Origin of the sequence: Acidovorax sp. JG5 (assembly GCF_017939685.1) — a bacterium.
GTDB lineage: Bacteria > Pseudomonadota > Gammaproteobacteria > Burkholderiales > Burkholderiaceae_C > Acidovorax.
On record NZ_JAGKSE010000015.1, the window covers coordinates 1 to 56,527 of the forward strand.

Consider the following 56,527-nt stretch of genomic DNA (forward strand, 5'->3'; position numbering starts at 1 on the left):
GTCGGCCTGCTGCTGCGCGGCACCAAGCGCGAAGACGTGGAACGCGGCCAAGTGCTGTGCAAGCCCGGCTCGATCAAGCCCCACACCCACTTCACCGCTGAAGTGTATGTGCTGAGCAAGGACGAAGGCGGCCGCCACACGCCCTTCTTCAACAACTACCGTCCTCAGTTCTACTTCCGCACGACCGACGTGACCGGCGCCATCGAGCTGCCAGCCGACAAGGAAATGGTCATGCCTGGCGACAACGTGTCGATCACTGTGAAGCTGATCAACCCCATCGCCATGGAAGAAGGTCTGCGCTTCGCTATCCGCGAAGGCGGCCGTACCNAGCGTGTTCATAGGGGTATAGCTCAATTGGCAGAGCGTCGGTCTCCAAAACCGAAGGTTGTAGGTTCGATTCCTACTGCCCCTGCCACTTGAATGTGGTCTAAACAAGCCCGCCAAGCATTGGCGGGCTTCGGTGTCTTGGGAGATGCCGGAAATTGAAGTAGGAAATTTAGACATGGCCACTACACAAGTTGAAACCGTCAATACGGGGGCGGACAAGGCCAAGCTCGCCGCAGCGGTGGCATTGGTGATAGCTTCTGTTGCGGGTTTTTATTTGCTGGGCAAGCAGGGGGTCGTTGTTCAATGGGCGGCATTGCTGGTGGGTCTCGTCGCTGCGGCGGCTGTCTTTCTGGCTTCCGAATCTGGACGTCAGTTGGTTGCCTTTGCGCATGATGCCTGGCGTGAGGTCAAAAAGGTGGTATGGCCTACGCGCAAGGAAACATTGCAGATGACTGCCTATGTGTTTGCATTTGTCGTGATCATGGCGTTGTTTTTGTGGTTTACCGACAAGACTCTTGAGTGGGTTTTGTATGACTTGATTCTGGGTTGGAGAAAATCATGACAAGCGTTGTGGATTTGACTGGGGTGGATGCCTCTGGTGGCTCTGCATCTTCCAATCCTGATCTGCGCTGGTATATCGTCCATGCATATTCGGGCATGGAAAAAGCGGTGGAGCGCAACATCCTTGAGCGCATTGCCCGCTCCGGCATGCAGGATAAATTCGGCCGTATTCTGGTGCCGACCGAAGAAGTGGTCGAGATGAAGAACGGCCAGCGTAAAACAACGGAGCGCCGTTTGTTTCCTGGCTATGTGTTCGTCGAGATGGTCATGGATGACGATACGTGGCATCTGGTCAAGCACACCAACAAAGTCACGGGATTTGTGGGTGGTGCGAAGAACCGCCCGGCGCCCATTTCTGAAGAAGAAGTGCAGAAGATCGTCAGTCAGATGCAGGAAGGCACTGACAAGCCCCGGCACAAGGTTGAATTCATGGTCGGCGAGTTGGTGCGGGTTAAGGAAGGCCCTTTCACGGATTTCAATGGATCGGTGGAAGAGGTGAATTACGAAAAGAGCCGCGTGCGTGTTTCCGTGATGATTTTTGGTCGCTCCACGCCGGTGGAGCTGGAGTTTGGTCAAGTCGAAAAGACCTAAGTCTTTCGATAAAAAGCCCTGATCCGAAGAATTTTGGGCATCGCACTTTTCGACTCGGTGCGAATGCAGTGAGTGAGTCGTTAACCCCGGGGAGCCGTTGCTTGCATTAGCAAGTCTGGCGTTATCACCCGCAAGGAGTAAAGCATGGCGAAAAAAATCGTCGGTTTTATCAAGCTGCAAGTGCCAGCTGGTAAGGCTAACCCATCCCCACCGATCGGCCCTGCGCTCGGTCAGCGTGGCCTTAACATTATGGAGTTCTGCAAGGCATTCAATGCGCAGACCCAAGGTGTTGAGCCCGGTCTGCCACTGCCTGTGGTAATCACGGCGTTTGCAGACAAGAGCTTTACCTTCATCATCAAGACGCCGCCTGCGACGGTTTTGATCAAGAAGGCGATCAAGCTGGAAAAAGGCTCGCCCAATGCACTGAGCACCAAGGTTGGCAAGATTACTCGTGCTCAGCTCGAGGAAATCGCCAAGACCAAGTTCAAGGACATGAATGCCGCCAATGTGGACGCTGCTGTCCGCACGCTGGCTGGCTCTGCGCGCTCCATGGGCGTGACGGTGGAGGGGTTGTAAATGGCCAAGCTGACAAAGAAACAAAAGGCGCTGCAGGGCAAAGTGGACAGCACCAAGCTGTACGCATTCGCTGAAGCCATTGCAATCGTCAAGGATGCGGCAACGGCCAAGTTTGACGAATCCATTGACGTGGCTGTGCAGCTGGGCATCGATGCCAAGAAGTCCGACCAGGTTGTGCGCGGCGCCGTGGTGCTGCCCAACGGGACCGGCAAGACCACCCGCGTAGCAGTGTTTGCACAAGGTGCCAAAGCGGAAGAAGCCAAGGCTGCTGGTGCTGACATTGTGGGCATGGACGACCTCGCCGCTATGGTGAAGGCTGGTGACATGCCTTTCGATGTGGTGATCGCCGCTCCTGACGCCATGCGCGTGGTCGGTACCCTGGGGCAGATTCTGGGTCCGCGTGGCCTGATGCCTAACCCTAAGGTGGGTACCGTGACGCCTGATGTCGCAACCGCAGTCAAGAATGCCAAGGCGGGCCAGGTGCAATTCCGTGTCGACAAGGCCGGCATCGTGCATGGCACGATTGGTCGCCGTTCGTTCGACAACGACAAGCTGCAGGGCAACCTGACTGCATTGATCGATGCGCTGAACAAGGCCAAGCCTGCCTCGAGCAAGGGTTTGTACCTGCGCAAGGTCGCTGTTTCGTCGACGATGGGCCTGGGTGTCCGCGTGGATACACAGTCCATCGCAGCGTAATTGCAAGAAATCTTCAGGCCCGTCAAAAGGCTTGATGTGGTGGGCTGAAAGCGCTCTGGCGTTTTCGGGCCATCCAAGACCGTTGGTGTGCAGGATGTTCGCACTTAAACCCTTTGGGGCCAACGCAGATGGCGATCCCGCTGCAGATGGAATATTTTCCTGAACAGTTGGTCGCTGCAACAAGAGCGCGTGCAAGGCACCTGCCGAGTGCGCATTTTAAGGAGTAGACCTTGAGTCTTAATCGCAGTGAGAAAGAAGCGGTCATCAGTGAAGTGACCAGCCTCGCCGCTAAAGCTCAAACGCTTGTGATCGCGGAATACCGTGGCATCACGGTCGCCGACATGACCAAACTGCGTGTTGATGCTCGCAGCAAGGGCGTGACCCTGAGTGTTCTGAAGAACACCCTGGCTCGCCGTGCTGTGGCTGGCAGCGCATTTGACGTGGTGGCAGACCAGATGACCGGTCCGCTGATCTACGGTTTCTCCGAAGACGCTGTGGCCGCCGCCAAGGTGGTGGCCGATTTCGCGAAAACCAACGACAAGTTGGTGATTCGCGGTGGCGCTTTCGGTGGCAAAGCCCTGGATGTCAACGGCGTTAAGCAACTGGCCAACATTCCTTCCAAGGAAGTGCTGTTGGCTCAGATTTGTGGCTTGCTTATGTCCCCCATGTCGCGTACGGCCGTTGTGCTGGGCGCACTGGCGGCGAAAAAAGGCGAAGGCGCTGCCGAAACGGCCGCCGAACCTGTCGCGGCTTGATTGCCCGATAGATAACCAACAAAATTGTTAGGAAATAAAAATGGCATTCGATAAAGACGCATTTTTGACCGCGCTGGACAGCATGACGGTTCTGGAACTCAATGACCTGGTGAAGGCCATTGAAGAGAAGTTTGGCGTGAGCGCTGCTGCTATGGCTGCTCCTGCTGCTGCTGGCGGCGGTGCCGCAGCTGCTGCTGAAGAAAAGACGGAGTTCAACGTGGTGCTGCTCGAGGCTGGCGCCAACAAGGTGTCCGTCATCAAGGCAGTGCGCGAAATCACCGGCCTGGGCCTCAAGGAAGCCAAGGACCTGGTGGATGGCGCTCCGAAGAACGTCAAGGAAGCTATTGCCAAGGCCGACGCCGAAGCAGCTGTCAAGAAGCTGGTGGAAGCCGGCGCCAAGGCCGAACTCAAGTAATTCGGTCTTGCTCAAGGGCTGGAGTGTTCCTCAAAGGGCCTCCAGCCTTTGGTGCTTTCAGAGTGCACCCGAAAGGCCCCTTATCAATGGGGCTTTCGAGTGTCTTCTGACAACCCCGACAGCAGAAGGCGCCTTGGTTCGGGTGATGTGCAACGCATCACCGTCCGCCATGGTTGGTAGTGGCCAACCGCCAAGCCCGTAAGGACACATTTCCTTGCGGGTCAGTCGTCGAAGACCCAGGACTCATGTCTTTGCCCGGAGATCTCATGGCCTATTCCTATACCGAACGCAAGCGAATTCGCAAAAGTTTCGGCACCCGCGATAGCGTGCTCGAAGTTCCTTATCTGCTGCAGATGCAGAAGGACGCATACACTGCTTTCCTGCAGGCTGATAAAGCACCTCAGAAAAGAACCATCGAAGGCCTTCAGGCTGCATTCGACGCCGCCTTTCCTATCGTCTCCCACAACGGTTTTGTGGAGATGAAGTTCATCGAATACAACCTGGCCAAGCCCGCATTTGACGTGCGCGAATGCCAGACGCGTGGTCTGACCTTTGCGTCGGCCGTGCGGGCCAGGGTGCAATTGATCATTTATGACCGCGAGTCTTCGACCTCGCAGTCCAAGGTGGTCAAGGAAGTGAAGGAGCAAGAGGTCTACATGGGCGAAGTGCCGCTCATGACCGACAAGGGCTCGTTCATCATCAACGGCACCGAGCGTGTGATCGTCTCGCAGCTGCACCGTTCGCCTGGCGTGTTTTTCGAGCATGACAAGGGCAAGACCCACAGCTCGGGCAAGTTGCTCTTCTCCGCTCGCATCATTCCTTACCGTGGCTCCTGGCTCGACTTCGAATTCGATCCCAAGGACATCCTGTACTTCCGCGTGGACCGTCGCCGCAAGATGCCGGTCACGATCCTGCTCAAGGCCATCGGTCTGAATCCCGAGTCGATCCTGGCGAACTTCTTCGTCAACGACAATTTCCGCCTGATGGACAGCGGCGCACAGATGGAGTTTGTGCCTGAGCGTCTGCGTGGCGAAGTCGCGCGTTTTGATATCACCGACAAGTCCGGCAAGGTCGTTGTGGCCAAGGACAAGCGTGTGACGGCACGCCACACTCGCGAACTGGAGCAATCCGGCACCACGCACATCAGCGTGCCCGAAGATTTCCTGATTGGTCGCGTTGTAGCCCGCAATATTGTGGACGCCGACACCGGTGAAATCATCGCCAAGGCCAACGAAGAACTGACCGAAGCGCTGCTCAAGAAGATGCGTTCCGCAGGGGTGCAAGACCTGCAGGTCATCTATACGAACGAACTGGACCAAGGCGCCTACATCTCGCAGACCCTGCGCATCGATGAAACCGTGGATGAGTTTGCCGCCCGCGTGGCCATCTACCGCATGATGCGCCCTGGCGAGCCACCGACCGAAGACGCTGTGCAGGCCCTGTTCCAGCGCCTGTTCTACAACCCCGACACGTACGACCTGTCGCGTGTTGGGCGTATGAAGTTCAACGCCAAGATCGGTCGTGACGAATCCACCGGTCCCATGGTGCTGTCCAACGAAGACATCCTGGCCGTGGTCAAGATCCTGGTGGACCTGCGCAATGGCCGCGGCGAAGTTGACGACATCGACCACCTGGGCAACCGCCGCGTGCGTTGCGTGGGCGAACTGGCTGAAAACCAGTACCGCACCGGCCTGGCACGTATCGAAAAGGCCGTGAAGGAACGTCTGGGCCAGGCTGAGCAAGAACCGCTCATGCCCCACGACCTGATCAACAGCAAGCCGATCTCGGCTGCGTTGAAGGAGTTCTTCGGTGCGTCGCAGCTGTCGCAGTTCATGGACCAGACCAACCCGCTGGCCGAAATCACGCACAAGCGCCGCGTCTCCGCACTGGGCCCGGGCGGTCTGACCCGCGAGCGCGCTGGCTTCGAAGTGCGTGACGTGCACGTGACCCATTACGGCCGCGTCTGCCCTATCGAAACGCCTGAAGGCCCGAACATCGGCCTGATCAACTCGCTGGCTCTGTATGCCCGTCTGAACGAGTACGGTTTCATCGAGACCCCGTACCGCCGCGTGGTCGATGGCAAGGTCACCAACGACATCGACTACCTCTCGGCCATCGAAGAAGGCAAGTACGTGATCGCGCAGGCCAACGCCGTGCTCGACAAGGACGGCCGCCTGTCGGGTGACCTGGTGTCTGCCCGTGAAAAGGGTGAATCCATCCTGTGCGGCGCGGACCGCGTGCAATACATGGATGTGTCGCCTGCACAGATCGTGTCGGTGGCTGCCTCGCTGGTTCCGTTCCTGGAGCACGACGACGCGAACCGCGCACTGATGGGCGCCAACATGTCGCGCCAGGCCGTGCCCGTGCTGCGTCCCGAGAAGCCTCTGGTGGGCACGGGCATCGAGCGTGTGGCCGCCGTTGACTCCGGCACCGTGGTCACGGCCAACCGTGGCGGCGTGGTGGACTACGTGGACGCGACCCGCATCGTGGTGCGCGTGAACGACGCTGAAGCCCTTGCTGGCGAAGTGGGTGTGGACATCTACAACCTCATCAAGTACCAGCGTTCCAACCAGAACACCAACATCCACCAGCGCCCCATCGTCAAGAAGGGCGACATGCTGGTCAAGGGTGACGTGATCGCCGACGGCGCATCGACGGACTTCGGCGAAATCGCCATCGGCCAGAACATGCTGATCGCGTTCATGCCCTGGAACGGCTACAACTTCGAAGACTCGATCTTGATCTCTGAGCGCGTGGTGGCCGAAGACCGCTACACCTCGATCCATATCGAAGAACTCGTGGTCATGGCCCGCGACACCAAGCTGGGTGCCGAAGAAATCACGCGCGATATTCCGAACCTGTCGGAACAGCAACTGAACCGCCTGGACGAGTCCGGCATCATTTACGTGGGTGCCGAAGTGCAGCCTGGCGACACGCTGGTCGGCAAGGTCACGCCCAAGGGCGAGACCACGCTGACCCCCGAAGAAAAGCTGCTGCGTGCCATCTTCGGCGAGAAGGCGTCCGACGTGAAGGACACCTCGCTGCGCGTGGACCAGGGCTCGCAGGGCGTGGTGATCGACGTGCAGGTGTTCACCCGCGAAGGCATCCAGCGCGACAAGCGCGCCCAGCAGATCATCGACGATGAACTCAAGCGCTTCCGCCTGGACCTGAACGACCAGCTGCGCATCGTCGAGGCCGACGCCTTCGATCGTATCGAGAAGCTGCTGACCGGCCGCGTCGCCAATGGCGGCCCGCAGAAGCTGGCCAAGGGCACGAAGATCGACAAGGCCTACCTGGCCTCGGTCGAGAAGTTCCACTGGTTCGACATCCGTCCTGCAGAAGACGAAGTCGCCACGCAGCTCGAATCCATCAAGAATTCGCTGGAGCAGACACGCCACAGCTTCGACCTGGCTTTCGAAGAAAAGCGCAAGAAGCTCACGCAGGGCGACGAGCTGCCCGCGGGCGTGCTCAAGATGGTCAAGGTGTACCTGGCTGTCAAGCGCCGCCTGCAGCCGGGTGACAAGATGGCCGGCCGCCACGGTAACAAGGGTGTGGTGTCGAAGATCGTTCCGGTCGAAGACATGCCTTACATGGCCGACGGCACCCCTGCCGACATCGTGCTGAACCCGCTGGGCGTGCCTTCGCGGATGAACATCGGTCAGGTTCTTGAGGTTCACCTGGGCTGGGCCGGCAAGGGCATTGGCCAGCGCATTGGCGACATGCTGCAGCAGGAAGCCAAGGCGTCTGAACTGCGCAAGTTCCTCGAAGAGGTCTACAACTCGCGTGGTCGTACCGAAGACTTGTCGCAACTGAGCGACGATGAGCTGGTCGCCATGGCAGAGAACCTGACCAATGGCGTGCCCTATGCCACGCCGGTGTTCGACGGTGCGTCGGAAGACGAAATCAAGGCCATGCTGAAGCTGGCCTATCCTGACGATCTGGCCGAGCGCAAGGGGTTGACCCCCGAGCGCACCCAGGCCTATCTGTTTGACGGCCGCACGGGTGATCGCTTCGAGCGTCCCACCACCATCGGCTACATGCACTACCTGAAGCTGCACCACCTGGTGGACGACAAGATGCACGCCCGCTCGACCGGTCCGTACTCGCTCGTCACGCAACAGCCGCTGGGCGGCAAGGCCCAGTTTGGTGGCCAGCGCTTCGGGGAAATGGAAGTGTGGGCGCTGGAAGCTTATGGCGCCGCCTACGTGCTGCAGGAAATGCTGACCGTGAAGTCCGACGACGTGGTGGGCCGTACCAAGGTGTACGAATCCATCGTCAAGGGCGAACACGCCATCGAAGCCGGCATGCCGGAATCGTTCAATGTGCTGGTCAAGGAAATTCGTTCCCTGGGCCTGGACATCGAACTCGAACGCTCCTGAACAGGATCGGAATTATTAAAAAAGTGAGCTGCTAGCGCTGATTGGTAAAGGCTTTGCGTGTGTTTTGAAGCGCAAAGCCCTGTGTATCAAGCGCTGGTAGCTATGATTTTTGACGAAAAGGAAAGAGTCACATGAAATCGCTACTCGACCTGTTCAAGCAATTCACGCCGGATGAGCACTTCGATGCCATCCGTATCGGCATGGCTTCGCCCGAAAAGATCCGTTCGTGGTCGTTCGGTGAAGTGAAGAAGCCTGAAACCATCAACTACCGCACGTTCAAGCCCGAGCGCGACGGCCTGTTCTGCGCCAAGATTTTTGGTCCCATCAAGGACTACGAATGCCTGTGCGGCAAGTACAAGCGCCTCAAGCACCGCGGTGTGATCTGCGAAAAGTGCGGCGTGGAAGTCACCCAGACCAAGGTGCGCCGCGAGCGCATGGGCCACATCGACCTGGCCGCACCTTGCGCGCACATCTGGTTCCTGAAGTCGCTGCCTTCGCGCCTGGGCCTGGTGCTCGACATGACGCTGCGCGACATCGAACGCGTGCTGTACTTTGAAGCCTACGTGGTGACCGACCCCGGCATGACCCCGCTGAAGAAGTTCAGCATCATGTCGGAGGACGACTACGACGCCAAGCGCAAGGAATACGGCGATGAATTCATCGCCAAGATGGGCGCGGAAGGCATCAAGGACCTGCTCGAATCCATCGACATCGACCTGTCGATCGAACGCCTGCGCGGCGACCTGACCGGCTCCGAAGTCAAGGTCAAGAAGAACGCCAAGCGCCTGAAGGTGCTCGAAGCCTTCAAGAAGTCGGGCATCAAGCCCGAGTGGATGGTGCTGGAAGTGCTCCCCGTGTTGCCACCGGACCTGCGTCCGCTGGTGCCGCTGGACGGCGGCCGCTTCGCCACGTCGGACCTGAACGACTTGTACCGCCGCGTCATCAACCGCAACTCGCGTCTGCGCCGTTTGCTGGAGCTGAAGGCCCCTGAAATTATCGCCCGCAACGAAAAGCGGATGCTGCAGGAAGCCGTCGATTCATTGCTGGACAACGGCCGCCGTGGCAAGGCCATGACGGGCGCCAACAAGCGTGCCCTGAAGTCGCTGGCCGACATGATCAAGGGCAAGTCGGGTCGTTTCCGCCAGAACTTGCTGGGTAAGCGCGTGGACTACTCCGGTCGTTCCGTGATTACCGTGGGCCCAACGCTCAAGCTGCACCAGTGCGGCCTGCCCAAGCTGATGGCTCTGGAGCTGTTCAAGCCTTTCATCTTCTCGCGCCTGGAAGCCATGGGCATCGCGACGACGATCAAGGCCGCCAAGAAGGAAGTCGAATCCGGCACGCCGGTGGTGTGGGACATTTTGGAAGAGGTCATCAAGGAACACCCCGTGATGCTCAACCGTGCGCCTACGCTGCACCGCCTGGGCATCCAGGCCTTTGAGCCCATCCTGATCGAAGGCAAGGCCATCCAGCTGCACCCCCTCGTCTGCGCGGCCTTCAACGCCGACTTCGACGGTGACCAGATGGCTGTGCACGTGCCGCTGTCGGTGGAAGCGCAGATGGAAGCCCGCACGCTGATGCTGGCCTCCAACAACGTGCTGTTCCCCGCTTCGGGCGAACCCTCCATCGTGCCTTCGCAGGACGTGGTGCTGGGCCTGTACTACGCCACCCGTGACCGCATCAACGGCAAGGGCGAAGGCCTGGTGTTTGCCGACACCGGTGAAGTGCAGCGTGCGCTCGACGCTGGCGAAGTGGAGCTGGCAGCCAAGATCACGGTGCGCATGACCGAGTGGACGAAGACCAAGGAAACCGGCGAATTCGTGCCGTCGACCTCGTTGGTGGAAACCACCGCGGGCCGCGCACTGTTGTCTGAAATCCTTCCCAAGGGCCTGCCGTTCTCCAACATGAACAAGGCGCTCAAGAAGAAGGAAATCTCCAAGCTCATCAACGTGAGCTTCCGCAAGTGCGGCCTGAAGGAAACCGTGGTGTTTGCCGACAAGCTGCTGCAAAACGGGTTCCGCCTGGCTACGCGCGCCGGTATCTCCATTGCCATCGACGACATGCTGGTGCCTCCGCAAAAGGCCGGCATCATTGAGCGCTCCGAGAAGGAAGTCAAAGAGATCGAGCAGCAATACGTGTCCGGTCTGGTCACCGCTGGCGAGCGCTACAACAAGGTGGTGGATATCTGGGGCAAGGCCGGCGACGAAGTGTCCAAGGTGATGATGGCCCAGCTGTCCAAGCAGAAGGTCATGGACCGCCACGGCAACGAAGTGGACCAGGAGTCGTTCAACTCCATCTACATGATGGCCGACTCCGGTGCCCGCGGTTCTGCTGCCCAGATCCGCCAGGTGGCTGGTATGCGGGGTCTGATGGCCAAGCCGGACGGCTCGATCATCGAGACGCCCATTACCGCGAACTTCCGCGAAGGTCTGAACGTGCTGGAGTACTTCATCTCCACCCACGGTGCCCGTAAGGGTCTGGCCGACACGGCGCTGAAGACCGCCAACTCGGGTTATCTGACCCGCCGTCTGGTGGACGTGACGCAGGATCTGGTGGTGACCGAAGAAGATTGCGGCACTTCCAATGGTTCGCTGATGCGCGCCATCGTCGAAGGCGGTGAAGTGATCGAATCGCTGCGCGACCGTATCCTGGGCCGCACGGCGGCTGAAGACGTGCTGCACCCCGAGAACCGCTCGGTGCTGGTCTCAGCGGGTGTCATGCTCGACGAAGACCTCATCGAAGAACTCGAAGCGGCTGGCGTGGACGAAGTGAAGGTTCGCACGGCACTGACCTGCGAAACCCGCTACGGCCTGTGCGCCAAGTGCTACGGCCGCGACTTGGGCCGTGGCGGCCTGATCAACCTCGGCGAAGCCGTGGGTGTGATTGCTGCCCAGTCCATCGGTGAACCCGGCACGCAGCTGACCATGCGCACGTTCCACATCGGTGGTGCCGCATCGCGCGCTGCCATCGCATCGAGCGTGGAAGCCAAGTCCAACGGCGTGATCGGCTTCAACGCCACGATGCGCTACGTGAGCAACACCAAGGGTGAGCTGGTGGTGATTGCGCGTTCGGGTGAAATCATCATCCACGACGAGCATGGCCGCGAGCGCGAACGCCACAAGGTGCCTTACGGTGCAACGCTGACGGTCAAGGCCGACCAGACCATCAAGGCTGGCACCATCCTCGCCAACTGGGATCCGCTGACGCGCCCCATCATCACCGAGTTCGCCGGTCAGACCAAGTTCGAGAACGTCGAAGAAGGCCTCACCGTCGCCAAGCAGGTCGATGACGTGACGGGCCTGTCCACGCTGGTGGTGATCGATCCGAAGCGCCGCGGCGCTGCCAAGGTCGTGCGCCCTCAGGTGAAGCTGATCGACGCGCAAGGCAACGAAGTGAAGATCCCTGGCACCGACCACTCGGTGACCATCGGCTTCCAGGTCGGCGCGCTGATCCAGGTGCGCGACGGCCAGGACGTGGGCCCCGGAGAAGTGCTGGCGCGTATTCCGGTCGAAGGCCAGAAGACCCGCGACATTACCGGCGGTCTGCCCCGCGTGGCCGAGCTGTTTGAAGCCCGCACGCCCAAGGACAAGGGCACGCTGGCCGAGATGACCGGCACCGTGTCGTTCGGCAAGGAAACCAAGGGCAAGGTCCGCCTGCAGATCACCGATCCCGAAGGCCATGTGTTCGAAGAACTCGTGCCCAAGGAAAAGAACATCCTGGTGCACGAAGGCCAGGTGGTGAACAAGGGCGAATCGATTGTGGACGGCCCGGCCGACCCGCAAGATATCCTGCGTCTGCTGGGCATCGAAGAACTGTCGCGCTACATCGTCGATGAGGTGCAGGACGTGTACCGCTTGCAGGGTGTGAAGATCAACGACAAGCACATCGAGGTGATCGTTCGTCAGATGCTGCGCCGCGTGGTGGTCGAGAACATCGGCGAGTCCAGCTACATTGGTGGCGAGCAGGTCGAGCGCTCCGAGATCCTCAACACCAACGATGCACTGCAGGCCGCGGGCAAGATCCCTGCGACCTACAGCAATCTGCTCTTGGGTATTACGAAGGCATCGCTGTCGACCGACTCGTTCATCTCGGCGGCGTCCTTCCAGGAAACGACCCGCGTGCTCACCGAGGCGGCCATCATGGGCAAGCGCGACGAGTTGCGTGGTCTGAAGGAAAACGTGATCGTGGGGCGTCTGATTCCTGCCGGCACCGGCATGGCGTACCACCAGGCGCGCAAGGCCAAGGACGCCATGGACGACGCCGAGCGCCGCGCCATTGCCGAAGCGGAAGCCGCTGAAATGGAAGCCTCCGCAGAAGCTCCCGTGACGGAAGGCGCTGCACCCGACGCAGCTGCCGATTAAGCCCTCGGGCCGTCACTGATGCGCTCCCGCCCTGTCTCCCGACAGGCCGGGAGCGTTTTTTCTGGAATTCTCACGGACCGGGCCGCATGCATCATGCGGCATCGGTATTTGCCCATGTGGTCATCGCCGCTCATCTGGATAGCCATTGCGATCGCTCTCTTTTGGGCCGTCGGTGCCTACAACCGCCTGGTGCGGCTGCGCTCGGCCGTGGTTCAGGCATTTGGCAGTCTGGACGCCCATCTGATCCGATGGCTTGCCATGCTGGGCGAATTTGACGCTGCGCAGGTTACCGCTGGCGCACTGGACCGCGACGCGCGCAGCACCCTGCACGGGTCCACCACGCAATTGACGGCGTCGCTGGCAGTGGCGCGGGCCCGCCCGCTGCAGGGTGACGCCGTGGCAGCACTGTCCGCTGCGTGCGCGGTTCTGGATGCCGTGTGGCTGAACCTTCAACCGGGTGGCGACACCGATGACGCCATTCGCAAGATGGCGCCCTGGCGCGCGCGCTGGGACGACTTGCACAAACACAATGAACAGGCTGCCCAGCTCTTCAATGAAGCGGTTCTCCAATACAACGCCGCGATCAGGCAGTTTCCGGCAGCAGCGGTGGCCTGGGTCTTCGGTTTCACACCAGCGCGTGCGCTGTCCATCGCGCGAGAAGGCAATTCATGACACGAGCCGGTTCACCCCAACCACCATCCCGCACGCCGTCCCCTGCGGCCGCAGCAGGCAGCCGCGCTTCCATGCCCACAGAGCGCAGCGCGGATTCGCACAAGACAGCCGGGATTGCGCTGTGGCAGCAGCTCACAGGCGTTGCTGCGGCGTTGCAGGCCATTCGCGCCGGGCAGTCGGGCACGGCGGCGCTGGCCGCCGTCGATGCCGGCTTGCGGCCGGGGGTGCAGGCGCTGCTGTTTCAGGTGTTGCGCTCGCTGGGCCGCGCCGAGGCGCTGCGGCGCAAGCTGGTGTCGCGCACGCCGCCGCCCGCTGCGGATGCGCTGTTGTGCACGGCACTGGCGCTGGCGTGGCAGCCACAAACGGCGCCTTACGAGCCATTTACCCTGGTCAACCAAGCGGTCGAGGCGGCCAAGCGCAGCGCTGCCATGCGTGCGCAGGCGTCGTTCATCAATGCCTGCCTGCGCCGTTTTCTGCGAGAGCGCGATGCCCTGGTTGCGGCGACGGATGCCGACCCCGTGGCGCGCTGGAACCACCCGCTGTGGTGGGTGAAAAAGCTGCAAAAAGACCACCCTGCGCACTGGGAGCAGATCCTGCAGGCCAACAGTGCCCATGCGCCCATGGTTTTGCGGGTTAACGCATTAAAAGGCACGCTAGCCCAATATCAGCAAGGGCTAGCTGCTATTAATATTGATTCGACAGTGGTGGGTGAAAGCGGCTTGATGTTGCAGCAACCCGTGCCGGTCACGGAGTTACCGGGATTTGCCCAGGGAATGGTTTCGGTGCAGGACGCGGCTGCGCAACAGGCCGCACCGCTGTTGCTGCAGGGGCTCGACCTCACGCAGCCGCTGCGGGTGCTGGATGCCTGCGCGGCGCCGGGCGGCAAGACCGTCCATCTGCTGGAATACGCGGGCACCTCCAGCGCCATACAGGTGACTGCCCTGGAGGTCGACCCGGTGCGCAGCGCGCGCATCCACGAAACCCTGGAGCGCCTCGGTTTGCACGCCCAGGTGCTGGTGGCCGACGCAGGCCGGCCGCAGGACTGGTGGCAGCAGGCCTGCGCCGGCGACCTGTTCGATGCGATCTTGCTCGATGCCCCGTGCACCGCGTCCGGCATCGTTCGCCGCCATCCGGATGTACGCTGGTTGCGCCGCGAAACCGATATTGCCCAGCTGGCTGCCCAGCAGGCGCGCCTGCTGGCAGCCCTGTGGCCGCTGGTGCGGCCCGGGGGGCGGCTGCTGTATTGCACCTGCTCGGTGTTTCGTGCCGAGGGTGATGCGCAGATTCAAACGTTTCTTGCAAACAACACCGATGCCCGGTTGCTGCCATCGCCAGGGCATTTAATTCCGGGCGATGTGAACAATGGCGACGCCGTCCGGGACAATGCACCGGGTGAGCATGACGGATTTTTTTACGCACTGTTGCATAAAGCACCCGGGTGAGCGCCGCATGGTTCGCTCCGTTTTCGTGTGGGTGATTGCATGGCTGCTGGTGCTGGCCTGGCCGGTGTCGGTGTGTGCACAGGCACAACCGCTTGCCAGCGACGTGGCGGATCTGCGCCTGGAGCGCGCCGACGACGGCCTGTATCTGAGCGCCACCTTGCAATTTGCACTGCCCGAACTGGCCGAAGACGCTCTCTACAAGGGCATTCCCATGTTTTTTGTGGCCGAAGCCCAAGTGCTGCGGGAGCGCTGGTACTGGTCAGACCGCCAGGTGGCCACTGCCACCCGCCATTTACGCCTGAGTTATCAGCCGCTGACGCGCCGCTGGCGCCTGAGCACGTCGACCTCACCCATCTCCAACACCGGCCTGGGGGTGGTGCTGGGGCAGAACTTTGACGACCTGCGCGATGCGGTGTCTGCCATGCAACGAATTTCGCGCTGGAAGATCGCGAATGCCGATGAAATCGATGCAGATGCGGTGCACAAGGTGAACTTTCGGTTCCGGCTGGACATGTCGCAGCTACCCCGCCCGCTGCAGATTGGTGCCGTCGGCAGCGCGGGCTGGAGCCTCGCGGTCACGCGCAACCAGTGGCTGATGCCGGAGGCTGCGCGGTGAGCAAGCGTCAACCCACCGGCGAACCAGCAACGGCCCAGACACTGGCGCGGCAATCGCGCGCCGTGCGCTGGACCGTCGGTGTCGGGGCCGCCATCATGTCGGCCATCGGCATGGTGCTGCTCTTCATGCTGACGCTGGCCACCAACAACCGGGCGCTTTACGAGCGCAACTACGCGTGGCTGTTCGGGGTCAACGTGCTGGTGGCGGTGTTGCTGTTGGCCGTGCTGGCGTGGGTGGGCGTGCGACTGGTTGTGCGCCTGCGGCGTGGGCGCTTTGGCAGCCGCCTGCTGGTCAAGCTGGCCGCCATCTTTGCGCTGGTCGGCCTGCTGCCCGGTTTGCTGATTTATGTGGTGTCCTACCAATTTGTTACGCGCTCCATAGAAAGCTGGTTTGACGTCAAGGTGGAGGGCGCGCTGGTGGCGGGGGTGAACCTGGCGCGCGTGTCCCTTGATTCCATGGCCGAAGACATGGCCAACAAGGCGCGGGCTGCCAGTGTGCAGCTGGCCCAGGTTCCCGATGCCGCAGCCGGGCTGGTGCTCGAGCGCATCCGTGACCAGCTTTCGGCCACCGATGTGGTCCTGTGGAACGCCGCAGGCCATGCCGTGGCCAGCGCCGGCCAGTCGCGTTTCAGCCTGAGTCCGGAGCGCCCCGGCACAGCCCAGCTGCGCATGGTGCGCCAGCAGCGCACCCTGGCCCAGATCGAGGGGCTGGACGACCTCGCCGACCCTGCCGTCACGCAAAACGCCAGGGTGAAGGTGTTTGCCCTGGTTGCCAGCCCCAGCGTGGGGCTGCTGCTGGAGCCGCGGTTTTTGCAGGTCACGATGCCATTGCCCCCGGCGCTGGTGGCCAATGCCCTGGCGGTGCAGGAGGCCAATCGGGAATACCAGGAGCGTGCACTGGCCCGCGAGGGCCTGCGCCGCATGTATGTGGGCACATTGACGCTGGGCTTGTTTTTGGCCGTGTTTGGCGCAGTTTTGCTGGCAGTGTTGCTGGGCAACCAGCTGGTGCGGCCGCTGCTGGTGCTGGCCGAAGGGGTGCGGGAGGTGGCGGCCGGCAATCTCCGTCCCAAGGCCGCCTTGCAAGGCAAGGATGAACTCGACGGCCTCACCCGTTCCTTTGCCACCATGACCCAGCAGATTGCCGACGCGCAGGGCGCGGTGGAGCAGAGCATGGGCGAGGTGGATGCTGCGCGGGCCAAGCTGCAGACTATTTTGGACAACCTCACGGCAGGCGTGATGGTGCTGGATCAGCAGGGCCTCATCCTGTCCTTCAACCCTGGTGCCACGCGCATCCTGCGCGCTCCCATGGCGGCCTACGCGGGCAAGCCACTCACAGCGGTCCCGGGCATGGCCGCTTTTGCCGCCGCAGTGCAAAAGCAGTTCGACGAATTCCTGGGCGATCAGCACCACCACGGTCTGGACCATTGGCAGCAGCCCTTTGAGCTGCATGGCTCCCCCAGTGGAGCGGCGCACCATGCAACCAGCCTGGTCATACGGGGGGCCGAGCTTCCGGATGCATCGCGGTTGTTGGTCTTTGACGACATTTCAGAAATTGTTTCGGCCCAGCGGGCGCAGGCCTGGGGCGAGGTGGCGCGGCGCCTGGCCCATGAAATCAAGAACCCCCTCACGCCCGTCCAGTTGTCTGCCGAGCGCCTTGAAATGAAGCTCACCGGCAAGTTGCCGGCGCCGGAGCAGGCCATTCTGACCAAGTCGGTCAGAACAATCGTCGAACAGGTCGATGCGATGAAGCGGCTCGTCAACGAGTTCCGCGACTATGCACGCCTGCCCGCCGCTGAATTGCAGGCGCTGGACCTCAACGCGCTGGTGACTGATGTGCTCTATCTGTATGGGGCAGAAAACGCCACCGTGCCCGTGGAATCCGAGCTGGACGCGCGTTGCCTGCCGATTGCCGGCGACGCCCAGCAACTGCGCCAAGTGGTGCACAACCTGCTGCAAAACGCCCAGGACGCCACAGAGCAGGCCCGTGCGGACGGTAGCGCATTGCCGCCCGTGCGCATCAGCACGCGCTGGAGCGAGTCATCGCGCCGCGTACGCCTGACCGTGGCCGACAGTGGCCCGGGCTTCCCCGCGCACATCCTTCAGCGCGCGTTTGAGCCCTATGTGACCACCAAGCCCCGGGGCACGGGATTGGGGTTGGCCGTGGTGAAAAAGATCGCCGATGAGCACGGCGCGCGCATTGAGCTGTCAAACCGGGTTGACGACGGCGTAGTGCAGGGGGCGCAAGTGTCGTTATCATTCGCCACATACCCATCGGTGGCGTCATAACAACACCCACTGCAGCATCCAAGGCGCTTCATACACATGGCAAACATTCTGGTGGTTGATGACGAACTCGGCATTCGTGACCTCTTGTCGGAAATTCTGAATGACGAGGGGCACAGCGTAGACCTTGCCGAGAACGCGACACAGGCGCGCGCGGCGCGTGCCACGGGTGTGTACGACCTGGTGCTGTTGGACATCTGGATGCCGGACACCGATGGCGTATCGCTCTTGAAAGAATGGGCCACGGCCGGCATGCTCACCATGCCCGTCATCATGATGAGCGGACACGCCACCATCGACACCGCTGTGGAGGCCACCCGGATCGGCGCCTTCTCGTTTCTGGAAAAACCCATCACCCTGCAAAAACTGCTCAAGGCGGTGGAGCAGGGGTTGGCGCGCAAAGCCGCCCAACAGACGGCCCCCGTGGCCACCCATCAGCCCGCAGCGATGCCCGCCGATGGTGGTTTTATGCCCGCGCCGATCATTGCCGCCGCGATGGATGGAGAGGTCGAGCCCCATTCCCACCAGGGGTTCGATCTGGATCGCCCCTTGCGCGAAGCCCGGGATGGCTTTGAAAAAGCCTACTTTGAATTCCATCTGGCCCGTGAAGGTGGTTCGATGACCCGCGTCGCAGAAAAAACCGGGCTGGAGCGCACGCATCTCTACCGCAAGCTGCGGCAACTGGGCGTAGATCTCGGTCGAGGAAAACGCGGTTAATCTGGTGCTGTTGGTTTCTTTGTGCAAAATTCTGGTTATAATTCGAGGCTCAGGCCCGGTAGCTCAGTCGGTAGAGCAGAGGATTGAAAATCCTTGTGTCGGCGGTTCGATTCCGTCCCAGGCCACCATCTTTCTTTCTCAGTAGATCCAAAGTCAGCTCAGAAGTCCTTGTGGATCAAGTGCTTAGCATCAAAAAGGCGGCTCAAGCGGTATCGCTGAATCCCATAAAGTCCTGTTCTTGCGTGTACCCAACGGTGTACCCCAGACTGCTTTTCAATCGCAGTCGATTTTGGGTGCACCATGGGGCAACTCAACGAGCTTCAGATCAAGGCGGCAGCGCCGCGTCCTCGTCAGGAGAGGTTGGCCGCCTCTGAGAGGAACTTCTCCGCCTGGCTCCGCATGCCTTTCGAGATCGGCTCCCAGATGCGTTCAGGAAACCCCTGGGGCAACTGCGCCTCGACGGCGTCGAGGGCCTGCGCGGCACCATCGGCCAGGCCCAGCATCGCTTCCCAGACCAGGGGGCCGCCGTTCTTCATGGCCAGGTCGTGCCAGTGGCGGGCACGGATGGTGTGGATCTCGTAGTGCGTGTTCTTCGAACGCAGTGCCATCGCCAAGCGCACGTCTCGCATGTGCAGTTGTCCCCGGCTCCTGCCCATGTAGGGCCATACGGACAGGACGTCGTACAAAGGCGTCATTTCATAGACATTGCCTTGGCGCAGAAAGATCGAGAAGTTCTTGGCGTGGCCATCGGGTGCCGCCATGAGCCAGAAGGCCAACTGGACGAGTTGGAAGGCCATCCGGTCCGTCTCTGCATCCGCGCTCCCGGCCAGCAGCGTGAGCCCTGCGGCGGTGGATGGTCCGCCATCGCCTTCGTATTTCAGGCGCGGAGGCAGGCCCAGCGCCTGGCAGAAGTCTTCCTGAGGAAGTCGGGCGATCCACTTTCCATCGTCCATCCATTCGCGGTCGAAGCGCTCCACGATCAGGGCGCGCTGGTCGCCGAACGTGGCCATCTCGGTGTGTGCCATGGGCAGGCCGAGCGCCTGGATGATCTGCGCGCAAAGCCATTCGTTCTCGACGGAGTCGAACATGTTCACTCGGGTCGTGTTGGCGATCACGCCGAGCGGAAGCTTGAAGATGTGGGTGCTCGGAGTGGCTCCGACGGGGCTGCACCACTGCCCGTTGACCCGCACGAAGGCGGTCTTTTCCTGGGCTCCCGCCAGGGAAATTCGGAACGGCGGAGCCTCGTCGATGTGGTGCGCGACCGGGTCGTCGGGCACGGCGCGAAGTGCGGCCGCGACCTGCTCATCAGTGAGGGGCTCGCATGCCACGCGGTTCCATCCGTCAGGCGTCGTTCCTTCCGGAAGCAACTGCACTGCGCCGACGCAGTCACGGCCAATGGCCTCCAGCAAGGCGAAGGCATCGAGTGTCCTGGTCTTGAATCGCCGGCCGATGCGCTCGCGGATTCGCTCGTTGTCGGGCAGCAGATTGTCGAAGTAGTTCGCAACGACCTCCCCCTTGACCTCCAGGGTACGGGTGAGCGGTAGCGACAGGGACAGCGGTCGGGACTTCTCGGACTCCAGCCATGACGGGGCGTACGAAAAGCTGTGAGCTCCGCGGTTGACCTGCCAGGCTCCGACGAATTCGCCATTCATCCACGCGTTGAGCGCCACCATTACCAAGAGCCTTTCTTGGGCCGGATGACGAAGTTGCGCCTGGATGTCGGTGTGACATCCGAGTTCGGGTTCGCGTCCCGCAGCGCTTGCGCGTCCGATGGGGTCTTCGCATCACTGCGGCTTGCGAGAACCGATGCCGCCTGGTGCCGGCCGCTGCCAGTCAAGGGCTGCATGCGCCACTGACCCGTCGGTGGGATGTTGACCGACGGTTGCTTGGCCGGCTTGCGGGGGTTGCTCGCAGGAGGGGAGGGGGGCGAGGCGGTCGCATCCGGTTGATTCGCGGTCACGTCGATCACGTCATCCCTCAACAACAGGGACGCGCGCAGCGCCGAGAGCACCTTCATTAACTGGTCGACGCTCACGGCGCCAGGGTTGCTTTCGATCTCGGCGATGCGGGCCTGTCCCACGCCGAGCAGCCGCCCGAGCGCGGCCTGGGTCAGGCCGCGCGCTTTCCTGAGCGCGCGCAGGTGCTCGCGAAGCTGGCTGGTCAGGTGGATCGGGAAGTCCATGCGATGTTCTCTATCGGGAAATGCCAATATATATTCTAAATCCAGTTTCTGCAAGATACTTGCTTTGGTGTATGAATGTCGTATATCGGGGATTGCCAATGTTTGTGCGCGACACGTCAGCAGTGCAACGGCCCTGAGGGAGTGCCTTCAATCCTGTGAAGTGGGATAATTCGAAACAGCGATCAGGTTCCAAATCGGAATCGAAGCGCTGCTACTGGTCTGGTGTACCCAGAGGTGTACCCAGGAACTAGGACAGTCAGGGAAAAGCTAGTGCTGGCGCGGGTTGCGAAGGATCTTTCGATCCAGTCCCAGGCCACCAAACAAAAGCCCTTGATTTGAAAGAATCAAGGGCTTTTCCTATTGGCGTGCCCTGTCTGCACAGGCGTGGATGCGCTCCCGTGCCGCGGCGATGCTTGATGGTTTCGTCGAGCCGTATATTTCGGTGTGGCATGTCGTCCCGGTCTTATTCCTGGTCTTATCCCCGGTCTTATCTCCCCTATTTTTCACGATGGCATTTCTGACGGACACCACCCTGGGCATTGACTTTGGCACCTCCAACTCGGCGATGGCCGTGCGTCAGGGGGATTCGCCTGCACGCATGCTGCGCCTGGAGGGCGAGAACAACACCTTGCCGACGGCGCTGTTTTTCAATGCCGAAGACCATTGCACCCACTATGGGCGCGACGCGGTAGCGCAGTATCTGGCCGGCACCGAGGGGCGGCTCATGCGCTCGCTCAAAAGCCTGCTGGGCAGTTCGCTGCTGCAGGACAAGACGGCCGTGCACAACGCGTTGGTGAGCTACCAGGACATCATCAGCCTGTTCCTGCGCCTGCTGGCCCAGCAGGCGCATGACACGCTGGGCGGCATGCCGGGGCGGGTGTTGCTGGGGCGCCCCGTGCATTTTGTGGATGGTGATGCCGCGCGCGACCAGCAGGCCGAGGACGCCTTGCGCCAGGCGGCGCAGGACGCGGGGTTTGTGAACATCGCATTCCAGCTTGAGCCCATTGCCGCCGCGCTGGACTATGAGCAGCGCATCGAGCGCGAATCGCTGGTGCTGGTGGTGGACATTGGCGGCGGCACCTCTGATTTCACCGTGGTGCGCCTGGGGCCGGAGCGCAGGGCCCGCCCTGATCGCGCCAGCGACATTCTGGCCACCACAGGCGTGCATGTCGGAGGCACCGACTTTGATCGGCGCCTCAGCCTGGCGCTGCTGATGCCGCTGCTGGGCCTGGGCCACACCGGGCCTTCGGGGCGCGAGGTGCCCAGCCGCGTGTTCTTTGATCTGGCGACATGGCACCTGATCCAGTGGCTGTATGCGCCACGGGCGCTGCGCGACGCACAGGCCCTGCGACCCGACTACGCGCAGCCGGTGCTGCACGATCGGCTGATGGCGGTGCTGCACCAGCGCCTGGGGCATCGCCTGGCCAACACGGTGGAGCAGGCCAAGATCGCAGCGTCGGTGGGGGGCGTGGATGCACCGATGGCGCTGGACTGGATCGAGCCGGGGCTGGGGGCGCTGGTTACCTCCGAAGGCCTGGCCCGCCACCTTGCCGGGCCGTTGCACCAAGTGGTGGCCTGCGCCAGCGAGTGCCTGCAGCAGGCCGGGCTGGCGCCTCATGATTTGCAGGCCATCTACCTCACCGGAGGGTCGTCGGCGTTGCGTCCGCTGCGCCAGGCGCTGCGTGCGGCGTTCCCTGACACGCCCCAGGTCGAGGGCGATCTGTTTGGCGGCGTCGCAGCGGGGTTGGCGGTGGCCGCCCCCTGACCATCCCCGTGTGCGCCTATCCCCGTGCGGTGCTCAAGGCCGTTGTGCCGGGGTGTACCAGACGTAGCCGTAGTGCGCCGCAGGGGTGCCCTCGCGCACCATGCGAAAGGGCAGGTCGATAAAGCGCACCGGTTGCGGTGCAACGCGCGAAAGTGCCTGCTCCCACCAGTCGGGAACGATGCGGTCTGCGCGCGAGACCAGCAGCAGCCCCTTGCCGGCCTGCCTGCTGCGTTCGGCATGGTCCGCCACGCATTGCGGGAGGCCGTTCTTGGCGGATATGCAGGTATCCACCAAGGCCTGGGGAAAGCGCACGCGCAGCATGCCCGCCAACATGTGGTCCGACGCCACGATCGTGCCCAGCCCGTCGTAGCCTGCCTTGCGCAGTTCCTGGGCTAACTCGACGGTGGGGTGGTTGAGCTCATCCACTTGGCCGCGTAGCCCGCTGAACCAAGGGCGCACGCCGGCCGCAACGAGGAGGATGACCGCTATGCCGAAGATCGCAACCGAATAGCGTCCACCACGCGGATCTTGCTGCAGCCGGGGCCGCGCTGCAAACGCGGCCAGGGGCGCCACGCACAGCAGCGGCAGTATCCAGCGGCCTTTGAAACTCGTGACACCCGCAAACAGCACCATGCCCGCCAGCGCCAGCATGACCAGCATCAGAAAGCGCAGCAGCATTTGATGGATTGCAGGGGAGGCGGGCGCAACGGGTGTGCGCCACCAGTGCGCCCGAAAGGCCCACAGCGCGATCAATACCCACAGCAGCAGCGAGGCTGCCACACCGTCGATAAGGCTCAAAAAGCCTTGGGCCCGGCCAACTTCCGGCAGGATGTTCATTTTTCCGATGGTTTCGGCGGTGGCCTCATGCAGGTGCGAAAACAGCCAAACCGCATGTGGCAGCACCACCAGCAGCCCGATGAACGGAGCCCACCACCAGCCACGGGACAGCAGGGCGCTGCGTGTCGTGCGAACCGACAGCGCCGCCACCAGCATGGCCACCGCCACCATCGCGAAGCTGTACTTGGCCAGCATGCCCAGCCCGCACACCAGCCCCAGCAGGGCAAAATCCAGTGAGCGCGGCTTGCGCGCAATGCGCAGCAGCAGCCACCAGGCGGCGCAGACCATGGCCGTAACCAACACCGTGTGGGTCTGGTCGCGCACCGAATACCAGCCCAGGGGGGGCATCAGCAGCATGCTGGCGGAGGCCCAGAAGGCGCCGCGCTCATCGAGCACTTCGCGGGCTGCCAGGTACATGAACGCATAGGTCAGCGCCAGCAGCGAATGCTTGAGCACCGCCAGCGACAGCACGCTGGGCCCCAAAACCTGGTTCACCAGCCACTGCAGCCAGGTGTACAGCGGTGGCTGGGAGCCATAGCCCATGGCCAGCTGCTGGGTCCATAGCATCTGCTCGGCCTCGTCCCACTTGAGTGCGGGCGAGGCTGCCACGCGCACCACAATGTGCGCCAACGCAAAAAATGCCAGCCAGAACAGGGGGTGCGCCCATACAGGGGCTGACGAAAACGCGCGGGGCGCAGTGGGGGTGGTCATGAAACGAGTGATAAGGGGGCAGCGGCCGGGGGGACGGTTTCCCCGGTGCATGGGGGCGCTCAAGGCACAATCGTATCCATTATTTCGCTACAGTTTGTTGCTCCCATGACCACCGCCCCCCCTTCCGCGCCCGATGTATCGATCGTCGTGCCCATCTACAACGAGGTCGAGAACCTGCCCGATCTCGTGGAGCGCATCGCCCATGCCATGTCCGCGCAGCCGCTCGGCTTTGAATTGCTGGCGGTGGATGACGGTTCGCGCGATGGCAGCGCGGACAAGCTGCGCGAGCTTGCCGCCACGCGACCGTGGCTGCGCCCGGTGTTCCTGGCGCGCAACTACGGCCAGTCCAGCGCACTGCAGGCGGGCTTTGATCGCGTGCGCGGGCGCTATGTGGTGACGCTGGACGCCGACCTGCAAAACGAGCCGGACGATATTCCGCTGCTGCTGGAGCGTCTGGAAACCGACCCCGGCGTGGACATGGTCAGCGGCTGGCGCAAAGACCGGCAGGATGCCGAGCTGTCGCGCAAGCTGCCCTCGCGCATCGCCAACCGCATCATCTCGCGCACCACCGGCGTGCACCTGCACGACTATGGCTGCGCGCTCAAGGCCTACCGCCGTCCCATCATCGACCGCATACGGCTGTATGGCGAGCTGCACCGCTTCATCCCCTCGCTGGCCAAAGACGTGGGCGCGCGCATCACCGAGGTGCCGGTGCGCCACCATGCCCGCACGCGCGGCGTGTCCAATTACGGCATCGACCGCACCTTCCGCGTCATCCTGGACCTGATCCTCATCGTCTTTTTCATGCGCTACCGCCAGCGGCCATTGCACGCCTTCGGCGGCTTGGGGCTGTGGCTGGCCGCGCCGGGGGGGCTGATCCTGACCTGGCTGCTGGTGCAAAAACTGCTGGGCGAAGACATTGGCGGCCGCCCGCTGCTGCTGGCCGGTGTGATGCTGGTGCTGATGGGCGTGCAAATGATCGCTGCCGGGCTGATCGGCGAGCTGCTGATGCGCGTGTACCACGAAGCCGGGGGCGCGGCGCAGTTCCATGCGCAGGAATATGTGCCAGAAAATAGATCCAATCGGGCTGAAGCCGACGTGTTGACAGCGCAAGATGCTATTAATAAGGTAGCGTGAAGCGCTCCTATAAAGCCCTGCTGCGCGGCCTGCTGGGGCTGCTTTTGCTCGGCCTGATTGTGGCGCTGACCGATCCGGCGCGGGTGCTGGCGCAGCTGCGCCAGGCGCAGCTCGGGTGGCTGCTGGTGGGGCTGCTGGCCGCCATGGCATCCAACATTGTGTCGGCATTGCGCTGGCGCGCGCTCGCGCGCTGGCTGGGGGCCGAGGTGGGCTGGTTGGACGCCTGCCGCTGGTACTTCCAGGCCATGGGGCTCAACGCGCTGCTGCCGGGTGCCGTGGTGGGCGGCGATGTGTACCGTGCCATGGCGCTGCGCCGCGCCGGGCAGGACACGGCGGCGGCCGGCTGGTCGGTCGTGCTCGATCGCGCCAGCGGCCTGTGGATGCTGTGCGCCATCGGCGGCCTGGGCGCGGCCGCCTGTGCCGATGTGCTGGCCCCCTGGCTGCGCCTGCCGCCGGACGTTTTCGCCGGGCTGATGCTGGCGGGCACGCTGCTGTGGCTGGCGCTGCCCTGGGCGCTGCCGGTGCTGCTGCGTTGGGCTCCGCGCCGGTGGCAGGGCGGTTGGCTGGTGCCGCTGCGGTTGGCGGTGGCACGGCCGGACTTTCGCCACCAGTGGGTGGGGCAGGCGCTGGCCTCGGCTGCGGTGCAGGTGCTGTCGGCGGCGGCGCTGGCCGCGGGTGGCATGGCGCTGGGCGTGGTCCTGCCGGCGCCCGTGTGGGCCTGGGCGATGGCCCCCGTGTTTCTGATGGCCGCGCTGCCCCTGAGCGTGGGCGGCTGGGGCACGCGCGAGGCCGCCGCCGTGGCCGCGCTGGCACCCTTTGGCGTGGCAGCGCCGGCCGCCGTGGGCGTGGGGATGGTCTATGGCCTCTATGGACTGGCGCAGGGCGCCTTGGGGGCGCTGGCCCTGGGCTTGCCGCGCGGCGCACCGCGGTGAGGGGGCTGTACGCTTCAGCTGGTTTGGTATCGAAATGATAGCTGCTTGCGCTTGCTGGGTAAGCGCTAGAGGCCTGTTTGGTTCAATATGGTGCCGCCGCAGGCTGTGCCCCGCCGGGCGTCAATCTGCGGGGCCCTCGTCCTGGCGGATTTGCAGTGCCTGCGCATACAGCGCATTGCGCGGCGCGCCCGTGATGTCGGCGGCCAGCTTGACGGCCGTCTTGGTCGGCAACTCGCCCAGCAGCAGGCGCAGCACGCGCTGTGCGTCGGCGCCATCTTCCGGTGGGGCCAGCAGCGGGTGCAGCAGCACGACGAATTCCCCCTTCACCCGCTGCGGGGCGCCCGCCAGCCAGCGCGCCAGATCCTGCGCAGGGTGCGTGGAGATCTCCTCGAACTGCTTGGTGAGCTCGCGCGCCAGCGTCACCGGGCGCTCGCCCAACACGGCCAGGGCGCCGGCCAGGTCCTCGATGCGGTGCGGGGCTTCGAGCAGCACCACGCAGCGGGGCTCGCTGGCGAGCTGCTGCACGGCAGTGGCGCGCTCGGCATTTTTTACCGGCAGAAAACCCGCAAAAAGAAAGCCGCCGCTGTCCGTGCTGTGCGCCACGGCGCCGGCCACGCTCAGGGCCGTGGTGATGCTGCTGGCGCCCGGCAGCGGCAGGGCACGCAGGCCGGCCGCGTGCACGGCGGCTACCAGGCGCGCGCCGGGGTCGCTGACGCCCGGCGTGCCCGCGTCACTGACATAGGCCACGCGCTGGCCTTGCTGCAGCCGCTGCACCACGGCCAGTGCGGCTTCGGCCTCGTTGTGCTGGTGCACGGCCAGCAGTTGCGCGCTGGTCTTGTCGATGCCATAGGCGCGCAGCAGCGCCTGGGTGTGGCGCGTGTCCTCGCAGGCAATGGCGTCGGCCAGCTGCAGCACATGCAGCGCGCGCAGGGTGATGTCGGCCAGGTTGCCAATCGGCGTGGCCACGACATACAGCGTGCCCTGCGGATAATGCTGTGCAGCCGCCGCATCGCGTGCGGCGTTCAAGGCAGATGCGAAAGATGCGCTCAATGAATTTCCTTGGAAAAAAGCCAGCCAGTGCCCGCCCGGCGGGCCCCGATGCCGCCAGCGGCAGCACCACGCGGCAGCGGGGCAATGCGGCCGAAGACCAGGCGCTGGCCCATTTGCAGGCCGCAGGCCTGAAGCTGCTGGTGCGCAATTATCGGACGCCCGGGCGCGGCGGGGGCGAGATCGATCTGGTGATGCGCGACCGGGACGGCACCGTGGTGTTTGTCGAGGTGCGCAGCCGCGCCAGCAATGCCTTTGGTGGGGCCGGTGCCAGCATTGGCGCCGTCAAGCAGCGGCGCATCGTGTTTGCGGCGCGCCATTACCTGCTGCGCATGCCCGCGCCGCCGCCGTGCCGTTTTGACGTGGTGCTGGTGCAGGCTTCGGTGCAGTGGCTCCAGGCCGCTTTCGACGCCCAGTAAGGCGGGGCACAAAAGCCGGGTACGCCAAGCCGGCGACTACGGTTTGCTACAAAACCTATAACAACCCGCGGGTATCATCGGGCCTCCATGCTAGAGCAACGCATCCAACAGCACTTCATCGACAGCGCCGACCTGAAATACCAGGCCGCGCAAGCCCTCAGCGCGCCCATCGCCGCTGCCGTGCAGGCCATATTGGCCTGCGTAACCAGCGGCGGCAAGGTGCTGGCCTGTGGCAATGGCCCTTCGGCCGCCGAGGCGCTGCAGTTTGCGGCCTTCTGCGTGGCGGGATTCGAGCGGGACCGGCCCGAGCTGGCCGCGCTGGCGCTGACCTCTGACAGCACCCTGCTCACGGGGGCCGGCGGCGGCAGCGACGTGGCCCAGCAGTTTGCCCGCCAGGTGCGCGCGCTCGGCCAGGCGGGCGATGTCTTGCTGGCACTGTCTGTCACCGGCAACGATGCCAACCTGATCGCCGCCACCGAGGCAGCGCACGAGCGCGACATGACGGTGGTGATCCTCAGCGGCCGCACCGGCGGCCAGCTGGCCACCATGGTGCGCGAGACCGATGTGCTGATCAGCGTGCCGCACGACCGCGCCGCGCGGGTGCGCGAGGTCCATGCGTTGGTGTTGCACTGCCTGTGCGACGGCGTGGATGCCCAATTACTTGGAGAACAGGAAATACCGCTATGAAGCTGACCATGAACCGTACCGCCTGCACCCTGCTGGCTGCCGCTGCGCTGGTTGCAGGCCTGTCCGCCTGCGCTCCTCTGGTGGTTGGCGGGGCGGTGATGGGCGGCATGATGGCCGCAGACCGCCGCACCACCGGCACCCAGGTGGAAGACGAAGGCATCGAGCTGCGTGCGGCCAACCGCATCCGCGAGGTGCTGGGCGACCGGGCCCATGTCAACGTCACCAGCTACAACCGCCAGGTTTTGCTGACCGGCGAGGTGCCCACGGCGCAAGACCGGGCCACGGTGGAGCAGATCGTGGCGGGCGTGAACAATGTGCGCTCGGTCGTGAACGATCTGGCGGTGATGCCCGGCAGCACGCTGGGCCAGCGCTCCAACGATGTCCTGATCTCCGGCAAGGTGCGTGCGAGCCTGGTGGATGCCAAAGACATTACGTCCAGCGCCTTCAAGGTGGTGACCGAGCGCGGCGCGGTCTATCTCATGGGGATGGCCACCGCGCGCGAGGCTGCCCGTGGCACCGAAATTGCCCGTGGCGTGAGCGGTGTGACCAAGGTGGTGCGGGTGTTCGAGATCGTCACGGAAGACGATCTGCGCCGCAACAGCACCCAGCCGCCCCCGACGGTGACCACCGACAACCCCGCGTCACCAGGCCAATGAGGCCTGCATGACGGCATGCGGCGCTGCGGACATCCCCGCTGCGCCGTTTTTGGGTCAGTTTCAGCGCAGGCGCTTGACCAGGCTGGACGTGTCCCAGCGGTTGCCACCCATCTTCTGCACATCGGCATAGAACTGGTCCACCAGCGCGGTCACCGGCACGCGCGAGCCATTGCGGCGGGCTTCGTCCAGCACCAGGCCCAGGTCCTTGCGCATCCAGTCCACGGCAAAACCGAAATCGAATTGGCCGTCCACCATGGTCTTGCCGCGGTTGTCCATCTGCCAGCTTTGCGCCGCGCCTTTGCCAATCACGTCCAGCACCTGCTTCATGTCCAGCCCGGCGTTCTGGCCAAAGGCCACCGCTTCGGACAGGCCTTGCACCAGGCCCGCGATGCAGATTTGGTTGACCATCTTGGCCAGTTGCCCCGAGCCGCTGGTACCCAGCAGCGTGAACGCCCGTGAGAACGCCATGGCCACGGGCTGGGCGGCGTCAAACGCGGCCTGGTCCCCGCCGCACATCACTGTGAGCATGCCGTTTTGTGCCCCGGCCTGGCCGCCGGACACAGGCGCATCGACAAACTGCAGCCCCAGTGCGCGCGCGGCGGCATACAGCTCCCGCGCCACTTCGGCCGATGCTGTGGTGTGGTCCACAAAGATCGCGCCCGGCCGCATGCCGGCAAACGCGCCGTCGGCGCCGAGCGTCACCGAGCGCAGGTCATCGTCGTTGCCCACGCAGCAGAACACCATGTCCGCACCCGCCGCTGCCTCGCGTGGCGTTGCGGCATGTTTTGGGGCTTTGGCGCTTGCGTACTCTGCGCACCATGCTATTGATTTTGTAGTAGTGCGGTTGTACACCGTGACCTCATGGCCCGCCAGCGCGAGGTGGCCGGCCATGGGGTAGCCCATCACGCCCAAGCCCAGAAAGGCGACCTTGCGCGAAAGGGGTGTGTCGTAGCTGCGAGGGTTGGTGCTTGGCATGGGAGTGAAGGAAAAAAGTGGGTAGAGGAAAAAGAAAGCCCGCCCAACGGGGCGGGCTTTCAGCGGTCATGAAAAGCAAATCAATGCAGGTGGCGGACCTCGGCTAGACAATCGCGAAATGCTCGGTGCCCGAGGCCAGGTCGGGCGACTTGGCGCGCTGGCTGTTGAGCTTGATCTGCAGACGCAGGTCGTTGAGCGAGTCGGCGTTGCGCAGCGCATCTTCGTAGCTGATCACATTGGCCTCGTAGGCATCGAACAGCGCCTGGTCGAAGGTCTGCATGCCCAGGTTGCGGCTCTTTTTCATGACTTCCTTGATCTCGGCGACTTCGCCCTTGAAGATCAGGTCGGCGATCAGCGGGGTGTTGAGCATCACCTCCACCGCCGCAGCCCGGCCCTTGCCGTCCTGCTTGGGGATGAGGCGCTGCGACACCATGGCGCGCAGGTTGAGCGACAGGTCCATCAGCAGCTGGGCGCGGCGCTCTTCGGGGAAGAAATTGATGATGCGGTCCAGCGCCTGGTTGGCGCTGTTGGCGTGCAGGGTGGCCAGGCACAGGTGGCCGGTTTCGGCAAAGGCCACGGCATGTTCCATGGTCTCGCGGTCGCGGATTTCGCCCATCAGGATCACGTCGGGCGCCTGGCGCAGCGTGTTCTTGAGGGCCGCTTCCCAGCTGTCGGTATCGAGCCCCACTTCGCGCTGCGTCACCACGCAGTTCTTGTGCGGGTGCACGAATTCGACCGGGTCTTCCACCGTGATGATGTGGCCGAACGAGTTTTCGTTGCGCCAGTCCACCATGGCCGCGAGCGTGGTGGACTTGCCCGAGCCCGTGGCGCCCACCAGGATGCACAGGCCGCGCTTGGTCATCGTCACTTCCTTGAGGACCTGCGGCACGCCCAGACCGTCAATGGTGGGCAACGTGAGCGGAATCGTGCGCAGCACCATGCCGACCTTGCCCTGCTGGATGAATGCGTTCACGCGAAAGCGCCCGATGCCGGCCGGTGAGATGGCGAAATTGGATTCCTTGGTGCGCTCGAAGTCTGCCACCTGCTTGTCGCTCATGATGGCGCGGGCCAGCGTCAGGGTGTGGTTGGGCGTGAGCGGCTGGGGCGATACCTTGGTCACCTTGCCATCGACCTTGATGGCGGGCGGAAACTCTGCCGTGATGAACAAGTCGCTGCCATTGCGGCTCACCATCAGCTTGAGCAGATCGTTGATGAATTTACTGGCCTGATCGCGTTCCATCAGAGATCCTTCCGTGGGGCTTTGTCTGCAGGACGGGTGTTCATTTCTGGTGGTCGCTCAGCCGGGCGCTCACGGCCCGCAGGCGCAGCGACAGCTTGCGCGCCAGCAGCGCCACCAGGCTGGCTGCCAATTGGGGGTCTTCGGCCATCATCTGGTCCAGGGCTTCCGCGCTCAACACAGCGATCTCGCAGTCGGTGAGGGTGGTGCACGCCGAAAAGCGGATGCCGCTGTCGAGCAGCGACATTTCGCCCAGAATGTCGCCGGGCCGGGTCTCGGCCAGGCGCAGTTGCTCGCCCCAGGGCTGAAGGCGGTCCACGGCGATGGTGCCGGTGAGCAGCACCACCATGAAGTTGCCGTATTCGTCCTGCCGGATCACGTCGCGGTTGGCTGCAACGGCGGTAAATTCAAAAAAGCGCTCCATGCGCTCCACGGCATCCTTGTCCAGGTGGGCCATGTATTTGTCCTTGGACCACAACGCCTGCAGCAGCTTGCCACCGCGGCTGGGGGGCAGGCGTTTGGCGGCCACTTCCACGGCACGAGCCTCCCAGGGCACGAGCATGGATGGATCCACGCCCTGGCCGGCAAAGGCGGTGGAGAACAGCACGGAGTCGGTGTGCTCCTCCAGCGGCTTGGTGCCGCGGGTGTTGCGGCGCAGAAGGCTGAGAATGCCTTTCATAACTTGCTCCAATGTGCGGCGTCTGCTGCCGCTCTGTCAGAAGGATGTGTGGGCTGCAACGGGGCGCGATCAGCCGGGGAAATTTTCGGGAATCTTGGCCTTGCTGCGGGCTTCAGCGGGGCTGATGATGTTGCGGCGCACCAGATCGGTGAGGTTCTGGTCCAGCGTCTGCATGCCCAGGCTGTTGCCGGTCTGGATGGTGGAATACATCTGCGCCACCTTGGACTCGCGGATCAGGTTGCGGATGGCGCTGGTGCCCAGCATGATTTCGTGCGCGGCCACCCGGCCCGAGCCGTCCTTGAGCTTGCACAGCGTCTGCGAGATCACCGCCTGCAACGATTCGGACAGCATGGAGCGCACCATTTCCTTTTCTTCGGCGGGGAACACGTCGATGATCCGGTCGATGGTCTTGGCGGCGCTGGATGTGTGCAGCGTGCCAAACACCAGGTGGCCGGTTTCGGCGGCGGTCATGGCCAGGCGGATGGTTTCCAGGTCGCGCATTTCGCCCACCAAAATGGCGTCGGGGTCTTCGCGCAGCGCGGATTTGAGGGCTGCCGCGAACGACAGCGTCATGGGCCCCACTTCGCGCTGGTTGATCAGGCACTTCTTGGATTCGTGCACGAACTCGATCGGGTCTTCCACCGTGAGGATGTGGCCGTATTCGGTTTCGTTCAGATAATTCACCATGGCCGCCAGCGTGGTGGACTTGCCCGAGCCCGTGGGGCCGGTCACCAGCACCAGGCCGCGCGGTTTGAGGGCCAGGTCGCCGAAGATCTTGGGGGCGTTGAGCTGTTCCAGCGTGAGGATCTTGCTTGGAATGGTGCGGAACACGGCGGCCGCGCCGCGGTTCTGGTTGAAGGCGTTGACGCGAAAGCGCGCCAGGCCTTCGATCTCAAACGAGAAGTCCACCTCCAGAAACTCTTCATACGTCTTGCGCTGCGAGTCGCTCATGATGTCGTACACCATGGCGTGCACCGTCTTGTGGTCCAGCGCATCCACATTGATGCGCCGCACATCGCCGTGGACCCGGATCATGGGCGGCAACCCGGAGGACAAGTGCAGGTCGGAAGCTTTGTTCTTCACGCTGAATGCGAGCAACTGGGTAATGTCCACGGGTTCCCTCTCTCTTTTGATACGCTTGTTGTTCATTATGACCACGATTGATAACAACCTCCAAAAGGTTCGGACCCGCATCGCGCAGGCCTGCGTGGCTGCCGGCCGGGACCCTGCCAGTGTCTCGCTGCTGGCCGTTTCCAAAACTTTTGGCGCTGATGCGGTGGTGCAGGCCGCTGCGGCGGGCCAGCGGGCGTTTGGTGAAAACTACGTCCAGGAAGGCGTGGACAAGATCGCCGCAGTGGGCCGGGCGTTCGATCCCGCGCTGCAGTGGCATTGCATTGGCCCCATCCAGAGCAACAAGACGCGCCTGGTGGCCGAGCACTTTGACTGGGCGCACACGGTGGACCGGCTCAAGACCGCCGAGCGCCTGTCGGCCCAGCGCCCCGACCACCTGCCGCCCCTGCAAATATGTATCCAGGTGAACATCGACGGCGGCCCCACCAAGTCGGGCGTGGCGCCGGCGGACGCGCTGGCGCTGGTGCGCGCTGTGGCAAAACTGCCACGCCTGCGGATGCGCGGGCTGATGAGCATCCCCGACCATGCTCCTGATTTCGAAGCGCAACTGGCAATCCACCAAAGCGCGAGAGCACTTTTTGACCAGATATCGGCCTTGGGCGAGCCCGGGCTCGAAGGCTTTGACACTTTGTCCATGGGCATGACCGCCGACCTGGAGGCCGCCATCCACGCGGGCAGCACCCTGGTGCGCGTGGGCACCGGCATCTTTGGCGGCCGGACTTACCCGGCGCCCTGATGGAGTGCCAGAAAGCAGCGCCGCTGGCCTGGAAAGTGCGGTAGGGCGCTTTTATAGTGGCCCGTGCTAAGCTGATTTAGCGCACTTTCTGGCGTGCCGCCCAAGGGGCGGTGTGCAGCCTTACAACCCGTCAACGGAGACCTCTCATGCCCGGACTGCTGCCCGATATCGACCCCGATGGCCTGCTCGAATTCTCGGTGGTCTACACCGACCGCGCGCTCAACCACATGTCCCAGCGTTTCACGGGCGTGATGAAGGACATCCTGGCTGTGCTCAAAGAGGTGTACCACGCCCACACCGCCGTGATCGTGCCCGGCAGCGGCACCTTCGGCATGGAGGCCGTGGCGCGCCAGTTCGCCAACCAGCAAAAAGTGCTGATCGTGCGCAACGGCTGGTTCAGCTACCGCTGGAGCCAGATTTTCGATGCAGACAAAGGCCTGGGCGGCGGCGCCGTGGTCTGCAAGGCGCGCCAGCAGGGCAGCGGCCCGCAGGCGCCCTGGGCGCCGGCGCCGGCTGACGAGGTGGCAGCCGCCATCCGCGCCGAGAAGCCCAAGGTGGTGTTCGCGCCCCATGTGGAAACGGCCAGCGGCATCATCTTGAGCGACGACTACATCCGCACGCTGACGGCCGCCGCCCACGAGGTGGGCGCGCTCTTCGTGCTCGACTGCGTGGCCTCGGGCGCGGTGTGGGTGGACATGCAGGCCACGGGTGTGGACGTGCTGATTTCCGCCCCGCAAAAGGGCTGGAGCGGCTCGCCTTGCTGCGCCATGGTGATGCTCAGCGAGCGCGCACGCCAGGCGATTGACGGCACCACAAGCAGCAGCTTCTCGTGCGACCTCAAGAAGTGGATGCAGATCGCCGAGGGCTACGAAAAAGGCCAGCACGCCTACCACACCACCCTGCCTACCGATGCGCTGGTGCACCTGCGCGACGTGATGGCTGAGGCCCGCGCCTACGGTTTTGCCAAGGTGCGTGACGAGCAAATCGCCCTGGGCGCTGCGGTGCGCGCGCTGCTCGAATCGCGCGGTTTCCCCAGCGTGGCGGCCGAGGGCTTCAAGGCGCCCGGCGTGGTGGTGAGCTACACCACCGACCCCGGCATCCAGAGCGGCAAGAAGTTTGCGCAGGTGGGGTTGCAGACCGCCGCTGGCGTGCCGCTGCAATGCGACGAAGGGCTCGACTTCAAGACCTTCCGCATCGGCCTCTTTGGCCTGGACAAATGGCACAACGTGGAGCGCACCGTGGGCCATCTGTCCGGGGCGCTGGACCAGATTGCGGCTGCGGTCTAGTGCCGGCACCTGCGCGCCGGCCCTGTGGCAAGGCTGGTGCCGCAGTCATGCTCTTGGGCTTGCATGGACATGAAAAAAAGCGCCGCCCCGGCCTCTGACTCCGCCGTCCTTGGCTTGCGGCGAGCCAAGCGGCAAGCCCTCGCGCTGTTGCTGCTGGTGACGGCGGTGTTCGTGGCCACCAGCATGGTCGAGCGTGGTTTGCTGCTTGACTGTGTGAAAGCCATGGCCGAGGCCGCCATGGTCGGCGCCCTGGCCGACTGGTTTGCGGTGGTGGCGCTGTTTCGCCGGCCACTGGGGCTGCCTATTGCGCACACGGCGGTCATCCCCCGCAACAAGGACCGCATTGGTGTGAATCTGGCCGCCTTTGTGCGCGACCGGTTTCTCGACCCACCATCGCTGGTGGCGCTGCTGCGGCGCCACGACCCCGCCCTGCGGCTGGCCCAATGGCTGGGTGCTGCCGACAACGCCCGCCTTCTGGGGCAGCAGGCGGCGCGGCTGCTCAGCGCCGCCCTCGACACCGTGCAGGATGCGCAGGTAGAGCGCTTCATCCGCAAGGCCGCGCGCACCCTGATTGGGCGGGTGGATCTGTCGGGCGCCCTGGCCACGGTGCTGGGGGCGCTCACCCACAACGGGCGCCACCAGGCGCTGCTCGACGATGCATTGGGCCGGCTGATCATGGTGTTGCAACAGGAGGGCACGCGCCACCTGATTGCCACCACCATCGTGCAGTGGCTCAAGAAAGAGCATCCGCTCAAGGAAAAAATGCTGCCCACCGACTGGCTGGGCGACAAGGGCTCGGCCATGATCGCCAACGCACTCGAAGCCCTGCTGGCCGACGTGGCGCAGAACCCGCAGCACCAGTTGCGCGAACAGTTCGACGCCGCCGTGCAGCGCCTGGTGCAGCGGCTGCAGACCGATCCGGACTGGGCGCGCAAGGGCGAGGAGATCCGGCGCTACCTGCAGACCAACGCCACCCTGGGCCGCTATGTGCAGGACTTGTGGCAAGGCATGCGCGCGGCCTTGCAGCGCGACCTGGCCGATGAGCGCTCGGCCGTGGCGCGCAACGTGCATGCCATGGGCGCGTGGCTGGGCCGCTCGCTGGCGGGCGATGCGGCGCTGCGCCAGTCGCTCAATATGCGGCTGGAAGGCTGGGTGCAGGGACTGGCGCCCGATGTGGCGCAGTTTGCCGCGCAGCACATACAGGACACGGTGCAGCGCTGGGATGCGCAGGAGCTGTCGCAGCTCATCGAGTTGAATATTGGCAAGGATCTGCAGTACATCCGCGTGAATGGCACTTTGGTCGGCGGCTTGGTGGGGCTGGTGTTGTACCTGGTTTCGCACGCGGGGGATATTGGGCGGGCGGTGATGTCCGGCTGAGCTTGCGGTGGTTTTTGCGGGTGTGCTGGTGTTTGTGCTGAGATCGTTCTGAGGGCCGAGACCTGGCCTCCGGCCCCAACAAAGTACCGCGCGAACTATGAAAACAATAGCTGCTAGCGCAATACCAGAAAGCGCTAGAGCCAAAAATCACCCAGAAACCCGCTCCAGCAGCATCGCATCCCCATAACTAAAAAACCGGTACTGCTGCGCAATCGCATGCCGGTACAGCCCCATCACATGGGCGTAGCCCGCAAACGCGCTCACCAGCATCATCAGCGTGCTCTTGGGCAGGTGAAAGTTGGTGATCAGCACATCCACCACCTGAAACCCAAAGCCCGGCGTGATGAAGATGTTGGTGTCGCCCGTGGCCTGGCCCGTGCGCGCCCAGGATTCGAGCGTGCGCACCGTCGTCGTGCCCACGGCCACCACGCGGCCGCCGCGCTGGCGGCAGCGCTCCAGCGCGGCCAGCGTGGCCAGGGGCACTTCGTACCACTCGCTGTGCATCTGGTGCTCGGCCAGGTTTTCGGTCTTGCAGGGCTGGAAGGTGCCCGCGCCCACATGCAGCGTGACGCTGGCGCGCTCGATGCCGCGCGCGGCCAGCTCGGCCAGCACGCCTTCGTCAAAGTGCAGCGCGGCGGTGGGCGCGGCCACGGCGCCGGGGTTGCGGGCAAACACGGTCTGGTAGCGCTGGCTGTCCTCGGCCTCGTCCTTGGCGCTCTGGGGGTCGTGGTCGGTGTTTTGCTGGCGCTCGATGTAGGGCGGCAGCGGCAGGTGGCCGTGGCGGTCCATCAGCTCCCAGGGCGACTCGCCCGCCGGGGCGTGCAGCGCAAAGCGGAACAGCGGGCCGTCCTCGGTAGGCCAGCGGCCCAGCAGCTGCGCGTCAAAGCCGCCCGCCTTGCGGCCACCGGCCATGTGCACCACGCTGCCGGGCAGGGGCTTCTTGCTGACCTTCATGTGGGCCACGACTTCGTTGCCCGGGTTACCCGACTCGGCGGGCAGCACGCGCTCGATCAGCAGCTCCAGCTTGCCGCCGCTGGCCTTCTCGCCAAAGATGCGCGCCTTGACCACGCGCGTGTCGTTGAAGATGAGCAGATCGCCCTCGCGCAGCAGGCCCGGCAGCTCGCGGAAGATGCGGTCTACCGGTTGCATCGCTCTGCCGTCCAGCAGGCGCGAGGCGCTGCGCTCGGGCGCGGGGTGCTGGGCAATGAGTTCGGGGGGCAGCGAGAAGTCGAAGTCGCTGAGGGTGAACACGCGGGGAGCGTGGGGCGCGCTGGCTGCGCCGGGGGAAAAATCAGTCATCGTGCTTGAGGGCCGAACGGGCCCGTGCCAAGGTAAAAATTGCGGTAGGCGCGATTGTCCCACGGGGCTGTGCGCCCCCTGGGCGGCTATGGCTGGGTTGTGAAGGCCACGGGCGCGGGCACGCTGTGCACCAGCCGTTGCACATCATCGGCCTGGGCCAGGGTGGTGCCCGGGTGCAGCAAGGCGGCAGCGCCTGCGGCCACGCCCCAGCGCAGCGCTTCGGCAGGCGTATCGCCCCGGTCCAGCGCCCACACCAGCGCTGCCAGAAAGCAGTCGCCCGCGCCCGTGGTGCCGGTGGTGGCGGGCACGTTCAGGGCGGGCGCCTGCCACACGCCCTCGCGCGTGGCCAGCACGGCGCCTTGCTCGCCCACGGACAAAGCCACAATCCCTGCGGCGCCGCTGTGCACCAGCGACTGGGCGGCCTGGCACCAGTCGGCCGCCTGGGCCAGCGGCTGCTGCATCGCCTCCCGCAGTTCGCGCAGACTGGGTTTGACCAGCGCCACACCCGCCCGCAGCGCGGCGGCCAGCGCCGGGCCCGAGGTGTCGACGACCACGCGCACGCCCCGGGCCGTGAGGGCCCGTGCCAGCCGGGCGTAAAAGTCATCGGGCACGCCGGGCGGCAGGCTGCCGCTGGCAATGAGCCAGCGGGGCGGAGTCTGCAGCGCCGTCAGCGCATCCAGGCAGGCCTGCCATTCCGCCGCTTGCAGCGTGGGGCCCGGGAGCACAAAGCGGAATTCTTCGCCCGTGCCGGTTTCCACCACCGAAAAGTTCTCGCGCGTGTCGCCGGCAATCGGCTGTAGTGCCGTGGCCACGCCCTCCTCGGCCAGCAGCTGCTGCACCTGTGCCCCGGCCGCACCACCGGCCAGCGCCCAGGCCTGCACGTCCGCGCCCAGCCGGTGCAGCACCCGCGCCACGTTGATGCCGCCGCCGCCCGCAAAGCGCTGCACCGGGCCGCAGCGCAGCTTGTGGGTGGGGGCCACGCGCTCGGTGGTGGTGGCCAGGTCGAGCGCGGGGTTGGGTGTCAGTGTGAGCAGGGTGGGCATGGGCGGTGACTACCAGACTTTGTCGGTAAAGCCCGACCATAGCTCGTTCAGGTCCGGAAAGCGCCACTTGTCCGGGTCTTCGCGCGCGACGATCTTCTCGGCGCAACCCGGCGCGGCCAGGTTCACCATTTCGGGCGGGATGCGCAGGTCGGACTTGGTCGAGAAAAACACCTTGACCATGGGGGCCGTAAGGGCGGTGGGCGATTGCTCGGTCACCACCCCGATGCGCCCCGACTTCAGCCGCACCAGCGAGCCCACAGGGTAGATGCCGATGCTTTTGACAAACGCCTGGAAGATGCGCGCGTCGAAATGGTCCTGGGTCCACTCGGCCATGCGGCGCAGCGACTCGGCCGGGTCCCAGCCGCGCTTGTAGGGCCGGTCGGAGGTCACGGCGTCGTACACGTCGCAAATCGCCGTCATGCGGGCGATCACGCTGATGCCGTCGCCCTTGAGCTTGTCGGGGTAGCCCGAGCCGTCCACCTTTTCGTGGTGGTGCAGGCAGGCGTCCAGTACCGCGTCAGGCACGTTGCCGCCTTCCTTGAGCATGTGGTAGCCCTCCACCGGGTGGCTGCGCACCACGGTGAACTCCTGGTCGGTGAGCTTGCCTGGCTTGTTGAGCACCGTCTGCGGTATCGCGGCCTTGCCCAGGTCGTGCAGCAGGCCCGCCATGCCGGCCAGTCGCTGCTGGTCTTCCTTGAGCTTGAGCTGCTTGGCCAGGGCCACCATGAGCGCGCACACCGCCACCGAGTGCATGTAGGTGTAGTCGTCGGCCGTCTTCAGCCGCGCCAGGCTGATGAGCGCACCGGGGTTGCGGGTAACGGAGTCGGAGATTTCCTCCACCAGGTTCTGTGCCGTTGCAGAGTCCACCGCGCGGCCCATGCGGGCCTCGCTGAACATCGAGACCATGGCCTCCTTGGACTTCACGCAGATGGCAGCGGCCTTCTGGAGTTCGCTGTGCATGTCGGCCGGTTTGCGGTCCCGCTTGGGCGGCGGGGGCGGCGAGGGCAGCTTGACCTTGATGGGGGGGAGCTCCTCCAGGCGGCTGAAGTCGGTCTCGATCTGCGCATCCACCTCTTCACGCGACAACGACGCGGTGCCTTCCGCCACGTCCAGCCCCTTGTCGGTATCGATCCAGCACTCGTGGATGGAGGTGGCCCGGATGCGGGCGAGGTCCTTCGGGTCCTTCAGGAGAAACTGGGCGCGCCAGAAAGGATGGTCCATCCACGAGCCGCAGAACTCGTGGAGGTACATGCCCAGGGTGAGGTGTTCGATGTGGATGCGCTTGAGCATGAACGTGGCCAGAAAGTGCGCCGTGATGGGACGTAAGCAATGGTAACCATGGTAGCCTTTTTGACATTCCCTCCGCCTGCCCATGCCCACTGCCGCACCCCGCAAATCCACCAAGGCCACGGCATCGCCGGGCGGTGCACCCGCCCCCACAGCCAAAGGTGGTGCCTCGGTGGCGCACAAGGCGCTGCACAAGCTGGGCCTGGTGCGGGATATTGATCTGGCCCTGCACCTGCCCCTGCGCTACGAGGATGAAACCCGCATCACCCCGCTGGCCAACGCGCGCGACGGGCAAATGGTGCAGATCGAAGCCACAGTGACGGCGAGCGAGATTCAGCTGCGCCCGCGCCGACAGTTGCTGGTGCAGGTGGAGGACGACACCGGCAGCTGTGAGCTGCGCTTCTTCAGCTTCTACCCCTCGCACCAGAAGACCCTGGCCGTGGGCGCGCGCCTGCGCATACGGGGTGAGATCAAGGGCGGCTTCTGGGGGCGGCAGATGATGCACCCGGCGTTTCGCGTGGCGGGCGGCGAGCTGCCTGCGGCGCTCACGCCGGTGTACCCCACCACCGCCGGCCTGCCCCAGCCCTATCTGCGCCGGGCCGTGGTGGGCGCACTGGCACGGGTGGACTTGTCAGACACCTTGCCGCCCGGTGCCGAGCCGCCGGTGACCCGGATTTATGGCCAAAATGGCCTCCAGCGCTTATTCAGTCTGCGCGAGGCGCTCACTTTTTTGCACCATCCCACGCCGGATGTGGCGCTGTCCACGCTGGAGGACCACAGCCACCCCGCCTGGCAGCGCCTGAAAGCTGAGGAGCTGCTGGCCCAGCAGCTGTCGCAGCAGCAGTCGCGCCGCGCACGCGACATGCTGCGTGCACCCGTATTGCGCGCCCAAAAAGCCGCCGACGGTGCATTGCCGCTGCATGAGCAACTGCTGGCCGTGCTGCCCTTCAGCCTCACCAGCGCCCAGCGCCGCGTGGGCGAAGAAATTGCCGCCGACCTGGCCCGCCAGGTGCCCATGCACCGGCTGCTGCAGGGCGATGTGGGCTCGGGCAAAACCGTGGTGTCTGCCCTGGCCGCCTGCCTGGCCATGGACGCGGGCTGGCAGTGCGCGCTGATGGCCCCCACCGAAATCCTGGCCGAGCAGCACTTTGCCAAGATGATCGGCTGGCTCGAACCCCTGCTGGCCGCGCGCGGCCGCAAGGTGGCCTGGCTGGTGGGCGGGCAAAAAAAGAAAGACCGCACCGCCATGCTGGCGCTGGTGGCCAGCGGCGAGGCCGCCCTGGTGGTGGGCACCCACGCCGTGATCCAGGAGCAGGTGCAGTTCAAGAACCTGGCGCTGGCCATCATCGACGAGCAGCACCGCTTTGGTGTGGCGCAGCGGCTGGCCTTGCGCAAGAAGCTGGCCGACCACGGGCAAGAGCCGCACATGCTGATGATGAGCGCCACGCCCATCCCGCGCACGCTGGCCATGAGCTACTACGCCGATCTGGATGTGTCCGTCATCGACGAGCTGCCCCCCGGCCGCACCCCCATCGTCACCAAGCTCATTGCCGACAGCCGCAAGGACGAGGTGATCGAACGCATCGGCGCACAGGTGGCGGTCGGGCGGCAGGTGTACTGGGTGTGCCCGCTGATCGAGGAGAGCGAGGCGCTGGACCTCAGTAACGCCACGGCTACCCACGCCGACCTGAGCGAGGCCTTGCCGGGCTGCATGGTCGGTCTGCTCCACTCGCGCATGCCCCCGGCCGATAAGAAGGCCGTGATGGCGCTGTTCACCAGCGGGCAGATGGGCGTGCTGGTGAGTACCACCGTGATCGAGGTGGGCGTGGACGTGCCCAATGCCTCGCTGATGGTCATCGAGCATGCCGAGCGATTTGGCCTCTCGCAGCTGCACCAGCTGCGCGGCCGGGTGGGGCGGGGCGCTGCGGCATCGGCCTGCGTGCTGCTGTATGCCACCAACGACAGCGGCCGCGTGGGCGAAACCGCCAAGGAGCGCCTCAAGGCCATGGCCGAGACCAACGACGGCTTCGAGATCGCCCGGCGCGACCTGGAGATCCGTGGCCCTGGCGAGTTTCTGGGCGCCCGCCAGTCGGGCGACGCGCTGCTGCGGTTTGCCGACCTGGCGACCGACACGCACCTGCTCGAATGGGCGCGCGAACTGGCCCCGCAGATGCTGGACCGCCACCCCGATTTGGCTGCAAAGCACGTGGCGCGCTGGTTGGGTGGAAAATCCGACTATCTCAAGGCCTGAGCCGCACGCAACTGTTGTGCGCCAATGGATTTCGATGAGAGGTGCGGACAGCACGGTAAGTGCCTAGAATTGCTGGATGGACGCACAGCCTCTTTTAATTAGCTTGCACGACGAGTCTGCCGGATACGAGATATCCCCGGAGAGAGTGCCCCTGGTGATCTTGCGAACTTTTGTAAAAGACGTGGAAGATTTCCTTCGGGGAGATGGCGCCGAAGTGGATTTACAGGCGCTGGATGTGGGGGTGGTCAAAGGATCTTTGGCGATCCAGACGGCTCCTGTGTCGTCGCCGGGACTTCTGCGGGATCTGCTGCAGCTTGCGGCCTCTGAGCGTTTGGATGGTCTCGACAAAAAGCGTCGGGAAGTAGTGGAGCGGTGGCAAAAACTCGCGCGAGGGGCGCGCCGCTGCGTGTTTCGAATTGCAGTCCCAGGCAATCCGCAACGGGATATCAGCATCAGCGCTGCTACCGACTTCCATGCGGACGACGCTGACCAGTGGGTCCAGGTTGAGCGCTACCTGCAGGGTGAGATTGTCGAAATGGGCGGACTTAAAAAAGTCAATGCACATATTCGTTTGCCCGATGGCACTTTGATTCCTGTGGAGTCGGATCGTGAGTTCTTCCGCAGCGATACGGTGAATCGCCTCTACAAGGTCGCTATGGCCCGCATCAGTGCGGAGTACAACGTGGTGACCCGAAAGTACCGCAATGCGCGGTTGCTCGGTTTTGAAGAGCACCAGCAGACTTTGGACGAAGCGCAGTTGCGCCGTTTGACGGAGCGAGGTGCGAAGGCCTGGCGAGACGTGCCTAGTGCGAGCGATTGGGTGGACTCCCTGCGGGGAGGTACGGCTTGATCTCGATTCTTCTGGATACGAGTTACTTGATCACGCTGGCAGACCCAGGGCGCGCGCACCACGAAACAGCCAAGCGTTATCTGCGCGAGGCCTTGGCTCAGGGCTGTCCCTTGTACTTGTCTGCCGTGGTCGCGTCAGAGTTTCAAGTGGGACAACCTGTGAGCGATCTTCCTTTGCGCAATTTTCACGTATTGCCCTTCAACATCGATCACGCCATGACCTCCGGTAATTTCATGCGTGTACTGTCGCGTGACACGGGCGACGACCGGGTGGCCGTGAAGGACGACGTCAAATTGCTGGCGCAAATGGTCTGCGAGTCCATCACGCACATCCTTACCGAAGATTCAAACACCCTGGTGAAGTACCTGGCAAGACTCCGCGACCAAGGTCAAGCATCTGCGCAGGCCATTGTCCTGGCGGAAGGCTTTGATGCTGCTTGGTTCAATGGGGGGCAAAAACATCTCCTTGATGAATAGCACTACTGGCAGTTCACCATGACCCTCACCGAACTCAAGTACATCGTTGCGGTGGCCCGTGAGAAGCACTTTGGCCATGCGGCCGATGCCTGCTATGTGTCGCAACCCACGCTGTCGGTCGCCATCAAGAAGCTCGAGGAAGAGCTGGATGTGAAGCTCTTCGAGCGCAGCGCGGGCGAGGTGACGGTGACGCCGCTGGGCGAGGACATCGTGCGCCAGGCGCAAAGCGTGCTGGAGCAGGCGGCGGCCATCAAGGAAATCGCCAAGCGCGGCAAAGACCCGCTGGCCGGGCCTTTGACCCTGGGCGTGATCTACACCATCGGCCCTTATCTGCTGCCCGACCTGGTGCGCCACTCGATCACGCGCACCCCGCAGATGCCGCTGATGCTGCAGGAGAACTTCACCGTCAAGCTGCTGGAGATGCTGCGCACCGGCGAGATCGATTGCGCCATCCTGGCCGAGCCTTTTCCCGACACGGGCCTGGCCATTGCGCCGCTGTATGACGAGCCGTTCATGGCGGCCGTGCCCAGCAAGCACCCGCTGGCCGCGCAAAAATCCATCACGGCGGCCGAACTCAAGAATGAAACCATGCTGCTGCTGGGCGCGGGCCACTGCTTTCGCGACCATGTGCTGGAGGTCTGCCCCGAGTTCGCCCGGTTCTCCAGCAATGCCGAGGGCATCCGCAAGTCGTTCGAAGGCTCGTCGCTGGAGACCATCAAGCACATGGTGGCCGCGGGCATGGGCGTGACGCTGGTGCCGCGCCTGTCGGTGCCGCGCGATGCGCTGCTGACCGTGTCGCGCCGGCGCAAGAGCGACGAAAACTACATCCGTTACCTGCCCATCCGCGAGGAAGACGGCGGCCCGCCGCCCACGCGCCGCGTGGTGCTGGCCTGGCGGCGCAGCTTCACGCGCTATGAAGCCATTGCCGCGCTGCGCAACGCCATCTATGCCTGCGAGCTGCCGGGCGTCACGCGGCTGTCATGACCTGGTGCGACCGTGCCGGCAGAATGCAACAAGGGTTGACCTGGGTTGAATGGCGGTGATGCCGTGCGGGCGTTGTGACCTGCGCTACAGTGAGCGATCTCGCCGCACACCGGCTTGCCGGCACCCGCAGCGCTTGTTCCACCCACCCCTTCCAGGAGAAATGACATGGCCAAAGCTTCCAGCAAAACCAACGCACCGAGCATCAACATCGGCATCAGCGAGAAAGACCGCGCCGCCATCGCCCAGGGCCTGTCGCGCCTGCTGGCCGACACCTACACGCTGTACCTCACCACCCACAACTTCCACTGGAACGTGACGGGCCCCATGTTCAACACGCTGCACACCATGTTCATGACGCAGTACACCGAGCTGTGGAATGCCGTGGACCCCGTGGCCGAGCGCATCCGCTCGCTGGGCCATTTCGCACCGGGCTCCTATGCCCAGTTCGGCCAGTTGACCAGCCTGCCAGACGCCCCTGCCGAGCCGCCCAAGGCCACCGAGATGATCCGCATCCTGGTGCAAGGCCATGAAGCCGTGGCCCGCACCGCGCGCAGCCTGTTCCCCCTGGCCGACAAGGCCAGCGACGAGCCCACGGCCGACCTGCTGACCCAGCGCCTGACGGTGCACGAGCAGGCAGCGTGGATGCTGCGCTCCTTGCTCGAAGACTGACAGAGCCCACGGCGCCGGGTCTGCGTCCGCGGCCTTGGTGCCCGGCCGCGGCCCCACCGGTGCCGTGATCGGAAGAGACAAGCACCATGCCATCTGCCACCCATCCGGGCCCGGGAGTCGAGCTCGAAATCAAGCTGGCTTTGCCCACGCCCGACCCTGCGGGCCTGGCGCGGCAGCTGGCGCGCCTGCCAGCCCTGGCGCGGCACCAGCCCGTGCGCAAGCAGGTGGACAACATCTACTACGACACGCCTGCTCAAGCCCTGCGCGCCCAGCGCATGGCCCTGCGCCTGCGGCGCGTGGGCGGCGATGATGCGCCGCAATGGCTGCAAACCCTCAAGACCAGCGACAGCGGCGATTCGGCACTGAGCCTGCGCGGTGAGTGGGAAGTGCCGGTGCCAGGGCCCGCGTTGGTGCAGGCTGCCCTGCAGGCCGCGCCACCCTGGCACAAAGTGGACCCCGACGGCGCGGTGTTCGCAGCGCTCGCGCCGTGTTTTGCCACGGACTTCGAGCGCACGGCCTGGACCGTGCGCCGGCGCGATGGCAGTGCCATCGAGGTGGCGCTGGACATGGGGCAAATCACCTGCGGGCAGCGCAGCGTGCCGATTTGCGAGCTGGAGCTGGAACTGCTGGCTGGGCCGCCCGCCGCGCTGTTCGATCTGGCGCGGCAGATTGCGCAGCACATCGCCGTGCTGCCGTTGGCGGCCAGCAAGGCGCAGCGTGGCTATGAATTGCGCGACGGCAAGCTGGATGCCCCGCTGCGCGCCTGCCCGCCGAAACTGGGCACCGAGGTTTCGTTGCGCGCCATGGTGCAGCCCGTGCTGGGCGAAATGTTTGCCCAGTTCACCGCCAACCTGAACGCGCTGGTCCATAGCGATGATCCGGAGCTGGTGCACCAGGCACGCGTGGGCTGGCGGCGCTTTCGCGGCGCCTTGCGGCTGTTCAAGCCGGCTGCGCCGGTGCAGCAGATACCCGCGTGGCCGCAGATGCAGCCCATGCTGGTCTTGCTGAGCGAGTTGCGCGACCTGGATGTGGCGTGCACGCAGACGCTGCCCGCGTTGCAAAACGTCTTTGTGGCTGGTGACGCCGGGCGGGCAGAGCGCTGGCATGCGATGGTGCAGGCATTCCAGCAGGCCGCGCTGCAGCAGCGCCAGCGGGTGCGCCGGGCATTGCAGGAGCCGGCGGTGGGCGCCGCTTTGCTGTCCATCACCCTGTGGCTGGATGACCTGGCCCGCCCGCAGACCTGGGGTGCATCGCCGGACCTGCCGGGCAAAACCGTGCGCCACTGGGTGCGCCAGCGCATCACCCGGCTGCATGCGCAGTGGAAAAAGGCGCTGCGCGACAGCACCCATGCCGAAAGCCAGCACCGCGCGCGCATTCTGGCCAAACGCCTGCGCTACAACATCGAAGCCTTGCGCCCGCTTTTGCCTGTGCGCGCACAGCGCTGGCTGCAGCAGGCAACCCAGCTGCAGGCGGGCATCGGCGCATCGCGCGATGTGCTGCAGGCCGGGGTGCTGGCCCAGCAACTGGCGGTGGACCGGGGCATTGTGGAGTTTCTGCGCGGCTTTGCTGCCGGGCAGGCTGGCGTGCCAGCGGTGCCAGCGGTGCCGCCGTTGCAGGGTGGCGTATAAAGCGCCTTTTCCGGGCCAGCCCGCCATTGCGCGCGGGCGGCGCCGCTCGCCGCATTTTGGCCGCCGTCCTTTCTTCGACCGTTCTGTCCGTTCTTTTCGCTTTATCCGCTTTCCGTTGGTTTCAGCATGACCCCTTCCCCGCGCAGCCGTTTTTCCCTGTACCTTGACCTGATCCGCTGGAACCGGCCCGCTGGCTGGCTGGTGCTGGTGTGGCCCACGCTCAGCGCGCTGTGGCTGGCCGCGGGCGGTTTCCCCGGCTGGCATCTGCTGGCGGTGTTTGTGCTGGGCACCATCCTGATGCGCAGCGCCGGCTGCTGCATCAACGACGTGGCCGACCGCGACTTCGACCGCCACGTCAAGCGCACGGCGCAGCGGCCCATCACCTCGGGCCAGGTGTCGGTGAAAGAGGCGCTGGCCGTGGGCGCGGTGCTGTCGCTCATTTCACTGGGGCTGGTGCTCACCACCAATGGGGTGGCGGTGGCCTGGTCGGTGCCCGCGCTGCTGGTGACGATTCTTTACCCGTTCACCAAACGGTTTTTTGCCATGCCGCAGGCGGTGCTGGGCATTGCCTTCAACTTCGGCATCGTGATCGCGTTTGCCGCCGTGCAGGGCCAGGTGCCGGCCATGGCGTGGCTGCTGTGGCTGGGCAACCTGTTCTGGGTGCTGGCCTACGACACCGAATACGCCATGGTGGACCGCGACGACGACCTGAAGATCGGCATGAAGACCTCGGCCATCACGCTCGGGCGCTTCGATGTGGCGGCCATTGTGGTTTTCTATCTGTTGTTCCTGGGTTTTTGGCTCGTAGCGCTGGCACCGCTTGCGCTGGGCGCTATTTTTTACATGGCCATTGCAGCGGCGCTGGCCCAGGTGGTGTGGCACTGGTGGCTGATCCGCACGCGCACGCGCGAGGGGTGTTTTCGGGCGTTTCGCATGAACCACTGGGTGGGGTTCACGCTGTTTGCCGGCATTGCGGGCAGCTACCTGTTGCGTTGATGTGCTAACAAATCAATAGCACGTAGCGCTTATCCATCAAGCGCTACAGGCTGTTTTGATGCTTATTTGCCAAGCTCGTCGCCCAGCTCGTGCGCACGCTGGCGTGCGGCCTGCATGGCCTGCACAAATTTGTCGCCCACCGCGTCGTGCTCCATCGACTGCAGGGCCGCGTAGGTGGTGCCGCCCTTGGAGGTGACGCGCTGGCGTAGCACGGCCGGCGTTTCGTCGGAGCGGCGGGCCAGCTCTGAGGCGCCGACAAAGGTGCCCACCGCCAGCTGGTGGGCCTGCGCGGCCGTGAGGCCCATGTCGGTGCCAGCGCGGGCCATGGCTTCGAGAAAGTAGAAAACATAGGCCGGGCCCGAGCCCGACAGCGCCGTGACGGCGTCCAGTTGCTGCTCTTCATCCACCCACAGAAACTCGCCGGTGGTGGCCATGATGGCCTCGATGCTCTGGCGCTCTGGTGCGCTGACGGCCGGGCGGGCATACAGCGCGCTCATGCCCTTGCCCACCAGCGCGGGCGTGTTGGGCATGGTGCGCACGATGCGCTCGCTGCCCAGCCACTGGGCGATGCTGTCCGAGCGAATGCCGGCGGCCACGCTCAGGTGCAGGGCGCTCTGCGTGTGGCCTTTGGCCTGGGCGGCCGCGTCCTTGAAGGTCTGGGGCTTGACGGCCCAGACCACGATCTGCGCGCGCTGCAAGGCCGGGCCCGCTTCGGCCTGGGCTTCGATGCCATAGTTCTTGCGCAGCGCCTCGCGCGCCTCGGCCCAGGGCTCGACCACCTCGATCTGGCTGGCGGGGTGGCCCTGGTGGATCAGCCCGCCAATGATGGCGCTGGCCATGTTGCCGCCGCCGATGAAGGCGATGGTGGGGAGGGACGGGGATGCGGCGGTTTGGCTCATGGGCGGTGCAAGGTGGCAACAACAGGGGCCACGATGGTAGCGCTGATCAAGCCAGTGATTTTGGCCCAATGGCCCGTGCAACTGGCGCGGCCAAGGCCAGGGCTCCCGCGCAAGGGCCGCCCCGCCGCGCCGGGAGCGTTCCCCTTCCCGAATTGCGCAGCAAGTCGAGAGAAGGGGGAAGGCGCCGAAGGCGACTCAGGGGGATGTTCTTATTTCACTCTGCTGTTGTTTGCCGCACCGCGTGTTCCCACTTCGCCATCAGCTCCTGCGCGCGGGCGCTGCTGAGCGTAGGCACAAAGCGGCGCTCGGCACGCCACAGTTGCGAGAGTTCATCGATGCTGCGGTACACGCCGCTCGACAGCCCCGCCAGATAGGCCGCGCCCAGGGCGGTGGTTTCGATGACAGCGGGGCGCACCACAGGAATGCCCAGCAGGTCGGCCTGGAACTGCATCAGCAGGTCGTTGATGCAGGCGCCGCCGTCCACGCGCAGCTCGCTCACGGGCGCGCCGCCGGCGGCCACGGCATCGCGGCCCATGGCCAGCAGCAGGGCGGCACTCTGGTAGGCAATGCTCTCCAGCGCCGCGCGCGCAATGTGGCCCAGCGTGGTGCCGCGCGTGAGGCCGGTGATGGTGCCGCGGGCATCGGGCTTCCAGTAGGGCGCGCCCAGGCCGGTGAAGGCGGGCACCATCATCACGCCGCCCGAATCGGGCACGCTTTCGGCCAGGGCCTGCACCTCGCTGCTCGCATCGATGGCGTGCAGGCCGTCGCGCAGCCATTGCACCACGGCGCCGCCGACAAAGACGCTGCCTTCCATCGCAAACTCCGGCTGCGCCGTGGCTTGCGCCGCGCTGGTGGTCAGCAAGCCGTTGTGCGATGTCTGGAACGTGCCGCCCGTGTGCATGAGCATGAAGCAGCCCGTGCCATAGGTGTTCTTGGCCATGCCGGCCGTGAAGCAGGCCTGGCCGAACAGCGCGCTCTGCTGGTCGCCCGCCACGCCACCGATGCGGATGCTGTGGCCCAGCAGGTCGGCGGCGATGTCGCCAAAGTGGGCGCTGGATGGCCGCACCTCGGGCATCAGCGATTTGGGGATGCGCAGCAGCGCCAGCAGCGCGTCGTCCCACTGGTTGGTGCGCACATTGAACAGCATGGTGCGCGATGCGTTGCTCGCGTCCGTCGCATGCACCTGGCCGTGGGTGAGGTTCCATACCAACCAGCTGTCCACCGTGCCAAAGGCGAGCTCGCCGCGCTCGGCCGCGTCGCGCGCGCCGGGCACGTGGTCCAGCAGCCACTGCAGCTTGGTGGCCGAGAAGTAGGCGTCCACCAGCAGTCCGGTCTTGGCCTGGATGGCGGCGGCGTGGCCCTGGTCGCGCAGCTGGGCGCAGGCAGGCTCGGCGCGCCGGTCTTGCCACACGATGGCGTGGTGCACGGGCTGGCCGGTTCGGCGGTTCCACAGCACGGTGGTCTCGCGCTGGTTGGTGATGCCCACGGCGCGCACGGCGCTGGCGGCAATGCCGGCCTTGGCGAGCGCTTCGCGGGCCGTGGCGAGCTGGGTGCGCCAGATCTCCTGCGGGTCGTGCTCCACCCAGCCGGGCCGGGGGTAGATCTGCGGCAGCTCCAGCTGGGCTTGTGCCACGATGTGGCCGCGTTCGTCAAAAACGATGCTGCGGGAGCTGGAGGTGCCTTGGTCGAGGGCGAGCAGGTAGGTCATGGCGGTCAAGGATATCCGTGCGTGACGTCGTGAGTGAACGCAAGCAACAAGCGGTGCCCGCATCCGTCTGCCGCCCATGGACAATCGCACCCTATGACCACTGTTTCTGCACCCTTGCCCACGCGGCGCGAAGAGTTGTTGGCTCTCCTGGCGGAACCTCGCTGTTTCGATCTCGCTGTCATCGGCGGTGGGGCAACTGGGCTGGGGGTCGCGCTGGATGCAGCGGCCCGTGGGTTCAGTGTGGTGCTGGTCGATTCGCACGACTTTGCCAAGGGAACCTCATCCCGGTCAACCAAATTGGTACACGGGGGGGTGCGTTACCTGGCGCAAGGCAACATAGCCCTGGTGCGCGAGGCGCTGCATGAGCGCACCACGCTGCTCCATAACGCGCCGCATCTGGCGCAGCCATTGCCTTTTGTGATGCCGTCTTACCGCTTCTGGGAGACGCCGTTTTACGGCATCGGACTCAAGATGTACGACGCTTTGGCGGGTAAGGCCGGCCTGGGCGGTACCGAATTCATGGGACGTGCGCGCACGCTGGCATGCCTGCCCACCGCCCGCGCCGAGGGTCTCAAGGGTGGCGTCAAATACTGGGACGGACAGTTCGATGATGCCCGCCTGGCCTTGGCCTTGGCGCGGACGGCAGCCAGCCTGGGGGCCTTGATGGTTAATTACTGTCCGGCGCGTTCGCTGATCCATGAGGCTGGCAAGGTCGCAGGCTTTGTGTGTGAAGATGCCGAAAGTGGTCAGCAGTTCACCGTGCGCGCACGCGCTGTCGTGAATGCCACAGGTGTTTGGGTGGATACGCTGCGCCGGTTGGACGGCGATGCCATTGACCGCCCGGCCAAACCCATCGTGGCCCCCAGCCAGGGGGTGCACATCGTGGTGGATCGGGAGTTCCTGCCGTCGGATCATGCCCTGATGGTGCCTAAGACGGCCGATGGCCGGGTTCTTTTTGCGGTGCCGTGGTTGGGCAAGCTGATTCTGGGGACCACAGACAGCCCGCGCCAGGACATCGTGCGAGAGCCGGAGCCTTTTCGGGAAGAAGTCCGGTTCATCCTGGAAGAATCGGCGCGCTACCTCACCCGTGCGCCCAAGGTGGAAGACATCCGGAGTATCTGGGTGGGGCTGCGCCCTCTGGTGAAACCGCAGGACGACGATGGCGACAGCACCAAGAAGATCAGCCGTGAGCACACCGTGTTGGCCAGCAGCAGCGGCCTGATTACCGTGACAGGTGGGAAATGGACCACCTACCGTGCCATGGCCGAAGACGTGTTGCAAAAATGCTTCACCACGGGCCTGCTCCCGGAAAAACCGGCTGGCGTGACCAACCATCTGTCTTTGGTGGGGGCGCCCCGGGAACCCGTTCAGCATCGCATCAGTGATGCCCAGGGGCTGCACTCTTATGGCAGCGAGGCCTTGTTTGTTGGCGATTTGCCGGGGAATGGCAATGACCTGGGCGAAGGGCTGACCGAAGCCATGGTGCGCTTTGCGGCGCGGTATGAATACGCGAGAACGGTAGAGGACATGCTGGCCCGCCGTTCGCGGCTGCTGTTTCTGGATGCCCGGAAGGCCATCGCCCTGGCCCCGCAGGTGGCGGCTTTCCTGAGGGATGAGCTGGGCGCGGACCCACAGCTGGAGGCATTTCTGGCACTGGCACAACAATATTTGCACATTCCTGGCTGACAGGCGCTTGACTTGCCGAAACTCCTTTGCAATAATCGAGGGCTTCGCGTTTCAAACGTGAAGTTTCTGCCCAGCGGGAAGTGCTGCAAATGGTTTGCGGTGCGGACGACGGGCCCAAGACTGACTGGCTGAATTGCAGCCCTTGAGAAGTTCTCTGGGGCTGTTGTCTTCTGGTGCAAGTTGGGAATATTGAAATGATCCAGACAGAATCTCGGTTAGAGGTTGCCGACAATACCGGCGCCAAGTCCGTCCTTTGCATCAAGGTGCTGGGTGGCTCGAAGCGTCGCTATGCAAGCGTTGGCGACATCATCAAGGTGAGCATCAAAGAAGCTGCTCCGCGTGGTCGCGTCAAAAAAGGCGAGGTCTACAGCGCGGTGGTGGTTCGTACGGCGAAGGGTATTCGTCGTGGCGATGGCTCGCTCGTTAAATTCGATGGCAACGCTGCGGTGTTGCTGAATGCAAAGTTGGAGCCCATCGGCACCCGCATCTTTGGACCCGTGACGCGTGAACTGCGTACCGAGAAGTTCATGAAGATCGTGTCCCTGGCTCCTGAAGTTCTCTAAGGACGCGCCATGAACAAGATTCGCAAGGGCGACGAAGTCATCGTGCTGACCGGGCGCGATAAGGGCAAGCGTGGCACTGTGTCGCTGCGCAAGGATGATTCCTATCTCGTCATCGACGGCATCAACCTCGTCAAGAAGCACGCCAAGCCAAACCCCATGAAGGGTACGACGGGCGGCATCGTGGAAAAATCCATGCCCATCCATCAGTCCAACGTGGCCATCTTCAATGCTGCCACCGGCAAGGCTGATCGCGTAGGCATCAAGGTGCAGGCTGACGGTGCACGCGTTCGCGTGTTCAAGTCCAGCGGCGCTGAAATCAAGGCGGCCTAAGGGGTAAACATGGCACGACTGCAAGAAATTTACCGCGACAAAGTCGCTCCCGAGCTGATGAAGCAGTTCGGTTACACCTCGCCGATGCAGGTTCCGCGTCTGACCAAGATCACGCTCAACATGGGTGTGAGCGAGGCGGTCTCGGACAAGAAGGTGATGGACAACGCTGTAGCGGATCTGACCAAGATTGCTGGTCAGAAGCCCGTGGTGACCAAGGCCAAGAAGGCTATCGCGGGTTTCAAGATTCGCGAAGGCCAGGCCATCGGTTGCATGGTCACACTGCGTGGCGTGCAGATGTATGAGTTCCTGGATCGTTTCGTGACCGTGGCTCTGCCCCGCGTCCGTGACTTCCGTGGTATCTCCGGTCGCGCTTTTGACGGCCGTGGCAACTACAACATCGGCGTCAAGGAGCAGATCATTTTCCCTGAAATTGAATACGACAAGGTGGATGCCTTGCGCGGTCTCAATATCAGCATCACCACGACGGCCAAGTCCGACGAAGAAGCCAAGGCTCTCCTCGCTGGTTTCCGTTTCCCGTTCAAGAACTGAGGCGAAGCATGGCTAAAGTAGCTTTGATCCAGCGCGAACTGAAGCGCGAAAAATTGGCAGCCAAGTACGCAACCAAGTATGCGGAACTGAAGGCGATTGCTGGCGATGCCAAGCGCAGCGATGAAGAGCGTGATGCAGCCCGTCTGGGTCTGCAAAAGCTCCCGCGCAATGCAAATCCTACGCGCCAGCGCAACCGTTGCGAAATCACCGGTCGCCCACGCGGAACATTCCGTCAATTCGGTCTGGCCCGCGCCAAGATTCGCGAACTGGCTTTTGCAGGCGACATCCCCGGTGTCACCAAGGCCAGCTGGTAAGCAGGCAGGAGAGATACAACATGAGCATGAGTGATCCTATCGCTGACTTGCTGACCCGCATTCGTAACGCACAAATGGTCGCCAAGGCCACGGTGCTGGTGCCTTCTTCCAAAGTGAAGATTGCCATCGCCCAGGTGTTGAAGGACGAGGGTTATATCGACGGCTTCCAGGTGAAAACCGAAGCTGGCAAGTCCGAACTTGAAATCGCCCTGAAGTACTACGCAGGCCGTCCCGTGATTGAGCGCATCGAGCGCGTCAGCCGCCCCGGACTGCGTGTCTACAAAGGCCGTGATTCCATTCCACAAGTCATGAACGGTCTGGGTGTGGCAATCGTCACGACCCCCAAGGGCGTGATGACTGATCGCAAGGCGCGCGCTACCGGTGTCGGTGGCGAAGTGCTCTGCTACGTGGCCTAACCCGCGGCATTGAGGAGAAACTGAAATGTCCCGAGTAGGAAAAATGCCCGTGACCATCCCCGCAGGCGTGGATGTGTCCGTGAAAGATGACCAGATCTCTGTCAAGGGCTCTGGTGGTGCGCTCTCGCTTGCACAAAATGTGCTGGTGAAGGTGTCCAGCAATGATGGCAAGCTCAGCTTTGAGCCTGCCAACGAATCCCGCGAAGCCAATGCCATGAGCGGCACGATTCGCCAGTTGGTCAACAACATGGTGATCGGCGTCAGCAAGGGCTTCGAAAAGAAGCTGAGCCTGGTTGGCGTGGGCTACAAGGCCGCTGCCACGGGTTCCAAGCTGAACCTGACGGTCGGCTATTCGCACCCGGTCAATTTCGACATGCCTGCTGGCATCACGGTTGCCACCCCCACGCCCACGGAAGTGGTTGTGAAGGGTGCAGACCGCCAGCGCGTGGGTCAGATCGCTGCCGAGATTCGTGCTGTTCGTCCACCTGAGCCCTACAAGGGCAAGGGTATCCGTTATGCGGACGAAAAGATCACGATCAAAGAGACCAAGAAGAAATAAGGAGCTGCAACATGTTGACAAAGAAAGAGCAGCGTCTTCGTCGTTCGCGTCAGACGCGCATCCGCATTGCACAGCAAGGCGTGGCACGTTTGACCGTGAATCGTACGAACCTCCATATCTACGCCACTGTGATCTCCGGCGACGGCAGCAAGGTGCTGGCCAGCGCATCGACGGCAGAAGCCGACGTGCGCCAGGCGCTCGGCGGTTCGGGCAAGGGTGGCAATGCCGCTGCAGCCCAGGCCATTGGCAAGCGCATTGCTGAAAAAGCAAAGGCTGCTGGTGTCGAGAAGGTTGCATTTGATCGTGCAGGTTTTGCTTACCACGGTCGCGTCAAGGCTTTGGCCGATGCAGCCCGTGAAGCAGGTCTGCAGTTCTAAGCGGAACGGAATTAAAAATGGCTAAATTTCAACCCAAGGTGCAGAGCGAAGGCCAGGACGACGGTCTGCGCGAAAAAATGATCGCGGTGAACCGCGTGACCAAAGTCGTGAAGGGTGGCCGTATCCTCGGTTTCGCTGCACTGACGGTGGTTGGCGACGGCGATGGCCGCGTGGGCATGGGCAAGGGCAAATCCAAGGAAGTGCCCGCTGCTGTGCAAAAGGCGATGGAAGAATGCCGTCGCAACCTGGTGAAGGTTGCGCTCAAGAGCGGCACCATTCACCACTCGGTGAAGGGTCATCACGGTGCAGCATCGGTGGAACTTCACCCAGCCCCCAAGGGTACCGGCATCATCGCTGGCGGCCCCATGCGCGCTGTTTTTGAAGTGGTGGGCATCACCGACATCGTGGCCAAGAGCCATGGTTCGTCGAACCCGTACAACATGGTCCGTGCAACGTTTGACGCGCTCGTCAATTCGACCACCCCGTCGAATGTGGCAGCCAAGCGCGGCAAGACAGTCGAAGACATCTTCGCCTGAACCGGAGCTTGAATATGACAACGCAACAAACCGTCAAGATTCAACTGGTGCGCAGCCCGATTGGCACCAAGGAATCGCACCGCGCCACTGTCCGTGGCCTGGGCCTGCGCAAGCTGAACAGTGTCAGCGAACTGCAGGACTCGCCTGAAGTGCGCGGCATGATTAACAAGATCAGCTATCTGGTCAAAGTCCTCTGAGAGATCGATCATGGAACTCAATAGCATCAAGCCCGCAGACGGCGCCAAGCATGCCAAGCGCCGCGTAGGCCGTGGTATCGGCTCCGGTCTGGGTAAGACCGCTGGCCGTGGTCACAAAGGTCAGAAGTCGCGTTCGGGTGGTTACCACAAGGTGGGTTTCGAAGGCGGTCAAATGCCTTTGCAACGCCGTCTGCCCAAGCGCGGTTTCAAGTCGCATCTGCTCAAGTTCAATGCGGAAGTGACGCTGACTGCTCTGGACCAACTCGGCCTGGCCGAAGTGGACATCCTGGCGCTCAAGCAGGCTGGCCTGGTGGGTGAGCTGGCCAAGGTGGTCAAGGTCATCAAGAGTGGCTCGCTCACCAAGGCTGTCAAGCTGAATGGAGTGGGCGCTACGGCTGGTGCCAAGGCAGCTATCGAAGCTGCTGGCGGCAGCGTCGCCTGAGTGTGGCTCTGAAGGAAGATATCTGTGGCTACTAGCGCGGCTCAAATTGCAAAGACCGGTAAGTTCGGCGACCTGCGTCGTCGTCTGGTTTTTCTGTTGCTTGCGCTGGTCGTGTACCGCATCGGGGCTCATATCCCTGTGCCAGGCATCGATCCAGCCCAACTCCAGCAGCTGTTCAGTGGCCAGCAAGGCGGGATCCTGAACCTGTTCAACATGTTCTCGGGTGGAGCGCTTTCGCGTTTCACGGTTTTCGCTCTGGGGATCATGCCGTACATCTCGGCGTCGAT

General features: G+C 63.8%; 54 protein-coding genes and 2 tRNA genes (1 of these 56 cut by a window edge). 43 read left to right on the forward strand and 13 right to left on the reverse strand.

Translation table 11 applies throughout. The features are described 5' to 3' along the window. The first annotated feature begins 339 nt into the window (after positions 1-339). From J8G26_RS14005 to J8G26_RS14075, 15 genes are all read left to right on the forward strand, one after another. Positions 340-415: transfer RNA gene (locus tag J8G26_RS14005), tRNA-Trp, on the forward strand. Positions 416-502: 87 nt separating this feature from the next. Beyond that, positions 503-889, forward strand: coding sequence for a preprotein translocase subunit SecE (secE, locus tag J8G26_RS14010; RefSeq protein WP_210569653.1), 387 nt, complete (start codon positions 503-505; stop codon positions 887-889). Next, positions 886-1,479 (forward strand): transcription termination/antitermination protein NusG, encoded by a 594-nt coding sequence (nusG, locus tag J8G26_RS14015; RefSeq protein ID WP_210569654.1) that lies wholly within the window; start codon positions 886-888, stop codon positions 1,477-1,479. Before secE ends, nusG begins: the two co-directional genes overlap by 4 nt. 144 nt (positions 1,480-1,623) lie before the next feature. Further along, on the forward strand, positions 1,624-2,055 hold the full coding sequence (rplK, locus tag J8G26_RS14020; RefSeq protein WP_024813807.1) for a 50S ribosomal protein L11: 432 nt from the start codon (positions 1,624-1,626) through the stop codon (positions 2,053-2,055). Continuing rightward, the gene (gene rplA, locus J8G26_RS14025) at positions 2,056-2,751 is read left to right on the forward strand and encodes a 50S ribosomal protein L1 (protein ID WP_087743308.1); all 696 of its coding nucleotides are present in this window, start codon (positions 2,056-2,058) and stop codon (positions 2,749-2,751) included. A 230-nt stretch (positions 2,752-2,981) separates the two neighbouring features. Next, positions 2,982-3,506, forward strand: a complete 525-nt coding sequence (gene rplJ / locus J8G26_RS14030) for a 50S ribosomal protein L10 (RefSeq protein WP_056165010.1) — start codon at positions 2,982-2,984, stop codon at positions 3,504-3,506. A gap of 40 nt (positions 3,507-3,546) precedes the next feature. After that, on the forward strand, positions 3,547-3,921 hold the full coding sequence (rplL, locus tag J8G26_RS14035) for a 50S ribosomal protein L7/L12 (protein WP_086911093.1): 375 nt from the start codon (positions 3,547-3,549) through the stop codon (positions 3,919-3,921). A gap of 266 nt (positions 3,922-4,187) precedes the next feature. Next, on the forward strand, positions 4,188-8,300 hold the full coding sequence (rpoB, locus tag J8G26_RS14040) for a DNA-directed RNA polymerase subunit beta (protein WP_210569655.1): 4,113 nt from the start codon (positions 4,188-4,190) through the stop codon (positions 8,298-8,300). A 131-nt stretch (positions 8,301-8,431) separates the two neighbouring features. Further along, the gene (rpoC, locus tag J8G26_RS14045; protein ID WP_210569656.1) at positions 8,432-12,658 is read left to right on the forward strand and encodes a DNA-directed RNA polymerase subunit beta'; all 4,227 of its coding nucleotides are present in this window, start codon (positions 8,432-8,434) and stop codon (positions 12,656-12,658) included. Between the two features lie 114 nt (positions 12,659-12,772). Then, the gene (locus J8G26_RS14050) at positions 12,773-13,330 is read left to right on the forward strand and encodes a LemA family protein (protein ID WP_086911096.1); all 558 of its coding nucleotides are present in this window, start codon (positions 12,773-12,775) and stop codon (positions 13,328-13,330) included. Positions 13,331-13,401: 71 nt separating this feature from the next. After that, the gene (gene rsmB / locus J8G26_RS14055) at positions 13,402-14,772 is read left to right on the forward strand and encodes a 16S rRNA (cytosine(967)-C(5))-methyltransferase RsmB (protein ID WP_210569712.1); all 1,371 of its coding nucleotides are present in this window, start codon (positions 13,402-13,404) and stop codon (positions 14,770-14,772) included. 7 nt (positions 14,773-14,779) lie between these two features. Beyond that, positions 14,780-15,388 carry a DUF4390 domain-containing protein gene (locus tag J8G26_RS14060; protein WP_210569657.1) on the forward strand — a complete coding sequence of 203 codons (609 nt, stop codon included), beginning with the start codon at positions 14,780-14,782 and terminating at the stop codon, positions 15,386-15,388. Next, entirely contained in the window at positions 15,385-17,673 is a 2,289-nt protein-coding gene (locus J8G26_RS14065) for an ATP-binding protein (protein WP_210569659.1), read from the forward strand. The genes J8G26_RS14060 and J8G26_RS14065 overlap by 4 nt, the downstream gene beginning before the upstream one ends. Before the next feature lie 36 nt (positions 17,674-17,709). Further along, on the forward strand, positions 17,710-18,387 hold the full coding sequence (locus J8G26_RS14070; RefSeq protein WP_087743320.1) for a response regulator: 678 nt from the start codon (positions 17,710-17,712) through the stop codon (positions 18,385-18,387). 52 nt (positions 18,388-18,439) lie between these two features. Next, positions 18,440-18,515: transfer RNA gene (locus tag J8G26_RS14075), tRNA-Phe, on the forward strand. Between the two features lie 222 nt (positions 18,516-18,737). Here J8G26_RS14075 and J8G26_RS14080 read toward each other — a convergent pair. Then, on the reverse strand, positions 18,738-20,060 hold the full coding sequence (locus tag J8G26_RS14080) for a type II toxin-antitoxin system HipA family toxin (RefSeq protein ID WP_087743322.1): 1,323 nt from the start codon (positions 20,058-20,060) through the stop codon (positions 18,738-18,740). Beyond that, on the reverse strand, positions 20,060-20,569 hold the full coding sequence (locus J8G26_RS14085; protein WP_087743326.1) for a helix-turn-helix domain-containing protein: 510 nt from the start codon (positions 20,567-20,569) through the stop codon (positions 20,060-20,062). The genes J8G26_RS14080 and J8G26_RS14085 overlap by 1 nt, the downstream gene beginning before the upstream one ends. A 508-nt stretch (positions 20,570-21,077) precedes the next feature. On the opposite strand from J8G26_RS14085, the gene J8G26_RS14090 reads away from it, so the two are divergent. Further along, positions 21,078-22,334: an Hsp70 family protein gene (locus J8G26_RS14090; RefSeq protein ID WP_210569661.1), complete on the forward strand. Its 1,257-nt coding sequence runs from the start codon at positions 21,078-21,080 to the stop codon at positions 22,332-22,334. A 33-nt stretch (positions 22,335-22,367) separates the two neighbouring features. On the opposite strand, the gene J8G26_RS14095 is transcribed toward J8G26_RS14090, so the two are convergent. Continuing rightward, positions 22,368-23,882, reverse strand: a complete 1,515-nt coding sequence (locus tag J8G26_RS14095) for a glycosyltransferase family 39 protein (protein ID WP_210569663.1) — start codon at positions 23,880-23,882, stop codon at positions 22,368-22,370. A 105-nt stretch (positions 23,883-23,987) separates the two neighbouring features. Here J8G26_RS14095 and J8G26_RS14100 point away from each other — a divergent pair, with 105 nt between their 5' ends. Together J8G26_RS14100 and J8G26_RS14105 are read left to right on the forward strand one after the other, a co-directional pair. Next, positions 23,988-25,019 carry a glycosyltransferase family 2 protein gene (locus J8G26_RS14100; RefSeq protein ID WP_210569665.1) on the forward strand — a complete coding sequence of 344 codons (1,032 nt, stop codon included), beginning with the start codon at positions 23,988-23,990 and terminating at the stop codon, positions 25,017-25,019. Next, a complete protein-coding gene (locus J8G26_RS14105) occupies positions 25,016-25,951 on the forward strand; it encodes a lysylphosphatidylglycerol synthase transmembrane domain-containing protein (RefSeq protein ID WP_210569667.1) in 936 nt (311 codons plus the stop codon). The genes J8G26_RS14100 and J8G26_RS14105 overlap by 4 nt, the downstream gene beginning before the upstream one ends. Positions 25,952-26,071: 120 nt before the next feature. Here the strand turns inward: J8G26_RS14105 and rsmI are convergent, their stop codons facing one another. Beyond that, on the reverse strand, positions 26,072-27,001 hold the full coding sequence (gene rsmI / locus J8G26_RS14110) for a 16S rRNA (cytidine(1402)-2'-O)-methyltransferase (RefSeq protein ID WP_198314752.1): 930 nt from the start codon (positions 26,999-27,001) through the stop codon (positions 26,072-26,074). Between rsmI and J8G26_RS14115 the strand changes: the two genes are divergently transcribed. The 3 genes from J8G26_RS14115 (at position 27,001) to J8G26_RS14125 (ending at position 28,760) form a co-directional block, all read left to right on the forward strand. Beyond that, complete coding sequence (locus J8G26_RS14115; RefSeq protein ID WP_210569669.1) at positions 27,001-27,417, forward strand: YraN family protein; 417 nt, start codon at positions 27,001-27,003, stop codon at positions 27,415-27,417. The genes rsmI and J8G26_RS14115 overlap by 1 nt on opposite strands. An 87-nt stretch (positions 27,418-27,504) precedes the next feature. Then, entirely contained in the window at positions 27,505-28,104 is a 600-nt protein-coding gene (locus J8G26_RS14120; RefSeq protein WP_114655377.1) for an SIS domain-containing protein, read from the forward strand. Next, positions 28,101-28,760, forward strand: coding sequence for a BON domain-containing protein (locus tag J8G26_RS14125; protein ID WP_210569671.1), 660 nt, complete (start codon positions 28,101-28,103; stop codon positions 28,758-28,760). Before J8G26_RS14120 ends, J8G26_RS14125 begins: the two co-directional genes overlap by 4 nt. Positions 28,761-28,820: 60 nt before the next feature. On the opposite strand, the gene J8G26_RS14130 is transcribed toward J8G26_RS14125, so the two are convergent. From J8G26_RS14130 to J8G26_RS14145, 4 genes are all read right to left on the reverse strand, one after another. Further along, positions 28,821-29,735, reverse strand: coding sequence for an NAD(P)-dependent oxidoreductase (locus J8G26_RS14130; RefSeq protein WP_210569673.1), 915 nt, complete (start codon positions 29,733-29,735; stop codon positions 28,821-28,823). A gap of 103 nt (positions 29,736-29,838) precedes the next feature. Beyond that, the gene (locus J8G26_RS14135; protein ID WP_087743344.1) at positions 29,839-30,975 is read right to left on the reverse strand and encodes a PilT/PilU family type 4a pilus ATPase; all 1,137 of its coding nucleotides are present in this window, start codon (positions 30,973-30,975) and stop codon (positions 29,839-29,841) included. 40 nt (positions 30,976-31,015) lie between these two features. Continuing rightward, a complete protein-coding gene (locus J8G26_RS14140) occupies positions 31,016-31,651 on the reverse strand; it encodes a cyclic nucleotide-binding domain-containing protein (protein ID WP_087743345.1) in 636 nt (211 codons plus the stop codon). Positions 31,652-31,720: 69 nt separating this feature from the next. Continuing rightward, positions 31,721-32,764: a type IV pilus twitching motility protein PilT gene (locus J8G26_RS14145; RefSeq protein ID WP_087748127.1), complete on the reverse strand. Its 1,044-nt coding sequence runs from the start codon at positions 32,762-32,764 to the stop codon at positions 31,721-31,723. Between the two features lie 37 nt (positions 32,765-32,801). Between J8G26_RS14145 and J8G26_RS14150 the strand changes: the two genes are divergently transcribed. From J8G26_RS14150 to J8G26_RS14160, 3 genes are all read left to right on the forward strand, one after another. Next, the gene (locus J8G26_RS14150; protein ID WP_210569675.1) at positions 32,802-33,518 is read left to right on the forward strand and encodes a YggS family pyridoxal phosphate-dependent enzyme; all 717 of its coding nucleotides are present in this window, start codon (positions 32,802-32,804) and stop codon (positions 33,516-33,518) included. Positions 33,519-33,664: 146 nt separating this feature from the next. Continuing rightward, entirely contained in the window at positions 33,665-34,804 is a 1,140-nt protein-coding gene (locus tag J8G26_RS14155) for an aminotransferase class V-fold PLP-dependent enzyme (protein WP_210569684.1), read from the forward strand. Positions 34,805-34,873: 69 nt separating this feature from the next. Next, positions 34,874-36,181 (forward strand): DUF445 domain-containing protein, encoded by a 1,308-nt coding sequence (locus J8G26_RS14160; protein ID WP_087748128.1) that lies wholly within the window; start codon positions 34,874-34,876, stop codon positions 36,179-36,181. A 147-nt stretch (positions 36,182-36,328) separates the two neighbouring features. On the opposite strand, the gene queA is transcribed toward J8G26_RS14160, so the two are convergent. The 3 genes from queA to J8G26_RS14175 all read right to left on the reverse strand — a co-directional run bounded on the left by queA (position 36,329) and on the right by J8G26_RS14175 (position 39,813). Beyond that, positions 36,329-37,480 (reverse strand): tRNA preQ1(34) S-adenosylmethionine ribosyltransferase-isomerase QueA, encoded by a 1,152-nt coding sequence (gene queA / locus J8G26_RS14165; protein WP_210569686.1) that lies wholly within the window; start codon positions 37,478-37,480, stop codon positions 36,329-36,331. Positions 37,481-37,566: 86 nt separating this feature from the next. Further along, positions 37,567-38,523 (reverse strand): 1-phosphofructokinase family hexose kinase, encoded by a 957-nt coding sequence (locus J8G26_RS14170; protein ID WP_210569688.1) that lies wholly within the window; start codon positions 38,521-38,523, stop codon positions 37,567-37,569. Between the two features lie 9 nt (positions 38,524-38,532). Beyond that, complete coding sequence (locus J8G26_RS14175) at positions 38,533-39,813, reverse strand: HD-GYP domain-containing protein (RefSeq protein WP_210569690.1); 1,281 nt, start codon at positions 39,811-39,813, stop codon at positions 38,533-38,535. Between the two features lie 82 nt (positions 39,814-39,895). Between J8G26_RS14175 and recG the strand changes: the two genes are divergently transcribed. From recG to ubiA, 7 genes are all read left to right on the forward strand, one after another. After that, positions 39,896-42,061 carry an ATP-dependent DNA helicase RecG gene (recG, locus tag J8G26_RS14180; RefSeq protein ID WP_210569692.1) on the forward strand — a complete coding sequence of 722 codons (2,166 nt, stop codon included), beginning with the start codon at positions 39,896-39,898 and terminating at the stop codon, positions 42,059-42,061. A 76-nt stretch (positions 42,062-42,137) separates the two neighbouring features. Beyond that, positions 42,138-42,911 (forward strand): hypothetical protein, encoded by a 774-nt coding sequence (locus J8G26_RS14185; RefSeq protein ID WP_210569694.1) that lies wholly within the window; start codon positions 42,138-42,140, stop codon positions 42,909-42,911. Further along, positions 42,908-43,387, forward strand: coding sequence for a hypothetical protein (locus tag J8G26_RS14190; protein WP_210569696.1), 480 nt, complete (start codon positions 42,908-42,910; stop codon positions 43,385-43,387). Before J8G26_RS14185 ends, J8G26_RS14190 begins: the two co-directional genes overlap by 4 nt. 18 nt (positions 43,388-43,405) lie before the next feature. Then, complete coding sequence (locus J8G26_RS14195) at positions 43,406-44,371, forward strand: LysR substrate-binding domain-containing protein (RefSeq protein ID WP_087743356.1); 966 nt, start codon at positions 43,406-43,408, stop codon at positions 44,369-44,371. Between the two features lie 165 nt (positions 44,372-44,536). Next, entirely contained in the window at positions 44,537-45,040 is a 504-nt protein-coding gene (locus J8G26_RS14200) for a Dps family protein (protein ID WP_087743358.1), read from the forward strand. A gap of 86 nt (positions 45,041-45,126) precedes the next feature. Next, positions 45,127-46,668 (forward strand): CYTH and CHAD domain-containing protein, encoded by a 1,542-nt coding sequence (locus J8G26_RS14205; RefSeq protein ID WP_210569698.1) that lies wholly within the window; start codon positions 45,127-45,129, stop codon positions 46,666-46,668. Between the two features lie 126 nt (positions 46,669-46,794). Next, complete coding sequence (gene ubiA, locus J8G26_RS14210; RefSeq protein WP_210569700.1) at positions 46,795-47,664, forward strand: 4-hydroxybenzoate octaprenyltransferase; 870 nt, start codon at positions 46,795-46,797, stop codon at positions 47,662-47,664. Positions 47,665-47,726: 62 nt separating this feature from the next. Here ubiA and proC read toward each other — a convergent pair whose 3' ends face one another. Together proC and glpK are read right to left on the reverse strand one after the other, a co-directional pair. Continuing rightward, positions 47,727-48,563 carry a pyrroline-5-carboxylate reductase gene (proC, locus tag J8G26_RS14215; protein ID WP_210569702.1) on the reverse strand — a complete coding sequence of 279 codons (837 nt, stop codon included), beginning with the start codon at positions 48,561-48,563 and terminating at the stop codon, positions 47,727-47,729. 214 nt (positions 48,564-48,777) lie between these two features. Further along, positions 48,778-50,271 carry a glycerol kinase GlpK gene (gene glpK, locus J8G26_RS14220; RefSeq protein ID WP_210569704.1) on the reverse strand — a complete coding sequence of 498 codons (1,494 nt, stop codon included), beginning with the start codon at positions 50,269-50,271 and terminating at the stop codon, positions 48,778-48,780. Between the two features lie 93 nt (positions 50,272-50,364). Here glpK and J8G26_RS14225 point away from each other — a divergent pair, with 93 nt between their 5' ends. The 12 genes from J8G26_RS14225 to secY all read left to right on the forward strand — a co-directional run. Next, positions 50,365-51,957 carry a glycerol-3-phosphate dehydrogenase/oxidase gene (locus tag J8G26_RS14225; protein ID WP_087743367.1) on the forward strand — a complete coding sequence of 531 codons (1,593 nt, stop codon included), beginning with the start codon at positions 50,365-50,367 and terminating at the stop codon, positions 51,955-51,957. Between the two features lie 194 nt (positions 51,958-52,151). After that, the gene (gene rplN, locus J8G26_RS14230; protein ID WP_007861702.1) at positions 52,152-52,520 is read left to right on the forward strand and encodes a 50S ribosomal protein L14; all 369 of its coding nucleotides are present in this window, start codon (positions 52,152-52,154) and stop codon (positions 52,518-52,520) included. 9 nt (positions 52,521-52,529) lie between these two features. Then, positions 52,530-52,850, forward strand: coding sequence for a 50S ribosomal protein L24 (gene rplX, locus J8G26_RS14235; protein WP_086913550.1), 321 nt, complete (start codon positions 52,530-52,532; stop codon positions 52,848-52,850). Between the two features lie 9 nt (positions 52,851-52,859). Beyond that, positions 52,860-53,399, forward strand: coding sequence for a 50S ribosomal protein L5 (gene rplE / locus J8G26_RS14240; protein WP_024813854.1), 540 nt, complete (start codon positions 52,860-52,862; stop codon positions 53,397-53,399). An 8-nt stretch (positions 53,400-53,407) separates the two neighbouring features. Continuing rightward, positions 53,408-53,713, forward strand: coding sequence for a 30S ribosomal protein S14 (gene rpsN / locus J8G26_RS14245; RefSeq protein ID WP_007861712.1), 306 nt, complete (start codon positions 53,408-53,410; stop codon positions 53,711-53,713). Positions 53,714-53,733: 20 nt separating this feature from the next. After that, a complete protein-coding gene (gene rpsH / locus J8G26_RS14250) occupies positions 53,734-54,129 on the forward strand; it encodes a 30S ribosomal protein S8 (RefSeq protein WP_008906523.1) in 396 nt (131 codons plus the stop codon). A 25-nt stretch (positions 54,130-54,154) separates the two neighbouring features. Further along, the gene (gene rplF, locus J8G26_RS14255; protein WP_086913548.1) at positions 54,155-54,688 is read left to right on the forward strand and encodes a 50S ribosomal protein L6; all 534 of its coding nucleotides are present in this window, start codon (positions 54,155-54,157) and stop codon (positions 54,686-54,688) included. 11 nt (positions 54,689-54,699) lie between these two features. After that, on the forward strand, positions 54,700-55,065 hold the full coding sequence (gene rplR, locus J8G26_RS14260) for a 50S ribosomal protein L18 (RefSeq protein ID WP_087743369.1): 366 nt from the start codon (positions 54,700-54,702) through the stop codon (positions 55,063-55,065). 17 nt (positions 55,066-55,082) lie between these two features. Further along, positions 55,083-55,601: a 30S ribosomal protein S5 gene (gene rpsE, locus J8G26_RS14265; RefSeq protein ID WP_035240898.1), complete on the forward strand. Its 519-nt coding sequence runs from the start codon at positions 55,083-55,085 to the stop codon at positions 55,599-55,601. A 14-nt stretch (positions 55,602-55,615) separates the two neighbouring features. Then, complete coding sequence (rpmD, locus tag J8G26_RS14270; RefSeq protein ID WP_007861725.1) at positions 55,616-55,798, forward strand: 50S ribosomal protein L30; 183 nt, start codon at positions 55,616-55,618, stop codon at positions 55,796-55,798. Positions 55,799-55,808: 10 nt separating this feature from the next. Further along, on the forward strand, positions 55,809-56,240 hold the full coding sequence (gene rplO / locus J8G26_RS14275) for a 50S ribosomal protein L15 (RefSeq protein WP_087743371.1): 432 nt from the start codon (positions 55,809-55,811) through the stop codon (positions 56,238-56,240). 24 nt (positions 56,241-56,264) lie between these two features. After that, a protein-coding gene (secY, locus tag J8G26_RS14280; RefSeq protein WP_210569706.1) for a preprotein translocase subunit SecY crosses the window boundary here: on the forward strand, positions 56,265-56,527 show its 5' portion. The gene runs 1,057 nt beyond the window's last position; the window shows 263 of its 1,320 coding nt (coding positions 1-263); it begins with the start codon at positions 56,265-56,267; the stop codon falls past the right edge of the window.

Coding starts and splice junctions, on each gene's coding strand:
- J8G26_RS14185 (WP_210569694.1), top strand. CDS start 42,138: ATGGACGCACAGCCTCTTTTAATTAGCTTGCACGACGAGTCTGCCGGA.
- rsmB (WP_210569712.1), top strand. CDS start 13,402: ATGCCCACAGAGCGCAGCGCGGATTCGCACAAGACAGCCGGGATTGCG.
- recG (WP_210569692.1), top strand. CDS start 39,896: ATGCCCACTGCCGCACCCCGCAAATCCACCAAGGCCACGGCATCGCCG.
- queA (WP_210569686.1), bottom strand. CDS start 37,480: ATGACTGATTTTTCCCCCGGCGCAGCCAGCGCGCCCCACGCTCCCCGC.
- rplE (WP_024813854.1), top strand. CDS start 52,860: ATGGCACGACTGCAAGAAATTTACCGCGACAAAGTCGCTCCCGAGCTG.
- rpsN (WP_007861712.1), top strand. CDS start 53,408: ATGGCTAAAGTAGCTTTGATCCAGCGCGAACTGAAGCGCGAAAAATTG.
- rplL (WP_086911093.1), top strand. CDS start 3,547: ATGGCATTCGATAAAGACGCATTTTTGACCGCGCTGGACAGCATGACG.
- rplA (WP_087743308.1), top strand. CDS start 2,056: ATGGCCAAGCTGACAAAGAAACAAAAGGCGCTGCAGGGCAAAGTGGAC.
- ubiA (WP_210569700.1), top strand. CDS start 46,795: ATGACCCCTTCCCCGCGCAGCCGTTTTTCCCTGTACCTTGACCTGATC.
- J8G26_RS14125 (WP_210569671.1), top strand. CDS start 28,101: ATGAAGCTGACCATGAACCGTACCGCCTGCACCCTGCTGGCTGCCGCT.
- J8G26_RS14095 (WP_210569663.1), bottom strand. CDS start 23,882: ATGACCACCCCCACTGCGCCCCGCGCGTTTTCGTCAGCCCCTGTATGG.
- rpsH (WP_008906523.1), top strand. CDS start 53,734: ATGAGCATGAGTGATCCTATCGCTGACTTGCTGACCCGCATTCGTAAC.
- nusG (WP_210569654.1), top strand. CDS start 886: ATGACAAGCGTTGTGGATTTGACTGGGGTGGATGCCTCTGGTGGCTCT.
- J8G26_RS14135 (WP_087743344.1), bottom strand. CDS start 30,975: ATGGAACGCGATCAGGCCAGTAAATTCATCAACGATCTGCTCAAGCTG.
- J8G26_RS14115 (WP_210569669.1), top strand. CDS start 27,001: ATGAATTTCCTTGGAAAAAAGCCAGCCAGTGCCCGCCCGGCGGGCCCC.
- rpmD (WP_007861725.1), top strand. CDS start 55,616: ATGACAACGCAACAAACCGTCAAGATTCAACTGGTGCGCAGCCCGATT.
- J8G26_RS14150 (WP_210569675.1), top strand. CDS start 32,802: ATGACCACGATTGATAACAACCTCCAAAAGGTTCGGACCCGCATCGCG.
- proC (WP_210569702.1), bottom strand. CDS start 48,563: ATGAGCCAAACCGCCGCATCCCCGTCCCTCCCCACCATCGCCTTCATC.
- J8G26_RS14080 (WP_087743322.1), bottom strand. CDS start 20,060: ATGGTGGCGCTCAACGCGTGGATGAATGGCGAATTCGTCGGAGCCTGG.
- J8G26_RS14090 (WP_210569661.1), top strand. CDS start 21,078: ATGGCATTTCTGACGGACACCACCCTGGGCATTGACTTTGGCACCTCC.
- J8G26_RS14205 (WP_210569698.1), top strand. CDS start 45,127: ATGCCATCTGCCACCCATCCGGGCCCGGGAGTCGAGCTCGAAATCAAG.
- glpK (WP_210569704.1), bottom strand. CDS start 50,271: ATGACCTACCTGCTCGCCCTCGACCAAGGCACCTCCAGCTCCCGCAGC.
- rplO (WP_087743371.1), top strand. CDS start 55,809: ATGGAACTCAATAGCATCAAGCCCGCAGACGGCGCCAAGCATGCCAAG.
- secE (WP_210569653.1), top strand. CDS start 503: ATGGCCACTACACAAGTTGAAACCGTCAATACGGGGGCGGACAAGGCC.
- J8G26_RS14175 (WP_210569690.1), bottom strand. CDS start 39,813: ATGCTCAAGCGCATCCACATCGAACACCTCACCCTGGGCATGTACCTC.
- J8G26_RS14155 (WP_210569684.1), top strand. CDS start 33,665: ATGCCCGGACTGCTGCCCGATATCGACCCCGATGGCCTGCTCGAATTC.
- rpsE (WP_035240898.1), top strand. CDS start 55,083: ATGGCTAAATTTCAACCCAAGGTGCAGAGCGAAGGCCAGGACGACGGT.
- J8G26_RS14100 (WP_210569665.1), top strand. CDS start 23,988: ATGACCACCGCCCCCCCTTCCGCGCCCGATGTATCGATCGTCGTGCCC.
- J8G26_RS14070 (WP_087743320.1), top strand. CDS start 17,710: ATGGCAAACATTCTGGTGGTTGATGACGAACTCGGCATTCGTGACCTC.
- J8G26_RS14195 (WP_087743356.1), top strand. CDS start 43,406: ATGACCCTCACCGAACTCAAGTACATCGTTGCGGTGGCCCGTGAGAAG.
- J8G26_RS14170 (WP_210569688.1), bottom strand. CDS start 38,523: ATGCCCACCCTGCTCACACTGACACCCAACCCCGCGCTCGACCTGGCC.
- rplK (WP_024813807.1), top strand. CDS start 1,624: ATGGCGAAAAAAATCGTCGGTTTTATCAAGCTGCAAGTGCCAGCTGGT.
- rplR (WP_087743369.1), top strand. CDS start 54,700: ATGTTGACAAAGAAAGAGCAGCGTCTTCGTCGTTCGCGTCAGACGCGC.
- rpoB (WP_210569655.1), top strand. CDS start 4,188: ATGGCCTATTCCTATACCGAACGCAAGCGAATTCGCAAAAGTTTCGGC.
- J8G26_RS14140 (WP_087743345.1), bottom strand. CDS start 31,651: ATGAAAGGCATTCTCAGCCTTCTGCGCCGCAACACCCGCGGCACCAAG.
- J8G26_RS14060 (WP_210569657.1), top strand. CDS start 14,780: ATGGTTCGCTCCGTTTTCGTGTGGGTGATTGCATGGCTGCTGGTGCTG.
- J8G26_RS14050 (WP_086911096.1), top strand. CDS start 12,773: ATGTGGTCATCGCCGCTCATCTGGATAGCCATTGCGATCGCTCTCTTT.
- J8G26_RS14200 (WP_087743358.1), top strand. CDS start 44,537: ATGGCCAAAGCTTCCAGCAAAACCAACGCACCGAGCATCAACATCGGC.
- rplX (WP_086913550.1), top strand. CDS start 52,530: ATGAACAAGATTCGCAAGGGCGACGAAGTCATCGTGCTGACCGGGCGC.
- J8G26_RS14085 (WP_087743326.1), bottom strand. CDS start 20,569: ATGGACTTCCCGATCCACCTGACCAGCCAGCTTCGCGAGCACCTGCGC.
- J8G26_RS14160 (WP_087748128.1), top strand. CDS start 34,874: ATGAAAAAAAGCGCCGCCCCGGCCTCTGACTCCGCCGTCCTTGGCTTG.
- J8G26_RS14225 (WP_087743367.1), top strand. CDS start 50,365: ATGACCACTGTTTCTGCACCCTTGCCCACGCGGCGCGAAGAGTTGTTG.
- rpoC (WP_210569656.1), top strand. CDS start 8,432: ATGAAATCGCTACTCGACCTGTTCAAGCAATTCACGCCGGATGAGCAC.
- J8G26_RS14130 (WP_210569673.1), bottom strand. CDS start 29,735: ATGCCAAGCACCAACCCTCGCAGCTACGACACACCCCTTTCGCGCAAG.
- rplF (WP_086913548.1), top strand. CDS start 54,155: ATGTCCCGAGTAGGAAAAATGCCCGTGACCATCCCCGCAGGCGTGGAT.
- J8G26_RS14120 (WP_114655377.1), top strand. CDS start 27,505: ATGCTAGAGCAACGCATCCAACAGCACTTCATCGACAGCGCCGACCTG.
- rplN (WP_007861702.1), top strand. CDS start 52,152: ATGATCCAGACAGAATCTCGGTTAGAGGTTGCCGACAATACCGGCGCC.